Source organism: Streptomyces sp. NPDC021562 (assembly GCF_040640875.1).
Taxonomy (GTDB): Bacteria; Actinomycetota; Actinomycetes; order Streptomycetales; family Streptomycetaceae; genus Streptomyces.
The window spans coordinates 56182-113852 of the sequence record NZ_JBFACN010000024.1 but is presented as its reverse complement, the minus strand read 5'-3'; the positions used below and the strand labels follow the sequence as shown (position 1 = coordinate 113852).

At 72.3% G+C, this 57671-nt stretch carries 47 protein-coding genes (2 of these 47 only partly in view); 18 read left to right on the top strand and 29 right to left on the bottom strand.

Features of this window, described 5'->3' with window-relative positions; translation table 11 throughout:
• The 3 genes from AB0G52_RS31380 to AB0G52_RS31370 all read right to left on the bottom strand — a co-directional run.
• Positions 1 to 292: the start of a GAF domain-containing sensor histidine kinase gene (locus AB0G52_RS31380; RefSeq protein ID WP_132890927.1), read on the bottom strand. Its footprint begins 1427 nt before the window's first position; 292 of the gene's 1719 nt are visible here — the first part of the coding sequence; the start codon lies at positions 290 to 292; the stop codon falls past the left edge of the window.
• Between the two features lie 149 nt (positions 293 to 441).
• Positions 442 to 1152: a pyridoxamine 5'-phosphate oxidase family protein gene (locus AB0G52_RS31375; protein ID WP_132890896.1), complete on the bottom strand. Its 711-nt coding sequence runs from the start codon at positions 1150 to 1152 to the stop codon at positions 442 to 444.
• An 18-nt stretch (positions 1153 to 1170) separates the two neighbouring features.
• Entirely contained in the window at positions 1171 to 2241 is a 1071-nt protein-coding gene (locus tag AB0G52_RS31370) for a zinc-dependent alcohol dehydrogenase family protein (protein ID WP_361340929.1), read from the bottom strand.
• Between the two features lie 269 nt (positions 2242 to 2510).
• Between AB0G52_RS31370 and AB0G52_RS31365 the strand changes: the two genes are divergently transcribed.
• On the top strand, positions 2511 to 2900 hold the full coding sequence (locus AB0G52_RS31365; protein WP_132890894.1) for an STAS domain-containing protein: 390 nt from the start codon (positions 2511 to 2513) through the stop codon (positions 2898 to 2900).
• A gap of 50 nt (positions 2901 to 2950) precedes the next feature.
• Here AB0G52_RS31365 and AB0G52_RS31360 read toward each other — a convergent pair whose 3' ends face one another.
• The 5 genes from AB0G52_RS31360 to AB0G52_RS31340 form a co-directional block, all read right to left on the bottom strand.
• Positions 2951 to 5644 (bottom strand): GNAT family N-acetyltransferase, encoded by a 2694-nt coding sequence (locus tag AB0G52_RS31360; protein WP_361340926.1) that lies wholly within the window; start codon positions 5642 to 5644, stop codon positions 2951 to 2953.
• 152 nt (positions 5645 to 5796) lie between these two features.
• On the bottom strand, positions 5797 to 6681 hold the full coding sequence (locus tag AB0G52_RS31355; RefSeq protein WP_361340924.1) for a universal stress protein: 885 nt from the start codon (positions 6679 to 6681) through the stop codon (positions 5797 to 5799).
• Positions 6682 to 6836: 155 nt separating this feature from the next.
• A complete protein-coding gene (locus AB0G52_RS31350; RefSeq protein WP_132890891.1) occupies positions 6837 to 7478 on the bottom strand; it encodes a hypothetical protein in 642 nt (213 codons plus the stop codon).
• A gap of 256 nt (positions 7479 to 7734) precedes the next feature.
• Positions 7735 to 8673 (bottom strand): alpha/beta hydrolase, encoded by a 939-nt coding sequence (locus AB0G52_RS31345; protein ID WP_361340921.1) that lies wholly within the window; start codon positions 8671 to 8673, stop codon positions 7735 to 7737.
• A 189-nt stretch (positions 8674 to 8862) separates the two neighbouring features.
• Complete coding sequence (locus AB0G52_RS31340) at positions 8863 to 9657, bottom strand: maleylpyruvate isomerase N-terminal domain-containing protein (RefSeq protein ID WP_361340918.1); 795 nt, start codon at positions 9655 to 9657, stop codon at positions 8863 to 8865.
• Positions 9658 to 9901: 244 nt separating this feature from the next.
• On the opposite strand from AB0G52_RS31340, the gene AB0G52_RS31335 reads away from it, so the two are divergent.
• A complete protein-coding gene (locus tag AB0G52_RS31335) occupies positions 9902 to 10819 on the top strand; it encodes a hypothetical protein (RefSeq protein WP_361340915.1) in 918 nt (305 codons plus the stop codon).
• 385 nt (positions 10820 to 11204) lie between these two features.
• Here AB0G52_RS31335 and araD read toward each other — a convergent pair whose 3' ends face one another.
• From araD to AB0G52_RS31300, 7 genes are all read right to left on the bottom strand, one after another.
• On the bottom strand, positions 11205 to 11930 hold the full coding sequence (araD, locus tag AB0G52_RS31330; RefSeq protein ID WP_361340912.1) for an L-ribulose-5-phosphate 4-epimerase AraD: 726 nt from the start codon (positions 11928 to 11930) through the stop codon (positions 11205 to 11207).
• Between the two features lie 29 nt (positions 11931 to 11959).
• Positions 11960 to 13477 carry an L-arabinose isomerase gene (araA, locus tag AB0G52_RS31325; protein ID WP_132890886.1) on the bottom strand — a complete coding sequence of 506 codons (1518 nt, stop codon included), beginning with the start codon at positions 13475 to 13477 and terminating at the stop codon, positions 11960 to 11962.
• Between the two features lie 71 nt (positions 13478 to 13548).
• Complete coding sequence (gene araB, locus AB0G52_RS31320) at positions 13549 to 15231, bottom strand: ribulokinase (protein WP_132890885.1); 1683 nt, start codon at positions 15229 to 15231, stop codon at positions 13549 to 13551.
• Positions 15232 to 15342: 111 nt separating this feature from the next.
• Complete coding sequence (locus AB0G52_RS31315) at positions 15343 to 16362, bottom strand: ABC transporter permease (RefSeq protein ID WP_132890884.1); 1020 nt, start codon at positions 16360 to 16362, stop codon at positions 15343 to 15345.
• Positions 16359 to 17954 (bottom strand): sugar ABC transporter ATP-binding protein, encoded by a 1596-nt coding sequence (locus AB0G52_RS31310; protein WP_361340907.1) that lies wholly within the window; start codon positions 17952 to 17954, stop codon positions 16359 to 16361. The genes AB0G52_RS31315 and AB0G52_RS31310 overlap by 4 nt, the downstream gene beginning before the upstream one ends.
• Positions 17955 to 17956: 2 nt before the next feature.
• Positions 17957 to 19114 carry a substrate-binding domain-containing protein gene (locus AB0G52_RS31305; RefSeq protein ID WP_132890883.1) on the bottom strand — a complete coding sequence of 386 codons (1158 nt, stop codon included), beginning with the start codon at positions 19112 to 19114 and terminating at the stop codon, positions 17957 to 17959.
• Between the two features lie 581 nt (positions 19115 to 19695).
• Positions 19696 to 20745 carry a LacI family DNA-binding transcriptional regulator gene (locus AB0G52_RS31300; RefSeq protein ID WP_361340904.1) on the bottom strand — a complete coding sequence of 350 codons (1050 nt, stop codon included), beginning with the start codon at positions 20743 to 20745 and terminating at the stop codon, positions 19696 to 19698.
• Between the two features lie 556 nt (positions 20746 to 21301).
• Here AB0G52_RS31300 and AB0G52_RS31295 point away from each other — a divergent pair.
• Both AB0G52_RS31295 and AB0G52_RS31290 read left to right on the top strand, forming a co-directional pair.
• Positions 21302 to 22795, top strand: coding sequence for an arabinofuranosidase catalytic domain-containing protein (locus AB0G52_RS31295; RefSeq protein ID WP_361340901.1), 1494 nt, complete (start codon positions 21302 to 21304; stop codon positions 22793 to 22795).
• Between the two features lie 90 nt (positions 22796 to 22885).
• A complete protein-coding gene (locus AB0G52_RS31290; protein WP_361340898.1) occupies positions 22886 to 25504 on the top strand; it encodes an alpha-L-arabinofuranosidase C-terminal domain-containing protein in 2619 nt (872 codons plus the stop codon).
• Positions 25505 to 25544: 40 nt separating this feature from the next.
• Here the strand turns inward: AB0G52_RS31290 and AB0G52_RS31285 are convergent, their stop codons facing one another.
• Positions 25545 to 25982, bottom strand: coding sequence for a VOC family protein (locus AB0G52_RS31285; protein WP_132890881.1), 438 nt, complete (start codon positions 25980 to 25982; stop codon positions 25545 to 25547).
• 263 nt (positions 25983 to 26245) lie between these two features.
• Between AB0G52_RS31285 and AB0G52_RS31280 the strand changes: the two genes are divergently transcribed.
• Positions 26246 to 26425, top strand: a complete 180-nt coding sequence (locus AB0G52_RS31280) for a hypothetical protein (RefSeq protein ID WP_361340895.1) — start codon at positions 26246 to 26248, stop codon at positions 26423 to 26425.
• A 76-nt stretch (positions 26426 to 26501) separates the two neighbouring features.
• Here the strand turns inward: AB0G52_RS31280 and AB0G52_RS31275 are convergent, their stop codons facing one another.
• Positions 26502 to 27296 carry a GntR family transcriptional regulator gene (locus AB0G52_RS31275; protein ID WP_132890880.1) on the bottom strand — a complete coding sequence of 265 codons (795 nt, stop codon included), beginning with the start codon at positions 27294 to 27296 and terminating at the stop codon, positions 26502 to 26504.
• Positions 27297 to 27496: 200 nt separating this feature from the next.
• Between AB0G52_RS31275 and AB0G52_RS31270 the strand changes: the two genes are divergently transcribed.
• From AB0G52_RS31270 to AB0G52_RS31260, 3 genes are all read left to right on the top strand, one after another.
• A complete protein-coding gene (locus tag AB0G52_RS31270; protein WP_361340891.1) occupies positions 27497 to 28669 on the top strand; it encodes an SIS domain-containing protein in 1173 nt (390 codons plus the stop codon).
• Positions 28670 to 28702: 33 nt separating this feature from the next.
• Entirely contained in the window at positions 28703 to 29707 is a 1005-nt protein-coding gene (locus AB0G52_RS31265; RefSeq protein ID WP_361340888.1) for a BadF/BadG/BcrA/BcrD ATPase family protein, read from the top strand.
• A gap of 272 nt (positions 29708 to 29979) precedes the next feature.
• Positions 29980 to 30828, top strand: coding sequence for a class II fructose-bisphosphate aldolase (locus tag AB0G52_RS31260; protein WP_361340885.1), 849 nt, complete (start codon positions 29980 to 29982; stop codon positions 30826 to 30828).
• Positions 30829 to 30846: 18 nt separating this feature from the next.
• Here AB0G52_RS31260 and AB0G52_RS31255 read toward each other — a convergent pair whose 3' ends face one another.
• A complete protein-coding gene (locus tag AB0G52_RS31255) occupies positions 30847 to 32082 on the bottom strand; it encodes a Gfo/Idh/MocA family oxidoreductase (protein ID WP_361340882.1) in 1236 nt (411 codons plus the stop codon).
• Between the two features lie 472 nt (positions 32083 to 32554).
• Between AB0G52_RS31255 and AB0G52_RS31250 the strand changes: the two genes are divergently transcribed.
• The 5 genes from AB0G52_RS31250 (at position 32555) to AB0G52_RS31230 (ending at position 38505) form a co-directional block, all read left to right on the top strand.
• Positions 32555 to 33370 (top strand): endo alpha-1,4 polygalactosaminidase, encoded by an 816-nt coding sequence (locus AB0G52_RS31250; protein ID WP_132890875.1) that lies wholly within the window; start codon positions 32555 to 32557, stop codon positions 33368 to 33370.
• Between the two features lie 559 nt (positions 33371 to 33929).
• On the top strand, positions 33930 to 35258 hold the full coding sequence (locus AB0G52_RS31245) for an ABC transporter substrate-binding protein (protein ID WP_361340879.1): 1329 nt from the start codon (positions 33930 to 33932) through the stop codon (positions 35256 to 35258).
• Positions 35259 to 35269: 11 nt separating this feature from the next.
• Positions 35270 to 36208: a sugar ABC transporter permease gene (locus AB0G52_RS31240; RefSeq protein ID WP_361340876.1), complete on the top strand. Its 939-nt coding sequence runs from the start codon at positions 35270 to 35272 to the stop codon at positions 36206 to 36208.
• Entirely contained in the window at positions 36205 to 37095 is an 891-nt protein-coding gene (locus AB0G52_RS31235; protein ID WP_361340873.1) for a carbohydrate ABC transporter permease, read from the top strand. Before AB0G52_RS31240 ends, AB0G52_RS31235 begins: the two co-directional genes overlap by 4 nt.
• Positions 37096 to 37194: 99 nt before the next feature.
• Positions 37195 to 38505 (top strand): alpha-glucosidase/alpha-galactosidase, encoded by a 1311-nt coding sequence (locus AB0G52_RS31230; protein WP_361340870.1) that lies wholly within the window; start codon positions 37195 to 37197, stop codon positions 38503 to 38505.
• A 74-nt stretch (positions 38506 to 38579) separates the two neighbouring features.
• Here the strand turns inward: AB0G52_RS31230 and AB0G52_RS31225 are convergent, their stop codons facing one another.
• Positions 38580 to 39602, bottom strand: coding sequence for a LacI family DNA-binding transcriptional regulator (locus tag AB0G52_RS31225; protein WP_165939449.1), 1023 nt, complete (start codon positions 39600 to 39602; stop codon positions 38580 to 38582).
• 141 nt (positions 39603 to 39743) lie between these two features.
• Here AB0G52_RS31225 and AB0G52_RS31220 point away from each other — a divergent pair, with 141 nt between their 5' ends.
• From AB0G52_RS31220 to AB0G52_RS31205, 4 genes are read left to right on the top strand one after another with little or no spacing between them, the layout of a single operon-like run.
• Complete coding sequence (locus AB0G52_RS31220; RefSeq protein ID WP_361340867.1) at positions 39744 to 41045, top strand: extracellular solute-binding protein; 1302 nt, start codon at positions 39744 to 39746, stop codon at positions 41043 to 41045.
• 7 nt (positions 41046 to 41052) lie between these two features.
• Positions 41053 to 42009, top strand: coding sequence for a sugar ABC transporter permease (locus tag AB0G52_RS31215; RefSeq protein WP_132890869.1), 957 nt, complete (start codon positions 41053 to 41055; stop codon positions 42007 to 42009).
• Positions 42006 to 42824 carry a carbohydrate ABC transporter permease gene (locus tag AB0G52_RS31210; RefSeq protein ID WP_132890868.1) on the top strand — a complete coding sequence of 273 codons (819 nt, stop codon included), beginning with the start codon at positions 42006 to 42008 and terminating at the stop codon, positions 42822 to 42824. The genes AB0G52_RS31215 and AB0G52_RS31210 overlap by 4 nt, the downstream gene beginning before the upstream one ends.
• 7 nt (positions 42825 to 42831) lie before the next feature.
• Positions 42832 to 45204, top strand: coding sequence for a glycoside hydrolase family 3 N-terminal domain-containing protein (locus AB0G52_RS31205; protein ID WP_361340863.1), 2373 nt, complete (start codon positions 42832 to 42834; stop codon positions 45202 to 45204).
• Between the two features lie 85 nt (positions 45205 to 45289).
• Here the strand turns inward: AB0G52_RS31205 and AB0G52_RS31200 are convergent, their stop codons facing one another.
• From AB0G52_RS31200 to AB0G52_RS31175, 6 genes are all read right to left on the bottom strand, one after another.
• Positions 45290 to 46513, bottom strand: a complete 1224-nt coding sequence (locus AB0G52_RS31200; protein ID WP_361340860.1) for a ferritin-like domain-containing protein — start codon at positions 46511 to 46513, stop codon at positions 45290 to 45292.
• Complete coding sequence (locus AB0G52_RS31195; RefSeq protein WP_361340857.1) at positions 46510 to 47364, bottom strand: PhnD/SsuA/transferrin family substrate-binding protein; 855 nt, start codon at positions 47362 to 47364, stop codon at positions 46510 to 46512. The genes AB0G52_RS31200 and AB0G52_RS31195 overlap by 4 nt, the downstream gene beginning before the upstream one ends.
• Positions 47361 to 48536 carry an acyl-CoA dehydrogenase family protein gene (locus AB0G52_RS31190; protein WP_361340854.1) on the bottom strand — a complete coding sequence of 392 codons (1176 nt, stop codon included), beginning with the start codon at positions 48534 to 48536 and terminating at the stop codon, positions 47361 to 47363. Before AB0G52_RS31190 ends, AB0G52_RS31195 begins: the two co-directional genes overlap by 4 nt.
• Positions 48537 to 48699: 163 nt before the next feature.
• Complete coding sequence (locus AB0G52_RS31185; RefSeq protein WP_132890863.1) at positions 48700 to 49161, bottom strand: GNAT family N-acetyltransferase; 462 nt, start codon at positions 49159 to 49161, stop codon at positions 48700 to 48702.
• Positions 49158 to 50372, bottom strand: a complete 1215-nt coding sequence (locus AB0G52_RS31180; protein WP_361340851.1) for a hypothetical protein — start codon at positions 50370 to 50372, stop codon at positions 49158 to 49160. Before AB0G52_RS31180 ends, AB0G52_RS31185 begins: the two co-directional genes overlap by 4 nt.
• 118 nt (positions 50373 to 50490) lie before the next feature.
• Complete coding sequence (locus AB0G52_RS31175; protein WP_132890861.1) at positions 50491 to 51114, bottom strand: TetR family transcriptional regulator C-terminal domain-containing protein; 624 nt, start codon at positions 51112 to 51114, stop codon at positions 50491 to 50493.
• A gap of 91 nt (positions 51115 to 51205) precedes the next feature.
• On the opposite strand from AB0G52_RS31175, the gene AB0G52_RS31170 reads away from it, so the two are divergent.
• Positions 51206 to 52540 (top strand): NAD-dependent succinate-semialdehyde dehydrogenase, encoded by a 1335-nt coding sequence (locus AB0G52_RS31170; protein ID WP_361340847.1) that lies wholly within the window; start codon positions 51206 to 51208, stop codon positions 52538 to 52540.
• Between the two features lie 159 nt (positions 52541 to 52699).
• On the opposite strand, the gene AB0G52_RS31165 is transcribed toward AB0G52_RS31170, so the two are convergent.
• The 4 genes in view from AB0G52_RS31165 to AB0G52_RS31150 are tightly spaced (at most 11 nt apart) and all read right to left on the bottom strand, a layout consistent with a single transcriptional unit that may run on beyond the window.
• Entirely contained in the window at positions 52700 to 53887 is a 1188-nt protein-coding gene (locus AB0G52_RS31165) for a VWA-like domain-containing protein (protein WP_361340844.1), read from the bottom strand.
• A gap of 11 nt (positions 53888 to 53898) precedes the next feature.
• Positions 53899 to 55125, bottom strand: coding sequence for an AAA family ATPase (locus tag AB0G52_RS31160; RefSeq protein ID WP_361340841.1), 1227 nt, complete (start codon positions 55123 to 55125; stop codon positions 53899 to 53901).
• Complete coding sequence (locus AB0G52_RS31155) at positions 55122 to 56915, bottom strand: ankyrin repeat domain-containing protein (protein ID WP_361340838.1); 1794 nt, start codon at positions 56913 to 56915, stop codon at positions 55122 to 55124. The genes AB0G52_RS31160 and AB0G52_RS31155 overlap by 4 nt, the downstream gene beginning before the upstream one ends.
• Positions 56912 to 57671: the 3' portion of a gala protein gene (locus tag AB0G52_RS31150; RefSeq protein WP_361340836.1), read on the bottom strand. It continues 374 nt past the right edge of the window; 760 of the gene's 1134 nt are visible here — the last part of the coding sequence; its start codon lies off the right edge, out of view; the stop codon is at positions 56912 to 56914. The genes AB0G52_RS31155 and AB0G52_RS31150 overlap by 4 nt, the downstream gene beginning before the upstream one ends.

Below are 57671 nucleotides of genomic sequence, written 5' to 3'. Positions count from 1 at the left end.
TCCGCTCCTCGGCGACACCGACCGTGTGGAACGCGGACAGCCGCCTGCCGTCCGGGCCGATGACGCCCAGGGCCGCGTACTCGGCGTCGACCAGGGCCGCGGCCGCCTCGACGATGCTGCGCAGCGCCTGCTCCAGGTCCAGCTCCCGGCCGACCGACAGCACCGCCTCCAGCAGGCTGTGCACCCGGTCCCGCGTGCCACGCGCCGCGTCCAGCCGCGCCTGCAGCTCCTCCAGCAGCTCGTCCAGCCTCAGCTGCGGCAGCCGTACGCGCGCCTCCTCGGGGCTTCCCACCAGCGTCTCCTCGGTCTGCGGGCGGGCTGACACCGGCCGCTCGGTTCGGTGGGTCACGCTACCGGCCTCCGCGGACCGTGGTAACCCACCGGGGCGCCGAGGTGGGGGCCCACCGGGCGGCCGGACGGTCCCGGCGCCGGGTCAGGACGTCAGGCGGTGATCCGGCGCCCGGTGACCGTGCCCGGCTCGACGCGCATCCAGAGGTCGCGGTGCCCGCCGGACCACGGTGCGCTGTACGCCTGCTCGTCGAGGCGGCGGGTCTCGTCCGGCGCCGTGACGACGTGGGCCTCCCCGCGGACCAGCACGCTCCAGCCGGTGCTGAACGCGTCGTCGATGCGGTCGACCTCGAAGGCCACCTGATGACCGGCGGCCAGGGACGGGGTCGCGCCGGAGGCGGTCCGGAAGACGACCGCGCCGTCTACGACGCTGTAGTTGACGGGCACGACGACCGGCCCCGATGCGGTCGGCAGTGCGATTCTGCCGACGCCGTGGGTGCCCAGCAGCGCCGTGCACTCCGCTGCTCCCAGTTCCGTGAACTCGGCCTCGGGGGCGGCCTGTTCCGGACCGGGCGGCAGGTCTGCGCTGCCCCCGGTGAGCTGCGCCACCGTCGTCTCCAGGGCTGCGGCGAGGCCGAGCACCGTCCCCCTGTTCGGACTGGCGCAGGGGTGCTCCTCCAGGTGCTTCAGGTAGCTGGACGCCATGCCCGCCCGAGCCGCCGTCTCCTGGCGGGTCAGGCCGAGTTCTGCGCGCCGGGCGGCGAGCCGGCGGCCCAGGTCACCGCGGGGGCGTTCCACCGTGGTCCCGGTGTCGTGCCGTGTCGTGTCGTCGCGTCCCGTGCCGGGCCGGGTCCCTCCGGACATGGCCGTCACGTCCTTTCGTCAGGCCGTGCGCACGGCGACGGCCTCGTGCTGCTCCTCCCCGAGCACGACCTTGAGGGCGCCGGTGGTGCCGGCGTGCGCGAAGACCTCGTAGGCCTCCGCCATGCGGTCGAGCGGGAAGGTGTGGGTGACGAGCTGCGTGGTGGGCAGCCGTCCGGCGGCGGCCATCCGCAGCAGGGTGGGGGTGGAGTGGGTGTCGACCAGGCCGGTGGTGACGGTGACGTCCTGGCTCCACAGGTCTTCCAGGTGCAGGGTCGCCGGCCTGCCGTGCACGCCGATGTTGGCGACGTGCCCGCCGGGCCGGACCATGCGGGTGCACAGCTCGAAGCTCTCCGGCACGCCCACCGCCTCGATGACGACGTCGGCGCCCAGCCCGTCGGTCAGGTCGGCCACCAGCTGCCGGGGCGCTTCGTGCACGTCGGCCACCGCGTCGGCACCGAACCGGTGAGCGGCCTCCAGCCGGGCCGGGGCCAGGTCCACCGCGATGATCCGCTCCGGCGAGAACAGCCGGGCCGTGACGATCGCCGCGAGACCGATGGGCCCGGCGCCGACGACGGCGACGGTGTCGCCGGGGCGGACGTGTCCGTTGAGGACGCCCACCTCGTAGGAGGTCGGGAAGATGTCCGCGAACAGGACGGCGTCCTTGCTGTCGAGAGTGGCGGGCAGGGTGTGGACCGACAGGTCCGCGAAGGGAACCCGGACGTACTCGGCCTGGGTGCCGTCGACGAGGTGGCCGAGGATCCAGCCTCCGCCGCCGCGGCACTGGCCGTACATCCGCTCCCGGCAGTAGGAGCAGCGCCCGCAGGAGCTGATGCAGGAGATCAGCACCCGGTCGCCGGGGCGTACGGTGCCCACGTCGCTGCCCACCTCGACGATCTCGCCGACGGCCTCGTGGCCGAGGACCGTGCCGGGCTCCACCTCGGGCACGTCGCCCTTGAGGATGTGCAGGTCCGTGCCGCAGATGGTGACGGCCCGGACCCGCACGATCGCGTCGGTGGGCTCCTTGACGGCCGGGTCCGGGACCTCTTCCCAGGCGGACTGCCCGGGTCCGTGGAACACGAATCCCTTCATGACGCTCCTCATCCCGCTGGTCGGTCGCGGAGCCGGGGCCCGGTGGCGAGTGGCGGCTGCCGGCAGTCGGCCGGCCGCCTTCCGGGCACCGGGTTTGCCCCGCACGTCCAGCCTGCCCGGGGTGGCGGGAGCCCGGCTTGGGCCGGTCGGGCCAGTCACCCGGGACCTTCGCGCGGAAACCCGGGTGGACCGCCGAGGGCCCGTCGGGTCCGCACGACGGGGACCGTTCGGCCCTTCCGCGGCATCCTCTGCGGGGCTTCGATCTGACTATGTCCGAGAACCACCCGCGGCCCGCGGCCTCCCTCACCGTACGCACCGTCGACGGGACGACCGTGGTGACGCTGTGCGGAGAACTCGACCTCCTGGCGGCGGTCCCGCTGCGGGCCCGGCTGGACGCCCTGACGAGGGAGCCGCACCCGGATCTGGTCCTGGACCTGCGCCCCGCGACCTTCATCGACTGCTCCGGGCTCGGGGTGCTGTGCCGCGCCCGCAACCGGGTCGGCGCACGGTGCGGGCGGCTCCGGCTCGTCACCGACGGACGGGTCCTGCGGATCATCCGCGCTGCCGGGCTGGACGGTGTGTTCGAGCTGCACCCGCGGCTGCCCGACTCGCTCACCGCGCCCCCGGCCGTCGGCGTCCTCCCCCCGGCGACGGCCTGAACGGCTCTCCCGGATCGGTGCGGACGAGGGGTGGCGGACCGTGCCCACGGTCAGCGCAGTCGGCGCAGATAAGGGTCGTGGGGCCGGCGCGGCAGCAGGCGCACGCGGGCGTCGAGCACGGTGACGTGGCCGGGCGCGGCGAGGACCGGGTTGAAGTCGGCCTCGGCGAGCTGGGGAAGGTCCGCGGCCATCCGCGACAACCGCAGCAGGAGCTGTTCCAGGGCTTCGAGGTCGACGGGGGCGCCGCCGTCCGCGCCGAACAGGAGCGGGGCGCAGCGCGGCGCCGTGATCAGGTCGTGCACGTCGTGGTCGGTGAGCGGGGCGAGCCTCGCGGCGTGGTCGGCGAGGATCTCGGTGGCCGTCCCGCCGAGCCCGAAGAGCACGAGCGGGCCGAAGACCTCGTCCTGGGCGACGCCCGCGAACAGTTCGGTGCCGCGGGGGGCCAGCGGCTGGAGGACCACCCCGGTCATCAGGCCCTCGAACCGGGTGGCCAGGTCCCGGAAGGCGGCGCGCACCTGCGCGTCGCCGCGCAGGTCGAGGTGGACCGCGTGCTGCTGCGTCTTGTGGAGCAGCCCCGGCCAGTGGGCCTTCATGACCACGCGTCCGTCGAAGCCGCGCAGCCGGCCTGCGGCGAGCACGGCCTCGTCCTCGGTCTCGGCCCAGGCCCACGGGAGCTGCGGGATGCCGTAGCAGGCCAGCAGGTCGGCGCAGGTGCGCGGGTCGAGCGGGCCGCCGTCCGGCGAGGTCCGCAGGTGGTCCTCGACGAGGGTGCGGGCGCGGTGGGTGTCGACGTCGGGGAGTTCCGGGACGGTGCCCGCGGGACGGGCGAGCCAGGCCGTACGGCGGGCGGCGTGGGCCAGTGCGCGGGCCGCGGCCTGGGGGTCGGCGTAGGAGGGGATCGTGCCGCCCTCGGCGGGCAGCAGTTCGACCGGCCGCTCCTGCTCCAGTCGGACGACGGCGACCGGCCGGGGGCGGGGCCCGGGTGTCCGGGTGAGAGCGCGCACCAGGTCGTCACCGGTCGCCTCGGCGACCGCGGTGGGTACGAGGGCCACCAGGACGGCGTCGATGCCGGGGCACCGCACGAGCCGGTCCACGCACGCGCCGAGCTGTTCCTCGGTGACCGCGGCGGTGGCGTCCACGGGGTTGCCGGTCGCGGCGCCGCCCGGCAGTACGGCGAGCAGGTCGTCGACCGTCTCCGCGGTGAGCGCCGGCAGGGCGAGCCCGGCCTCCGCGCAGGCGTCGGCCGCCAGCACTCCCACGCCGCCCGCGTTCGTGACGATCGCGACCCGGCATCCGCCGGGCAGCGGCTGGGAGTGCAACAGAGCAGCGGCTTCGAGGAGTTCGCCGACGGAGCGGGTGGCGGTGATGCCGGCCTGGGTGAACAGGGCCTGCCGGGTCATGGTGCGGGTGGCGGCGGCCGCGCTGTGCGAGGCGGCGGCACGCCGGCCCGCGTCGGTACGGCCCGCGTCGACGGTCAGCACCGGCATCCGGCGGGTCACCCGGCGGGCGGTACGGGAGAAGGCGCGCGGGTTGCCGAAGGACTCCAGGTGCAGCAGGGCCAGGTCGGTGCGGCCGTCGCTCTCCCACCACTGGAGCATGTCGTTGCCGCTGACGTCGTACTTGTCGCCGAGCGAGGCGAACGAGGAGACGCCGACGCCGAGCCGGGACAGCCCGTCGAGCAGGGCGATCCCGATACCGCCGGACTGTACGGCGACCCCGGCGCTGCCCGGCAGCGGATGGCCGGCGGCGAACGTCGCGTCGAGGCGCAGCTCGGGTTCGGTGTTGGAGACGCCCAGGCAGTTGGGGCCGACGAGACGCATGCCGTGGGCGCGGCAGGCCGACAGCAGGTCTCGGGCCTGGTCCGCGTCGAGACCGGAGGCCACCACCAGCAGGGCCCGTACCCCGGCCTTGCCGCATTCCTCGGCGGTGGCCGCCACGGCGGCCGCGGGCACGGCCAGGACCGCCAGGTCCGGGGTCCGTGGCAGCGCGCCGACGGACGGGTGGCACGGGACGCCGAGGAGCGAACTGGCGCCGGGGTTCACCGCGAAGAGCCGCCCGGTGAACCCGCCGGAGCGCAGATGGTGCAGGATCGCCCGGCCGACCGAGCCGGGCCTGCGTCCCGCGCCGACGACCGCGACCGCCTGGGGCCGCAGGAGGGGCAGCAGACTGGCCACGTCGGCCGCGCGGCCCCGGGACTCCACGGCCGAGAGGTAGGCGTCGTCCTCGGTGAGCCGGATGACGCAGCGCGTCTCGGGCCCTTCGAGGCGGCGTTCCATGCGCAGCCCCAGGTCGGCGAAGAGGCGGAGCACCTCGCGGTTCTCGCTGAGCGCGTCGGCGGTGAAGCCGGTGACGCCCTCGGCGCGGGCCGCGGAGACCAGGTGCTCGACGAGCAGGGTGCCGACCCCGCGGTGGTGCATCCCGTCGGACACGGCGATGGAGACCTCCGCGGTGTCCCGGCCCTCGCCGCCGGTGTCGTACTCGGCGACGCCGATCACTCCGTCCGGTGACAGCGCGACCAGGGCCAGGTGGCCCGGACGGGCCGGGGCGCAGGCGCGGTCCGCGGCCAGGGCGCCCGAGCGCCGGCTGACCGAGAAGAACCTGAGCCTCAGGTTCTCCGCGGACATCCGGTCGTAGAACTCCTCCAGCCGGTCGTGGTCCCCGGGCGCCGCGGGGCGGATGCACACGGTGGTGCCGTCCGCGAGCAGCGCGTGGACCGGGGAGAGGCTGAGCAGGTCGTCCGTCATCGGGTTCTCCTCCGGGCGTCTGTGGGCACTTCGAGCATCCAGCGGTCCGGCCAGGGACCGCATGGGCCGGCCGGGGTGCACCGGGGCCGGTCGGCCCACGCCGGGTCCGGCGGGCACCGGCGGCGGGGCCGGTGCGACCGGTCATGGTGGGGTCACACCGGTTCGGGCACGACGACGACCGGGCAGGCGGAGTGGTGCAGCACGCCGTGGGCGACCCGGCCCAGCTGGAGCCCGAAGGTCCGGGGGCGGCGCCGGGCGCCGACGACCAGGAGGTCGGCGTCGTGGGAGGCGGCCACGAGCACGGAGCGGGCGGGTCCCTCGACCGTGTGCCGGTGCACCTCGATGTCGCCGGGGACGTTCTCCAGCGCCGTGTCCAGGACATCCACCGCCTCCTGCTCGTGCAGCCGGGCGGCTTCCGGGGACATCAGGGGGTGGTCGGTGGTCTCGCGGGCGGGGACGCGCCAGGCCCGTACGGCGTCCAGGTTCGCCCCGCGCCGCCTCGCCTCCTCGCAGGCGAAGCGCACGGCCGGGGACTGCTTGCCGTGTCCCCCGACGCCCACCACGATCCTGCGGTGCAGCGGCGTCGTGGTCTGGTTGTCGTGGCTGCCGCGTACGACGACCGTCGGGCAGTGCGCGTGCCCGGCGAGGGTCAGGCTCACCGAGCCGAGCAGTGCCTCGGCGAGGCCGCTGCGTCCCCGGCTGCCCGTCACCAGCAGGGCGGCATCGCGGCTCTCCCGGACGAGCGCGTACTCGGCTTCCTCGGCCAGCACGTCGGTGGACACCGGCACGTCGGGCCGCCTGCGCCGGGCCCGCCGCGCCGCGGTCTCGACGATGTCCTCCGCCACGAGCTCCTCGGACGGCCGGTCCGGGTCCGCGGCGAGGTGGGTGCCCTCGTACCGCTCCCACAGCGAGGCGTACACGAGGCGCAGCGGCAGTCCGCGCAGGACGGCCTCGTCGGCCGCCCAGTCGAGGGCGCGCAGGCTCGGCTCGGAGCCGTCGACCGCGACGAGGACCGGCAGGGGCACGGTTGCCTTCATGATGTCTGCTCCTCGGGAGTAAGGGGTGGGGCGGGGGCGGTACGGGGCATGGTCGCTGCCTCCTGAACGGGGTTCGGGTACGAGCGTCGTCCTGTGACGGGACGTCCGGCAGGGGTCGCACGTCCCCCCGGGGGCCCGATCGGCCCTGGCCGGGGTCAGCGCAGCCAGCGGCTGCGGCGGACCAGCGGGAGCTGCGCCCAGGGCCGCCCGAGGCCGAGGGTGTCGCCCGCGGAACCGGCGGCCAGGGCGATCAGGACGACGGCGTAGAGGACGTGGTAGTCGGCGAACGGATTCGTCGACATGCTCGGCGAGCCGTCCACGAGGTGCCGGGCGGGCGGCCATTCGGCCAGCCACATCAGCGCCATCATGAGGGTGCCCGCGACGGCCGCGAAGCGCAGCGCCACACCGGCGAGGAGGGCGACGCCGATCCCGAGCAGGCCGAGCATGAACAGCCGGTCCGCCCAGGGGTCCCCCGCCCAGGAGTGGAAGGTGGACCGCATCGGGCCGGCGGCGACGGAGCTGAGGAAGCCCTTGGTCGGTGAGCCGCCGTCGATCCAGCCCTTGCCGGAGGCGGTGGCGTAGCCGAGTCCGAAGGTCTTGTCGAGGAACGCCCACAGGAAGACGAACCCGGTGAGCAGCCGCAGCGAGGCCAGTGCGAGGGCCGCCGCGGTGTGGGTGCCGGTCCGCGCCGACGCCCGGGACTCGGACGCGGACGTGTCCACGTTCCCGCGCGAGGACGGGCGGAAGGACGGCAGGCGGAAGCCGGAGTTGCGGTGCGGGTGCTCGTGCACGGCCATGACGGTGGTCCCTTCGGGGAGAGGCGGGGCTGTGCGTGCGCTCTCTGACGCCTCTCACTGTGGCCGCGCGCAGCCCCGGCCGCCGGATGCCGAAGGTCGGTACGGACGGGCCCGAACGGCCCTGTGCACAGGGGCCGTTGAGGGTACGCCGCCGAGGCTCGAACGGTCCGCCCGTGACCTGATGTCCCGTCAGTTCCGCTGGTGTCGCGGGAATGTGGCCGCTGCCCGGCCCGGCCGGTGGCGTCTCGGCGGTTCCCTACGGCGCGGGGGCACGGGTGTGCGCGAGGGTCTCCACGGCCGCGGCGACCCGCCGGGGGTCGGAGATCATGGTGAGGTGGCGGGCCCGGGGGATCAGGGTGGGCGGCGGCGCGCCGATGCGGTGGGCGGTCCCCCGCGGGGTCTGCTTGCTGAACACGTCGTCCTCGGCGCCGAACACGACGGACTTGGGAATGCGGACGGCCGCGAGTCGGGCCACCCGACCGGCGGGGAGACCGGGTACGCCCTGGCCGAGCATGGTCCACAGCGCGGCCTCGGCGCCCGGCACCCGCAGCGGCCGACGCCACTCGTCGACGCCGGCCGCGTCCAGACGCGGGCAGGCCGGGCCGCACTGGGCGTCGTAGAAGGAGCGGATCAGCGGGTCGACGCCGAGGCCGAGCCGCAGCAGGCTGGTGCAATACGGGTCGACCAGCAGGTACTTGAGGGCGGACGGCGGACCGGCGCCGGTGTCCAGGGCGTCCCCGTCGAGCAGCATCACGCTCCCGATCCGCCTCGGGGCACGCAGGGCCGCCTCCGCGACGACCGCGGCACCACTGGAGTGGCCCACCAGCAGCGGGCGTTCGCCGGGGCCGCCGAGGTGCACGGCGCTGAGGAAGCCCAACAGCTGACGGGTGAGGTGGTCGACGGTGTAGGGGCCGCGGCGTTCGCTGTACCCGTCGCCGGTCAGGTCGAGCGCGTAGACCCGGTGATCGCGGGCGAGGAGGGGGGCCAGGCGCGCCCAGGTGTCCGCCTGCTCGAAGGCACCGTGGACGAGGACGACGGGCGACCCGCTCGTGCCCCAGGTCCGGTAGCGGGTGCGGATGTCCGCCGCCTGCACGTAACGCAGCCCTTCGGGCGGCGCGGCGCGCCCCGCGGTGAACGCGTTGAAGACCAGGGAAACCATGGTCACGACCGCCAGCGCGAAAGCGCTGACGGACACCACGCGCCGCACCCACCACGCAAGGCGCCCCCGGCGGCGCGGCGGTGCGCTCCGCGCCACGTCGGCGGCCGTCGGCCGGAGTGCGGCCGGCCCGGTCTGAGATCCGGATTCCACGTCCATTCCCTGTCCGTCCTCGTCGGCGGTCCGACGACCGACACCTTGGGGCGAAGCCCCGCCGGGGGTCCCGGCTCAGAAGCCGGGGAAGACCCGTCGTAGATCGTCCAGCGTCAGTGCGCCCCCGGTGAGGGTCACGCCCGGCGGGGTGTGTGCGGGGGCGTGGCGGCCGGTCGTGAGGCGCAGCCACCACTCGGCGGGCGCGCTCAGCACCGCGTCGGGCTCGGCGGGTGCGTCGCCGAGCGCGACCGTCTCGTCGAGGGTGAGACCGAAGGACCTCTCGGGATCCGTGGTCCGGACCGTGAGGCGGACGGGACGGCCGTCCACGGCGTCGGCCCTGCCGAGGTGGCCGATGAGCAGACCCGCCTGGTCGAGCAGTGGCTCGGTCGCCTCCGGCGCCAGGACGGCCGCCGGATCGAAAGCGACCTCGATGTCCCAGGTGTGGAAGGTGGATTCACTGAGCCGCAGGCCCGCCGCCGTGGCCACGTCCACGGGCGTCGGCAGGAAGCCGAGGTCGATGCGCAGGGTCTCCCGCGTGTGCGCGTCGAGCTGCTCGTAGCGGCTCACCAGCGCCTCGTCGGCGGGTACGAAGCCCTCGGCCCGTTCGGCCGGGGACATCGCGTCCCAGCGCGCCCACACGGACTTGTTGAAGTCCATGTCCTTCGGGCCGGTGCCGTCCAGCGCCCCCTCGAGGACGGCCAGGGTGATCTCCGCGCCGCTGCCGAGGTGGCTGAGCACCTGCGACAGGTCCCAGTCCGCGGCTCCGGACCCCTTGGTGAGATCGGCGGCGGCCAGGTCGCGTACCCGTGCGGCGAGACGGTCGTGTCCGCTGCGCAGAGCGGCGATGATCCGGTCGGCACGTTCAGTCATGGGTGTCTCCAGGGTGGTGGACGTCTTCCGCCATGAAACTACCGGCAGTGACGCGGCCGCCGTTGTGTAACGAACTCGCGAAAGTTTGACGGAAGTTGCGTGGACTGACGAGAATCTGGATCACTCACTGCATCCTGAGTGAGCCACGTGACGTGAGTGACTCCGTCAGGGACCCCGGACTCGGTGTGTCCCGACCGCTCGCGCACGACCACCTCCCACACCCCTGATTCCGCAGAGGCAGATCTTGACGCACTCCTCACGTGCCAGAACGGCCGCCGCGCTGGCCACCACCGCCTTCCTCGCCACCGCTCCCCTCCTCGGAGCGACGCCGGCCGGCGCCACCACCGGGGTCGGCTGCCAGTCGGCCACCGTGCAGTACCGCATCGTCGACGGCGACGGGAAGCCGGTCGGCGCCGACTGGACCTCCCAGGGCGGCTTCCACCAGTGGACCGACGTCCCGGGCACCGTCGAGGTGCGCCTGGCACCCGGCCAGCAGGTCGGCGACGGCTGCACGTACCCGGTCTCGCTGGCCGAGTACACCACCGAGGGCTCCAACTGGTACACCTCCGGCCACCAGACCCTCGTCGACCACGCCACGGTGTACCTCACCTCCGCCGACCAGGCCGGTGCCGACGACGCCAAGCGGACCTGGCAGAAGCTCTCGGTCAAGACCCCGGACTGCTTCGGGCAGATCGACCTCTACGGCGACGACGTCGTCTACGACGGCAAGACGGGGGACGGTCACGGTCCCGCCCCCTACGAGCCCGGCAACATCGTCACCCCCTACCACCTCATCGCCGCGTGGAACGGGGGCGACAAGGCCTGCACCCCGGACCAGCCGGACTCCCCCACCCCGACCCCCTCCCCGTCGACGCCCGCCACCCCGAGCACGCCCCCGGCGAGCCGGCCGCCCGCCCAGAGCACGACGCCGCCCAGCACCCCCACGCCCGGCAAGTCCACCACCCCGCCGACCACCTCGCACGTCCCGCCCCTGCAGTCCGCGCCTCCCACCAGCCCGGCGCCCTCGCCCAGCCGGAGCACCCCGCCGCTGGCCGAGACCGGCTCCAGCGCGCCGGTCGGCCTGATAGCCGGTACCGCCACCGCGGTGATCGCCCTCGGCGGCGCGGCGATGTACATGACCCGCCGCGCACGCCGCTCGTGACGACAGCCGCGGGAAGCCCCGTCGCCCCGTGAGGGGTGGGGCGTGACGTCGGCTCCGCCGAGCCCGGCCTTCCGGGCGCCCCCGGGAGTACCGGCCGGCGGAGCCGATGCGACGGCGCAGAAGCCGCGGCGCGCTGCCTGACCATGGCGGGCGCTCGGCGGAGCCCTGGAGACCGGCGCCACGCAGGGCGCGCCCACGCACGGAGCCCGTCCGCTGTGTGCGGACGGGCTCCGTGAACCGAGCGCCGGGCAGGCCTTGCACCTGCATTTCCCCGCAGGAAGCGGGGTGTCTTTCCTTGGACCACCGACGCGGCAGCAGCCGACCGGGTTCGGTGACCGCCTCAAGATCGATCATAGCCCATGGGAAGCCCTGCCGCGCGCAGCGGTCATCCGGGTGTCGACGTCACGTCGGGGTTGCCGTAGTAGGCGTCGGGGCCGTGTTTGCGGGTGTAGTGGCGGTCGAGGAGGTGCGGGGGCGGCGCGGACGCCGGGGACAGGGACAGGGTGTGCAGGGCGATGTCGGCGACGGCCTCGCAGATGACGGCGTGTTCGAGGGACTTGCGGGCGGTGGCGCCCCAGGTGAAGGGGCCGTGGCCGGCGACGAGGGCGGCGGGGACCTCCACCGCCTTCCGGTCGTCCTTGAGCGTGTCCACGATGACGCGGCCGGTGTGGTACTCGTAGTCCTTCGCGCATTCCTCGGCGGTCAGGTCGCGGGTGACGGGGACGGGCCCGTTGAAGGTGTCCGCGTGCGTGGTGCCGAGGACCGGTATGTCGCGGTGGGCCTGGGCGAAGGCGACGGCGTGGGTGGAGTGGGTGTGGGTGACCCCGCCGACGGAGGGGAACGCCAGGTAGAGGCAGCGGTGGGTCTCGGTGTCGGTGGAGGGGCGCAGGTCGCCCTCGACGACGGCGCCGTCGGAGAGGCGGACGGTCACGAGGTGTTCCAGGGCGAGGTCCTCGTAGGGGACGCCGGAGGGCTTGATGACGAACACCCCTGCCTCGCGGTCGACTCCGCTGACGTTGCCCCAGGTGAGCGTGGCGAGGCCGGCCCGGGGAAGGGCGAGGTTGGCCGCCAGGACCTCCTGCCGCAGGCCGTCCCGGACGGTGATGCTCATGGGTCCTTCTCCTTCGAGCCGGTGCCGCGTCACAGGGACTGGGCGAGTCGGTGGTAGGCGGCGTTCCAGCGGATCTCCTTGGCGAGTTGCTCCACCGTGGTGTCCTCGCCGATGGTCAGCAGTTCGACGCCGGTCATGGCGGCGTAGTCGGTCAGGGTCTCGATGTCGACGGCCGAGCTGAGCACGGTGTGGTGCGGGGCGCCGGCGAGCAGCCAGCTCTCGGCCGATTCCGCGAGCGAGGGGCGTGGCTTCCACACGGCCCGGGCGACGGGCAGTTGGGGTACGGGCTCGGTGAGGGGCACGACGTCCACCTCGTTGGCGGTCAGCCGGAAGCGGTCTCCCAGGTCGGAGAGGCCGACGACGACGGCGGGTCCCTCGGCCGCGTCGAAGACGAGACGGACGGGGTCCTCGCGGCCGCCGATGGACAGCGGGTGGATCTCGCAGCGGGGGCGGTCGGCCGCGACGGAGGGGCAGACCTCCAGCATGTGGGCGCCGAGGATGCGCGGGGTGCCGGGGCCGAGGTGGTAGGTGTAGTCCTCCATGAAGGTGCTGCCGCCGGGCTGCCCCTGGCCCATCACCTTCATCACGCGGAGCAGGGCGGAGGTCTTCCAGTCGCCTTCGCCGCCGAAGCCGTAGCCGTCGGCCATCAGGCGCTGCACGGCGAGTCCGGGCAGCTGGCGCAGGCCGCCGAGGTCCTCGAAGTTGGTGGTGAAGGCCGTGAAGCCGCCCTCGGTGAGGAAGGTGCGCAGGCCGATCTCCTGGCGGGCGGCGTAGAGCAGGGAGTCATGGCGGATGTTGCCGGGCCGCAGGGCCGGGACCACGTCGTACGACTCGATGTACTCGGCGGCGAGGTCGGCGGCCGCCTTGTCGTCGACGGCGTCCACGGCGGCCACCAGGTCGTTCACGCCGTAGGTGTTCACGGAGAAGCCGAACCGCAGCTGGGCCTCGACCTTGTCGCCCTCGGTGACGGCGACGTCGCGCATGTTGTCGCCGAAGCGGGCCAGGCGCAGGGTGCGGGCGGCGTGCCGGCCGGCGGCGGCGCGGGCCCACGCGGCGACGCGGGCGACGACCCTCGGGTCGGTGGCGTGTCCTGCGACGATCTTGCGTTCGATACCGAGCCGGGACTCGATGTGGGCGAACTCGCGGTCGCCGTGGGCGGCCTGGTTGAGGTTCATGAAGTTCATGTCGATGCTCGACCAGGGCAGCGACAGGTTGTACTGGGTGTGCAGGTGCAGCACGGGCCGGTCCAGCGCACTCAGGCCGGCGATCCACATCTTGGCCGGGGAGAAGGTGTGCATCCAGACGATCACGCCCACGCAGTGGTCGGAGGCGGTGGCCTCCTGGCACAGCCTGCGGATCGACTCGGCGTCGGTGAGGACCGGCTTCCACACGATCCGCAGCCGGATCGGGTCGGCCGCGTCGAGTCTCCCGGCGATCGTCCGGGACTGGTGGGCGACCTGGTCCAGCACTTCCTCGCCGTACAGGGCCTGGCTGCCGGTGAGAAACCAGATCTCCTGGCCGGCGGACGGCTTTTCGGGGGCGGTCATGACGGTTCCCTTCGGTGGAGCGGGGCGTGGGCGGGTCGGTGGAGCGGAGTGCGGGCGGGCGCAGGGGGCGCTCAGCCGGACGCCTCGGCGCGGATGCGGCGCAGGCGGTGCATGACGTCGTTGCCGCCGCGCCCGAAGTGGTCGTGCAGCAGCCGGTACTCCTCGTAGAGGCGGTCGTAGGCCGCGGCGCGCTCCGGGTCCGGCCGGTACACGCCCCGGTCGGCCTTGCCCATGGACCGGGCGGCGGCCTTGATGTCGGGGTACGCCCCGGCCGCCACCGCGGCGTGCATCGCCGCGCCGAGGGCGGGACCCTGGGTGGAGGCGATGACGCCGAGCGGGCGGCGGGTGACGTCCGCGTAGATCTGCATCAGCAGCGCGTTCTTCGTCAGTCCGCCGGCGACGACGAGTTCCCCGACCGGGACCCCGGAGGTCTCGAAGGCGTCGATGATGGTGCGGGTGCCGAACGCCGTCGCCTCCAGCAGCGCGCGGTAGACGTCCTCCGGCCGGGTCGAGAGGGTCAGTCCCACGACCGCGCCGCTCAGATCGTGATCGACGAGCACGGAGCGGTTGCCGCTGTGCCAGTCCAGCGCGATCAGGCCGTGCTCGCCCACCCGTTGTCCGGCCGCGAGCGCCGTCAGGTGCTCGTGCGGGTCCCGGCCCAGCGCGGCCGCCTCTTCGGCGTAGTCGGCGGGCAGGCCGGTGCGCGCGAACCAGCCGAAGATGTCTCCGACACCGCTCTGTCCGGCCTCGTAGCCCCACAGGCCGGGCAGGATGCCGCCGTCGACGACCCCGCACATGCCGGGGACCGTGCCGTGCTGGTCGGAGCTCATCACATGGCAGGTGGAGGTGCCCATGATGGCCACCATCTGGCCGGGCTCCACGGCTCCCGCCGCGGGTGCCGTGACATGTGCGTCGACGTTGCCCACGCAGACCGCGATGCCCTCCGGCAGCCCCGTCCAGGCCGCCGCCTCGGCGGTCAGGTGCCCGGCGACGGCGCCCAGCGCACCGATCGGCTGGTCGAGTTTTCCGGTGACGAAGTCCGCGAAGCCCGGGTTCAGGGCGGCGAGGTACTCCCGGGACGGGTAGGCGCCGTCCTGGTACTGGCCCTTGTACCCCGCCGTGCAGGCGTTGCGGACGTACGTCCCGCACAGCCGCCAGACGATCCAGTCCGCCGCCTCCAGCCAGCGCTCGGTGCGGTGGTAGATCTCCGGGTCCTCCTCCAGGACCTGCAGCGCCTTGGCGAACTCCCACTCGGAGGAGATCTTCCCGCCGTACCGCGCCAGCCACGGCTCCTTGCGCTCGGCGGCCAGCGCGTTGATCCGGTCGGCCTGGCCCTGGGCGGCGTGGTGCTTCCACAGCTTGACGTAGGCGTGCGGGCGGCCCGTGTACGCGGGCAGTTCGCACAGCGGGGTGCCGTCGGCGAGCGCCGGCAGCACCGTGCAGGCGGTAAAGTCCGTGCCGATGCCGATCACCTGCTCGGACCGCACACCGGCGGCCGCGAGCGCCCCGGGTACCGCGTGCCGCAGCACGTCGACGTAGTCCGACGGCACCTGCAGGGCCCAGTCCGGTGGCAGCCGGGTGCCGTCCGGCAGCTCCCGGTCCAGGACCGCGTGCCGGTACGCGTGTTCGGCCGTGCCCAGTTCCGCGCCGTCCCGGACGCGGACCACCACGGCCCGTCCCGACAGTGTCCCGAAGTCCACGCCCACGACGCAGGGTTCGGGGTTCCCCGCGGTCTCGTCCCCGGCGTTCACCATCAGCCTCCTCCACACAGCGGTATTCGATATGTCGACCGACGTTCGGTCATGTGCCGACGCCGACCGGGCTTCGTGCGCCCCGGTCCGCGGAGCCGAGCGGGTGCCAGGGCCCTAGGCGCGGCTTCTGCCGAAGTATCGGGCGCGGGCCCGGTCGAGCAGGATGGCGACGCCGAGGACCGCGCCCTGTACGACCTGCTGGTCGTAGGGGCTGACCTTGAGTGCGAGCAGGCCGTTGGTGATGAACTCCAGCAGGATCGCGCCGGCCGCGATGCCGGCGATGCGGCCCTCACCGCCGGACAGCGACATCCCGCCGACCACCGCGGCGGCGATCGCGGTCAGTTCCCAGCCGGCGCCGACCGACGGGTCGGCCACGTTCATGCGGCCGATCACCAGGACGCCGACCACACCGGCGAGCACCGCGCTGGCGATGTAGGTGGAGGTGATCCGGCGGGCGGTCGGGATGCCGGCGAGCCGGGCGGCCTCCTTGTTGCCGCCGACCGCGTAGATCTGCCGGCCCACGTAGGTGCGTTCCAGCACGAACCAGGCGACGGCGGCCGCGCCGACGAAGAACAGCGCGGGGACCGGGATCTCGCCGATGTAGTACTGGCTCAGGTTGCTGAACATCGGGTCGAGGTTGTTGATGGGCGAGCCACTGGTGATCGCGAGCGCGGTGCCCTGGGCGACCGTGTAGGTGACCAGGGTGATCACGAAGGGCGGCACGTTGAGACGGGTGACCATGATCCCGTGCCAGAGACCGACCGCGCCGCAGATCACCAGGGTGAACAGGATGGCGAGGGGCGCGGGCATGCCCTCGTTGACGTTGAACCAGGCGGCCAGGATGCCCGCCAGGCCGGCCAGCGCGCCCACCGACAGGTCGATGCCGCCGGTCAGGATGACCAGTGACTCGCCGATCGCCAGGATGCCGACCTGGGACAGGTCGCGGCCCATCACCTGGAGGTTGCCCACGGCGGTGTAGGTGTCGGCGTTGGCGGCGATCCCGGCGAACACCAGCACACAGGCGATGATGACGCCGGCCTCCGGGGAGGCGGCGAGCTTGCGGGCGAGCTGGGACACGGCCGGGCGCTGCTTCGGCGCGGCCTCCTCGGGGGCGAGCGTGCTCTGCGCGCTCATGCTGTGGCTCCGTTCGTGAGGTGTTCCTGGTCGGTCGTTTCCCGAGTGGCCTCGTGCGGCCCGTTCGGCGTTGTTCCGGCCGCGGCCGTCATGATCCGTTCCTTGGTGGCGTCGGCCCGGTCGATGACCGTGGCGACCCGTCCGTGGTTCATCACCGCGATGCGGTGGCAGATCCAGAGCAGTTCCTCCAGTTCGGAGGAGGCGACCACGACACCCATGCCTTCGTGGGCCGCACGGTCGATCAGCTGGTAGATCTCCGCCTTCGCGCCCACGTCCACGCCGCGGGTCGGCTCGTCGAGCAGCAGCAGGCGCGGCTCGGCGGCGAACGCCCGCCCGAAGATGGCGCGTTGCTGGTTGCCGCCGGACAGCGAGCCGATCGGCTGCTCCACCGACTGCATCCGCACGTTGACGTTCTCGGTGATCTTCCGGGCCTCGGCGCGTTCCCGGCCCGGTCCGAGCAGGCCCCGGCTGCTGATCCGCTTGAGCACCGAGACGACGACGTTGGAGCGGATCGACGCGAAGAGGACCAGGGACTGTTCCTTGCGGTCCTCGGGGATCAGCGCGATCCCGGCCGCCACCCCGTCGCCCGCGCCCTTCGGGTGGTACGACTGGCCGCCCAGCCGCATCCGGCCGCCCGTGGAGGGCTGCGCGCCGGCGATGGTGTGGACCAGGCGGCTGCGGCCCGAGCCCATCAGCCCGGCCACGCCCAGGATCTCGCCCTCGCGCACCTCCAGGTCGACCGGTCCGAGACCGTCCGCGGTCAGGCCCTCGACCTGCAGCAGGACCGGGCTGGTGGCCGGCGGTGCCTTCGGTTCGCCCTGCGCGACCTCGCCGCCGACCATGTCCCGGATCAGCCGTTCCTCGGTGGCCTCCGCGGGTTCGAGGTCGGCCACCAGCCGGCCGTTGCGCAGCACGAGGACACGGTCGCTGACCTCGCGGACCTCGTCGAGCCGGTGCCCGATGAACAGCACCGTACCGCCGCGTTCGGCCAGCTGCCGGGCCAGGCCCAGCACCATCTCGGCCTCGACCGGCCCGAGGGAGGAGGTCGGCTCGTCCAGGATCAGCAGCTTGGGCTCGCGGCCCCAGGCCTTGGCGATCTCGATCATCTGCCGGGTCGGCACCGGCAGGGTGCGGACCTCCCGGCCCACCGGGATCGTCTTCGCGGACAGGCCGATCTCCGCGAGCATCGCCTTCGCCTCGGCCCGCTGTGCGGCCCCGTCCACCAGGAACCGCCGCCTGGACGCGCGCGGGCGGCGTCCCAGCAGCAGGTTCTCCGCCACCGAGAGCTGTCCCACCAGCGGGAACTCCTGGGAGACCATGGCGATGCCGAGCTGACCGGCCGCCTCGGTCGACCCGGCGACGAGCGGCTCGCCGTCGATCAGGATCTCGCCGCCGTCCCGGTGGACCGATCCGGCCAGCGTGCCCATCAGCGTGGACTTCCCCGCGCCGTTCTCGCCGACCACGCCGACCACCTGACCGGCGTAGAGGTCGAGTTCGGGCAGATCCAGGACGCGCACGGGTCCGTAGGACTTGTGCACCCCCCGCAGCCGCGCGGTGACCGCGCGGCTCGGGGCGTTCTCCGGGGCCGTCATGCTCAGCCGATCCCGAGCTGCGACTCGAGGGACTGGTAGGCGCTCAGGTCGGACTTGGTGACCAGGCCGACGCCGGAGCTCAGGGTCGAACCGTCCTTCTCCAGGTAGGGCTTGACGAGTGCCATCGTCTTGTCCTTGCCGAGCACCTTCTCCGCGGCCAGGATGTACGCCCCGGTGTAGCCCTGCTGGTACGGCATCTGGACGACGGTGCCGGAGATCACGCCGGACTGGATGAACTTCAGCGTCTGGGCGTCGGAGTCGTCCGAGACGATGTGCACCGAGGCCGTCTTGCCCGCCGAGGTCACCGCCTGCGCCAGTGCGGGGCCGTCGTAGGAGTAGACGCCGTACAGGCCGTTGACGTCGGGGTTGTTGGCGAGGATGGTCTCGGCGTCCGAGGTCGCCGTGCTGGCCTGGAGGTTGTCGTTCACCTTCTGGGCGACGGTGATCTGGGTGCCCTTGAGCGCGTCCTCGAAGCCCTGGATGCGCTGGGTGGCGTTGGACGCGGTGAGCGAGCCGACCAGGATGGCGACCTTGCCCTTGCCGCCCAGCACCTGCTTCATCGCGGTGCCCGCCTGGAAGCCGGCGGTGTAGTTCGGGGTGCCCAGGTAGAGCGAGGCGGCGTCGGTGCCGGGCAGCGGCGAGTCGATGGCGAGGACGCTGATGCCCTTCTGGACGTCGGTGTGGATGGTCCCCGCGGCCGAGGTCGGGTCGATCGCCGAGATCGAGTAGCCGGTGACGCCCTGCGAACGCAGGGTCTCCAGCTCGGAGTTCTGCTCGGTCAGCTTGCCGTTGGGCGGGGCGAAGTACGTGCACTTGCTCTTCGCGATGCCGAGGTCGGAGCAGCCCTTGAGGAAGCCGACCTGGCCGGCCTTCCAGTAGTCGGCGGCCACGTTCACGACCATCGCGATGTCGACCTTGGACAGGTCCTTGCCGGCCAGCGCGGACTTCAGCGCCGCGTCGAGCTTGGCGAGGTTGGTCTGGTTGAAGGTGACCGAACCGGCCAGCTTGACCGGGGCCGCGCCGGCGCTCGCGGAGCTCGACGAGCCGCCCGAGCCGGTGGAGGTGGAGCTCCCCGAGTTCTTGGAGCAGCCCGCGGCGGCGAGCGAGATGATCACAGCGGTCGCGACGACCGCGGTGCGGGAGGTTCTGCTACGGATCATGGTTGATCAGTGCCCTTCTGGACGTGACGGGGTGACGGGACTGGGTGATGTGGCGGGGTGACGAGACGTGGGTGACGAGACGGGTGGAGGTCGGACGGGCCGGCGGTTCGCCGGTTGTGCGGGCTCGTGCGGTGTCCTGCCTGTCCGGGCCGGTCGGGTCGGCCCGGAGGAGTCCGTGGTCGGGAGCCGAGATGGTGCCTCGGGTGTGGGCGGTGGCCGCACCGGTCGGCGGGCATGCCGCTGCCCGTTCGGCAGCCGGACGGTGTGGCCGTCCCTCGGGAGCGGTGCGTGGTGGTGGGTGCCGTGGTGGTCGGCGGTGGCCGGTCGGGCCGGGCGCGGTGCGGGGGTTCGGGCGCGGAGCCCGGGGGCCTGACGGTCATTCAGGACGCGTGGCCGGCCGATCGGGGCGGTGGGCCGGGGCGCAGCTGTCGTGACCGGTGGCCGTCACGGCCGGTCGCGCACGGCCGGTGCACGGCTCCGCTCACCGCGCGTCGCTCACAACGGGCCCCGATCACCCGGGAGTCGGCGCCGTGGCGGTGGTCACGGCCTGATCCTTCGTGGTCACGCTGCCGGTGCGGCTGTCATCTCGGACTCCCTTTCCGGTGGTGGGCGCGGGTCGCCGAGGTCCGCACCACGAGACTGGGCGGTATGACGATGTGGGGTGTCTCGCCGGACGCCGGGATCCCCACGTCCGGGTCGCCGACGATCTCGATCAGCGCCCGCAGGGCACGCCGGCCGAGCTCGTCGAAGTCCTGGCGGACGGTGGTCAGTGCCGGGCCGAAGTACTCGGCCTCCGGCATGTCGTCGAACCCGACGACGCTGATGTCCTCGGGCACCCGGTGCCCGGTCTGCTGCAGGGCCCGCAGCAGGCCGAGTGCCAGGTGGTCGTTGGCACAGAACACGGCCGTGACCTCGGGGTCGGCGGCGATCCTGAGGCCGTGCTCATATCCGGTACGGGCCGTCCAGTCGGCACCGGCCAGCGGTGCGGGCACGGGAGCCCCCCGCTTCTCCAGGGTGCCGCGCCAGCCGGCCTCGCGTTCCTGCGCGTCGAGCCAGGAGCGCGGCCCGACCAGGTGGTGCACCGTGCGATGACCGAGGTCGAGCAGGTAGGAGGTGGCGAGCTCGGCACCCGCCTCGTTGTCCACGGCGACCGAGGCCAGTGCCGTGTGGGTGCCGCAGCCGACGGCGACCAGGGGGACGTCCGCCGGCACGCTCGACAGGGCCTGCACCGCCGCGGTCTGCGGTGCGATGACGACGATCCCCTCCACGCCCTGGTCCCGCAGCCGGTCGACGGCGTCCAGCACCGAACGCCGGTCGAGGGTGCCGACGGCCGCCACGATGACGAAGTACTCGTGCTGTCTGGCGGCCTGTTCGATGCCGTAGAGCATGCAGGCCGGGCCGTACAGCGTGGTGTTGAAGCTGATCACTCCCAGGGTGCGGGTGCGGCGGGTCGCCAGGGTGCGGGCGGCGGCGTTGGGTCGGTAGCCGAGCTCGCGGACGGCGGCGAGCACCCGCTCCCGGGTGGCGGGCCGCACGTTCGGGTGGTCGTTGAGGACCCGTGAGACGGTCTGTTGCGAGACGCCCGCGATGCGGGCGACGTCCGTCATCACAGGTGCGCGATCGCCGTCCATGCTCCCCCCTCCTCACGCGCCGTCAGGTGTCGGATCGGGCTGCTTCTCCGGTGGGAGCGGCGGGCCGTGCCGAATTGTTAGCGCACACAATCTGAGGGGGTCAAGGCTGTTGCGGCCCTGGGCTCCGGCGGTCCCCCGGCCGCCCACGATGCCTTGAATCCGGTTCTGAACTGGCATTACGCACTCCGTGCGTGGCCTCCGCGGGCAGGACGACACACCTGGGTAAACAGACTGCACAGCTTTTGTTTCCGCACTCTTGACTGTTCGGCGGTGTTGACCGCGTATTCATCCCCCCGTAAAAAGACGGAGTCGCGAGACCGGTCGTCCACTCGCCGAGCACGCGAGAACGACATCGGCACGAGTCTCAGTTCCCGGCCTGATCAACCCGTTTGACCTGCTGATACGTAGTCAGCAACGCAGCCCGGACCGGAGCGGCGGACAGTCCCGCCACCTCCACGGCCATCGCCCGTCCCCATGGCTCGGACGCATGACCGCATCCGAGGGGCCGAAATTGTTAGCGCACTCAAGACGGAAGAGGTGCACCGTGCAAGGTCGAGTGACAGGCCGGCGCCTGAGAGAGCTCCTGCCGGCGATGGGCGCGGTCCTCACCCTGGTCGGGGGCATCCTGGCCGGGGTCGTCGGCTTCGCGGGCACGGCCCAGGCCGCGTCGTCCCTGCCCTGCGACATCTACGCCGCCGCGGGGACACCGTGCGCCGCGGCGCACAGCACCACGCGGGCGCTCTACGGCTCGTACAGCGGCTCCCTCTACCAGGTCAAGCGAGCCTCGGACGGTGCGACCACCGACATCGGCGTCCTCAGCACCGGCGGTTACGCCAACGCGGCGGCACAGGACTCCTTCTGCTCCGGCACGACCTGCGTCATCACCAAGATCTACGACCAGAGTCCGCACCACAACGACCTGACCGTCGAGGGGCCGGGCGGCAACGGCGGGCAGGACGTCGGCGCGATCGCCGACGCCCTGCCGGTCACGGTCGGCGGTCACGCGGCGTACGGCGTCTTCGTGTCCGCGGGCGTCGGCTACCGCGACAACAGCACCACGGGCATCGCCACCGGCAGCTCCCCGGAGGGTGCGTACATGGTCACCAGCGGCCACCACGTCAACAACCGGTGCTGCTTCGACTACGGCAACGCCGAGACGTCCACGAACGACACCGGCAACGGCCACATGGACGCCATCAACTTCGGCACGGAATGCTGGTTCTCCCCCTGTTCCGGCTCGGGCCCGTGGGTCCAGGCCGACCTGGAGAACGGCCTGTTCGCCGGCGCCAACGGCTCCGACACCGGCAACAAGGGAAACTCCAGCGAGTACGTCACCGCGCTGGAGAAGAACAACGGCACGACGACCTACGCGATCAAGGGCGGCAACGCCCGATCGGGTTCACTGACCACCTGGTACAGCGGAGCCCTGCCCGACATCGGCGGGTACACCCCGATGTCCAAGGAGGGCGCCATCGTCCTGGGCACCGGCGGTGACGACAGCAACGGGTCCGACGGCTCCTTCTTCGAGGGCGTCATGACCTCCGGCTACCCCACCGACGCCGCCGACAACGCCGTCCAGGCGAACATCGTGTCCGTCGGCTACACCACCCCGACCGCCGCCTTCCCGGTCGCCGGCACCGCCTACCGGCTGACCAACACCAACTCCGGCAAGGTCCTGGACGCGGTGAACTGCGGTACGGCGAACGGGACCGCCATCGACCTCTGGGCCCCGCTCGGCAACACCTGCCAGCAGTGGCGGTTCACGAGCGCGGGCAACGGCCACTACACCGTCACCAACGTCAACAGCGGCACCGTCCTGGACGACAAGAACTGCGGGCAGAGCAACGGCACGGCCGTCCAGTTGTGGGCCTCGCTGGGCAACACCTGCCAGCAGTGGGACGTCACCAGGGTCGGCAGCCACTACACGCTCACCAACGTCAACACCGGTATGACGCTGGACGTGGCCAACTGCGGCACGGCCAACGGCACCGCGGTCCGCCAGTGGCAGCAGCTCGACAACACCTGCCAGCAGTGGAACATCGCCCCCTGAACCGACCCCCGACGCGCCGACGGCCCGCCGCCCGCCCCGGCGGCGGACCGTCGGCCTGCTCCCCACCTTTTTGAGCAAAGGAACCCCCGCATGTCCTCAGCAGCCGGACCGTCCCGCAGAGCCGTCCTGACCGCCCTCGGCGCGGCCTCCCTGGCCGGACCCTTCGTGGCCGCCGCACCCGCCGCCGCCTCCGGGCGCCCCGGTGGGACAGCCGCGGCCGCCGCCGCGCAACTCCCCGCCGCGGCCGCGCACTGGAGCTTCGACGAGGGCTCCGGCACTTCGGCCGCCGACTCCTCGGGCAACGGGCACCCCGTGACCCTCCAGGGTGCGGCCGGCTGGGACACCGGCAAGGTCGGCGCCCACAGCCTGAGCCTCACGGCGGGCGGCAACGCCACCGCTTCCGGACCGGCACTGGACACCTCCAAGGCGTTCTCGGTGGCCGCCTGGGTCAACCTCGCCCAGCTGGGCGGCTACCAGACCGCGGTCAGCATCGACGGCAGGTCCGTCAGCGCCTTCTACCTGGGGCTGCGCGACGACACCGGGACCTTCGCGTTCGCCCGGCTGCCCTCGGACGCCACCCAGGCCGCCGCCGTCGCCGCCGCCGCCTCGGCGCCCGCCACCGGCACCTGGACCCACCTGGCCGGGGTCAGCGACCCCACGGCGGGTGTCACCCGCCTGTATGTCGACGGCGTGCTCGAAGGGGAGACCGCCTACACCGCGGGCTGGGCCGGCACCGGCGACACCGCCGTCGGCCGCGCGCTCTACGGCGGCGGGCACGTCGACCAGTGGCACGGTCTCATCGACGACGTGTGGCTGTTCCCGGCCGCCCTCACCTCCGACCAGGTCGCTACGCTGGCCGGGGTACCGGTGGAGACCACGACACCGCTGCTGAGCGTGGACGTGGCCCACCCCGCGCACGCCGTGTCCCCCATCCTTCCCGGCCTGATGTTCGAGGACATCAACCACTCCGGCGAGGGCGGCATCTACGCCGAACTGGTCCAGAACCGCTCGATGATGGCCAGCGACAGCGCACCCGTGCACTGGTCCGCGGTCGGCGGCACGACCCTCGCGCTCGACACCGAAACGCCCCTCAACGACGCCCTCAGGCGGTCCCTCAAGGTCGTACTGCCCGCAGGCACCGGCGCCGGGAACCGGGCCGGGGTGGCCAACGACGGGTTCTGGGGCATACCCGTACGGCCCCGTACCACCTACACCGCCCGTCTGTTCGCCAAGGCGTCGCGCCGTGTCGGCCCGCTGACCGTGGCGATCGAGTCGGCGGACGGCGCGACGGTGTACGCCTCCGCCCACGTACCCCACATCGGTACCGCGTTCCGCGACCGCCCCTTCGAGCTGACCCTGCGCACCGGGTCACGCACCCCGGTGGTGGGAGACGCGAGGCTCACCGTCACCACGGCCGACCCCGCCGCCGCGGGCGAGACCCTGTGGCTCCAGCACGTCTCCCTCTTCCCGCCCACCTACCGCGACCGCCCGAACGGCCTGCGCGTGGACCTGATGGAGAAGCTGGTCGCGCTGAAGCCGAAGTTCCTGCGCTTCCCCGGCGGCAACTTCCTCGAGGGCAACACCATCGCGACACGGTTCGACTGGAAGAACACGATCGGCCCGGTCTGGGAGCGCCCCGGCCACATGGACGACGCCTGGGGGTACTGGTCCACCGACGGACTCGGACTCCTCGAATACCTGGAGTGGGTCGAGGACATGCGGGCGCAGCCCGTTCTCGCCGTCTTCGCCGGGTTCACCCTGAAGGGCGACCACGTCACCGGCGACGCGCTCGCCCCGTTCGTCCAGGACGCGCTCGACGAGATCGAGTACGTCACCGGCCCCGTCACCAGCACCTGGGGCGCGAGACGAGCCGCCGACGGGCATCCGAAGCCGTTCCCGCTGGAGTACGTGGAGATCGGCAACGAGGACTTCTTCGACTCCTCCGGGTCCTACGACGCGCGGTTCACGGCCTTCCACGACGCGATCAAGGCGAAGTACCCGCACCTGAAGCTGATCGCCACGACGACCGTGACCAGCCGCACCCCGGACCTGATCGACGAGCACTACTATCTCGCGCCGTCCGCCGCGCAGGCCGCCACCCACAAGTACGACAACCGGGACCGCGGTTCGACGAAGGTCTTCGTCGGCGAGTGGGCCGCGCAGGAGGGGCGCCCCACCCCCGACCTGAACGCCGCGCTGGGCGACGCCGCCTGGCTGGCCGGCCTGATCCGCAACTCGGACCAGGTGCTGATGGAGTGCTACGCGCCCCTCTTCTCCAACGTCAACAACAACGTGTGGGCGACCAACCTGATCGCCTACGACAACCTCACCAGCTACGTCTCCCCCAGCTACTGGGCGCAGCAGATGCTGACGAGCAACCTGGGCCGCACGGTCCTCCCGGCCACCGCCCGCGCGCTGCCCGGCCTCGCCACCGTGGCCACCCGCTCCGGGGACCGCCTCTACCTCGCGGTCGTCAACTGCGGGACGGAGCAGGCGAGCGTGCCGATCGAACTGAAGGGACTGCCGAAGGGGGTCAGGCGGAAGGCCACCGCCACCGTCCTGACGGGCCCGTCGCCCACCGCCACCAACACCCTGACCGAACCCACCGCGCTCGTCCCCAGGAAGACGACCGTCACCGGGGCGGCGGCGTCGTTCACCAGCACCTTGCCGCCGCTCTCCGTCACCGTCCTGGAACTCACCCTGAGCTGACACCCGCCCACGGCCTGGGCCAGGGCCTCGGCCGTGGGTCTCAGTTCTTCTTCAGCTCCTGCGCGAGCATCACGAGGATGCCGCTGGGGCCGCGGACGTACGTGAGCTTGTAGACGTCCTCGTAGGTCGCCACCCCGCGCAGGGGACGGCATCCGTGCCGTGCGGCGATCTCGAGGGCCGCGTCGATGTCGTCCACGGAGAAGGCGACGCGATGCATGCCGATGTCGTGGGGACGAGTGGGATCCGACTCGATCGCTTCGGGGTGGATGTACTCGAACAGCTCGATGCGACCGTGGCCGTCCGGCGTCCGGAGCATGGCGATCCTGGCGTGATTGCCGTCCAGGCCGACGGCGGTGTCGGCCCACTCACCGCTGACCGTGTCGCGGCCGACGACCGTGAGGCCGAGGTCGGTGAAGAAGGAGATCGCTGCTTCGAGATCGCGAACGGCGATGCCCACGTTCTCAAGTCGGATGGCCATGCGCCGCATGCTACCGAGACCAGTCGCCGCGGCGTGGGAACAGCCCAGTGCGCCGGCCAAGTTGACGGTCGGCGGGCCGGCCACCTCGCCCACCAGATCCTGCGTGTCAGCGCCGCGCTGCAGGTTCCCGGCTCCGCCCCGCAGGAGCCCCCGAGCCGCCCGGACCGACGCACCGCTGGACGGGCAGGTCAACGCCGGTATCCGGGCCAAGGGCGAGGGTGTCGCGGCCCAGGGCGCGTCGTGCCCGGCTGCTGGAGCTCGCGGTGCACACGGACGACCTGGCCCTCAGCGTGGGCCTGGCCGCCCCGGAGCTCCCCCAGGAGGTCTTCGACCCGGTGGTCGCGCCGTTGGTCCGGCTCGCCGCCCGGCGGCACGGCCAGGCCGCGCTGCTGAGGGCTTTCACCCGGGTGGAGCGGGCCCCCGCGACGGTCAACGCGATCTGACGGCGCGCGGAGGCCGGCCCCGGCCGGGCCCGTCGGGTTGCCTCGGCCGACCGAAGCGGTCAGCCCCGGGCCGCACTCACCCCGTGATGGACGCCCGGAAGTGGTACCGGTCGCCGCGGTAGGCGGCAGCGGTGAGTTCGAGGGGCTGTCCGTTCTGGTTGAAGGCGAGCTGGGTGGCGACGAGCACCGGAGTCGAGTCGGTGATTTCGAGCAGTCGCCGTTCCTCCGCCGTCGGGTGGCGGGCCTCCACGGAGTAGTCGGCGACCTTGGGCAGTTGGGGCGGGTCGGCGCGGCGGAGTGTGGCGAAGAGCGTGTGCGTGGTGAAGTCCGTCTCGGCGAGCTCCGGGCACAGTGCGAGCGGCAGCCGGTTGTGCTCCAGCACCACGACGATGTCGTCCAGGTAGCGCAGTCGGCGCATCTCGAAGAGCGCGGCTCCCGGCCCGACCCTCAGCTGTTCGGACTCCTGAACCGTGGCGGGACGGACCCCGCTCTCCAGGACCGAGTCGCGGAGCCGCAGTCCCTGTTGTTCGGCGTAGTCGGCGAAGCCCTGTACCGACTGGGCCGCCGCCCGGCCCGGTGAGGGCGGGGGCGGTGCGGGGGCGACGCGTCCGTAGCCCTCGGCGAGGAACCAGCCGCGGGCCGGCGCGGACTCGATGACGTGGCGCTCCGCGAGCTCGTTCAGGGCGGAGCGAAGGGTGACGCGCGAGACGCCGTAGCGGGTGGCCAGTGCCCGCTCCGAGGGCAGTCGGTCTCCCGGGCGGGCGCCTTTCTCCGCGATGTCGGCCAGCAGGCGTGCGGCGACCTGGGAGTACAGCGGCAGGGCGTCTCCGCTCAACAGCCCTTGGGGAAGACCACGGTCCGAAGAAGGCATACCAGAGGTATACCAGTTTCGTGCAGACCAGTTCAATACCAATAACAGACCATTGACGGCCATTTCCGAGACCAGTACCGTTCCAGTCACGCCGGCACCCCGTCATGTCATCGATACCGAGGTTGCAGCGTCGTCGATCACGTCCCTGACGTCCCGCGCGACCACGACCGTGCATGCCGAACCCCTGACAAGGAGTACGCGTGAAGACCACCGCCCAGGACCCGGTACCTCAGGACAGCGGGGCCGACCACACCAGCGCCGAGATCATCCAGCAGCCCGACGTGTGGCGTGAGGTCGGGGCGATCGTCGCCGCCGGACGCGCGTCCCTGGACGCCTTCCTGGCACCCCTGCTCGCCGACGAGGACCTGCGGATCGTCCTCACGGGAGCCGGTACCTCGGCCTTCGCCGGAGAAGTCGTCCGGGCCGCGGTCGCTCGCGCCACCGGCCGCCGGACCGATTCCGTCTCCACCACCGACATCGTCGCCGACCCCTGTGCGTCCTTCCCCGACGACGTCCCCACGCTGCTGGTCTCGTTCGCCCGGTCCGGCGACAGCCCCGAGAGTGTCGCGGCGACCCGGCTGGCGGACCAGGTCCTGGCACACGTGCACCACCTCGTCATCACCTGCAACAGCGCCGGCCGGCTGGCACGCCTGCACCGCGAGAGCCCCTCCTCACACGTCCTGCTCATGCCCGCCGCGTCGAACGACCAGGGCTTCGCCATGACGTCGAGCTTCACCAGCATGCTCCTGGCGTCCCTGCTCGCCCTGGGCGCGCTCACCACGGACGCCGTCGAGGCCCCGGCAGCGGCTGCCGAGCACATCACGACGGGCGGACTCGGCGGGCGGATCGAGGAGTTGCTGGCCCGCGAACCAGAACGGCTGGTGTACCTCGGCAGCAGCAGCGCGCTCAAGGGGCTGGCCCGGGAATCCGCCCTGAAGCTGCTGGAGCTGACCGGAGGCGCGCTCGTGGCGTCCTCCGAGTCCTCACTCGGCTTCCGTCACGGCCCCAAGTCCGTCCTGAACGACCGCACAGCCGTCGTCGTCTACGTGTCGAACGACCCCTACACACGCCGCTACGACCTCGACATCCTCGCCGAACTGCGCGCGGGACTGCCGCAGGGCAACGTCGTCGCCGTCTCCGCGTCGCGGGACGGGCTCCCCGGCGACGACACCTGGCTGCTCCCCGGGCTCACCGGCGCCGACGACACCGTGCTCGCCCTTCCCGCGGTGCTGTGTGCCCAGCTGGTCGCGCTGCGCGCGTCCCTGCGCCGGGGCATCCGGCCCGACAACCCGTTCCCCTCCGGAGAGGTGAACCGCGTGGTGCAGGGCGTGACCGTGCATCCGTTCCCCCAGCGGGGCGACGACGTCGCCTGACAGCGTGCCGACCGAGCCGAGCGGAGAACAAGGATGTTTCTGGGTGTGGACGGCGGAGGCACCAAGACCGCCTTCTGCCTCATCGACCGTGCGGGCGCGATCAGGGCCCGGGCCGTCGCGGGGGGTGCCTACTACTTCGGGGACAACGGGACGGGAGGCGTGGAGCACGTCACGCAGGTTCTGCGCGAGGGAATCCGGGCGGTGACGGAGGGCGCGGGCAGCTCGCCCGCGGACATCTCCCACGCGTTCCTGGGCCTGCCCGGGTACGGGGAGGTCCCCGGGGACGTCGCCGCGCTGGACGCCGTCCCCGGCGAGGTGCTGGGACACCGCCGCTACGCGTGCGGCAACGACATGATCTGCGGCTGGGCCGGTTCGCTCGGCGCGGTGGACGGCATCAACGTCATCAGCGGCACCGGATCGATGGCCTACGGCGAGCGGCAGGGCCGCGGTGTGCGCACCGGGGGCTGGAGCGAACTGTTCAGCGACGAGGGATCGGCGTACTGGATCGCCGCCCGCGCGCTGAACGTGTTCTCCCGGATGAGTGACGGCCGGCTGCCGGAGGGCCCGCTCGCGGAACTCCTGCGCCGCCATCTCCGTCTGACCACCGACCTCGAGGTCATCGACGTGGTACTCAACCGGTGGCAGGGACACCGCAGCGAGATCGCCGCGCTGAGTCCCCTCGTGGTCGAGGCGGCCGGGGCGGGCGACGCGCAGGCCGCTGCCGTCCTGGCCGAAGCCGGACGGGAACTGGCCCTGCTGGTGGACAGTGCGCGACGCCGGCTGGGCTTCGCCGCGGCCGAACCCGTCCCGGTGTCCTATTCGGGCGGCGTCTTCCGCTCGGCCGCCGTGCTCGACGCGTTCACCACCCGACTCCGCGGCAGCACCGCCCGCTACGAACTGCGCCGCCCCCTGTTCGAGCCCGTGGTCGGCGCGGCCCTCTACGCGGCGAAGCTCGCCGGAACCCCTCTGGACACCGCGGCGACCGCCGCCCTGCGCTCCTCCTCGGAGTTCACCACCACGGAGAACCACCATGCGTGACCCACGACACCGGATCCTGGACGCGGGGCTCCTGGTGCTGTTCCGGGACGTCCGGGGAGCGTTCTCCGATCAGCCCGCCGAAAGGCACGGCTGTCCCAACGTCCACCGGACGCTGCCGGCGACCCGGGGGCCGTCGGCAGCGCCGCCAGGCCCGTGGACCCCGCTCTCCGCTGGTTCGGATCTCGCCCGCCGCACAGGGCCGGCCTGATCCGAACCTCCGCACACGGACATCGCAGGTTCAGACACCCCCCCCCCGCGCGAGGAGCACACACATGCCTCTGGTCCCCACCGGCGAGTTGGTCGCGCACGCCGCGACCGAGCGCCGTAGCGTCACCGCTTTCAACGTCATCACCCTGGAGCATGCCGAGGGCATCATCACAGGCGCCGAGGCGGCCGAACGGCCCGTGATCCTGCAGATCAGCGAGAACGCCGTGCGGTATCACAGGGGCCAGCTCCTCCCGCTCGCTCTGGCGACGGCCTCGATGGCCCGGTCCAGTACGGTCGAGGTCGCGCTGCACCTCGACCACGTGACCGACGTGGAGCTGCTGCACCAGGCGGCCGACTGCGGTTTCTCCTCCGTGATGTTCGACGCCGGGGCCCTGCCCTACGCAGAGAACGTCTCCGCCACCGCCGCGGCGGCGCGGTGGGCTCACGACGCGGGGCTCTGGCTGGAAGCCGAACTGGGGCATGTGGGAGGCAAGCCGGACTCCCCCGCGAACGCGCACACCGCCGGCGTGCGCACCGATCCGGCGGAAGCCGTCGACTATGTGGTGCGTACCGGCGTGGACGCCCTGGCGGTCGCGGTGGGCAGCAGGCACGCCATGACCGAACGGTCGGCGACGCTGGACCACGCACTCATCGAACGGCTCCGGGAAGCGGTTCCGGTGCCCCTGGTGCTGCACGGCTCCTCCGGAGTTCCCGACAGCGAACTCCGTTGCGCCGTCCGAGCCGGCATCGTGAAGATCAACATCGGGACGGCGCTCAACATGTCCCTGACGCGGGTCGTACGCGACACCCTGGACTCGCTGCCTGCGCTGACCGACCCGCGCAAGTACCTGGGCCCCGCACGCGACGCCGTTGCGAGCACCGTACACAGCATGCTCACCGTGCTGGCTCACTGACCGTCACCTGTCAGCGGCTCACTCGATCCGGGACGCCGGGCCGCGCGAGCCGGGCTGGTGGCGCGCGAAGTAGTCGGCGAGGTGCGGGGCGAGGGCGGCGACATCGACCGGCGTGCCCCCCGAGCGCAGGGACGTGGTGGCCGCGATGCCGGTCGCGACGGCTTCGCGGGCGGCGACGGGCGACGTCTCGGTCGCACCGCCGTGCGCGACGAAACGCAGGAACTCGTCGACGAGGGCCTGGTCAGCGCCTCCGTGCAGGCCGCCGGCCGCCTCGGTGGGCGGCAGCGTCAGATCGGCCTCGGCGCGGTAGCCGGAACGGCGCCGGTTCCACACCTTGATCAACGGGGCGTCGCCCTCGACGCCGTCCCCGAGGTTCTCGATGCGGCCCTCGTCGCCGATGACGGTGTAGTTGCGCCAGTAGTCGGGCGTGAAGTGGCATTGCTGGTAGCTGGTGAGCACTCCGTTGTCGAGGCGGGTCAGGACCATGCTGAGGTCCTCCACGTCGATGACGGGGTTGAGATCGCGCAGCGCCGACGGCGGCCAGACGCCTGCGTCGAACCAGTCCTGCACCCGCTCCGAGCTCTGGGGCCGGGTACGGCGGTGCGGGACGGCCCCGTAGACGGACAGATCGCCCAGCGCGGTCACCGTGCGGGCGTAGCCGCCCGCGAGCCAGTGGATCACGTCCAGGTCGTGCGCGCCCTTCTGCAGCAGAAGGCCCGTGGTCCGGGCCCGTTCGGCATGCCAGTCCTTGAAGTAGTAGTCGCCGCCGTGACCGACGAAATGCCGGCACCACACCGCCCGCACGGTTCCGATCGCCCCTTCGTCGACGAGCCCGCGCATGGTGCGCAGGACCGGCAGATGGCGGAGGTTGTGCCCGACGTACAGCCGGGTGCCGGTGCGGGCCGCGGCGGCCAGGACCCGGTCGCAGTCGTCGAGGTCGACGGCCAGCGGCTTCTCGACGAACACGGCGACACCGGCTTCGAGGAAGTACAGGGCAGGGGCCGTGTGGAGGTCGTCCGGGGTGAGGACGAAGACGGCGTCCAGGTCGTCCGTGAGCATGTCCTCGTAACGGTCGTGGATCCGGACGTCCGCCCCGAAGAGCGTCCGGGCGTCGGTCCTGCCGCGCTCGGAGGGATCCGCGCAGGAGACCACGCGGGCCGAGCCGGGCCGCTCGGCCAGGACGGCCAGCCCGGCTCGCTGGCCCGTGCCTACGACACCGACACGCAGTTCCTGCGCGGCCGGCTGGTCGGTCATGGAGCATCCCTTCGTCGCGAACAGGCAGACGTGGCGGACGCCTGGACGCCCTGGGCCCGTCGGAGGGTCGGCCGCGGTGCGCGGTGGTGGAGGGGCAGAGATGCGGCACGCCACCCGGGCCGACAGCGGTGCCCCGGTGCGACCGTCACACCGACGACCCTAGATGCTTGAAGGTGCTCAATCAACGCTTGCATCAAGCAGTTTCGAGCATCCATCTCTGTGCCCGGTCGCCGCCGTCAGCGGTTGCACCCGGCCGGGCGAGCGCCCAACTCACTCAGCGGAAGCGGGACTTCGCCACCGTTGACATCCTTGAACGCGATCGCTTTACTCTCGGACTACACCGGAGCCACGCTCCGCGTTCAGAGGCACGCCCAGCCGGTATGCAGGCCCCGCGCCGCAAGCCCGGCCCGAGTCGCCAGGACACCTGACGCGTCCGAGGCGGGGACGTGCCCGCTGCCCCTGGAGCTCACACATGAGCCACCTGAACACCACCTCTGCCAAAGTGACCGGCACCATCATCGGCGCGGCCGCGCTGACCGGCGCCCTGTTCGTCGCGGCACCCTCGACGCAGGCGGCGGCCGTGTCCCTGCCGCCCACGCACGCGGGCTTCGACTACCAGATCGGAGGCGCCTACACGCCGCCCTCCGGCGTCAAGGTCGTCACCCGTGACCACACCGCCTCCCCGGCGGCGGGCCTGTACAACATCTGCTACGTCAACGCCTTCCAGGCGCAGCCGGGCGCGGAGGGCGAGTGGGCGGCGGACCTGCTGCTCCGCGACTCCGCGGGCAAAGTCGTCTACGACGAGGACTGGGGCGAGGCCCTCCTCGACGTCAGCACGGCCGCCAAGCGCCAGCGGATCGCCGACCAGATCGGATCCCAGATCGACGGCTGCCGGGACAAGGGCTTCCAAGCCGTCGAGCCCGACAACTACGACAGCTACAGCCGCTCCGGAAACCGTCTGACGGCGAACAACGCGCAGGCGTTCATCAAGCTGCTCTCCGCCCGCGCCCACGCGGACGGCCTGGCCATCGCCCAGAAGAACACCCCCGAGCTGGCCGGCAACCGCACCGCCAACGGCCTCGACTTCGCCGTGGCCGAGGAATGCGGCCAGTACGACGAGTGCGGCGACTACACCAGCGCCTTCGGCAACAACGTGATCGTGATCGAGTACACCAACTCCGGCAGGTCGAAGGCGTGCAAGGGATGGGGCGGCACGCTGAGCATCGTCCAGCGCGACGTGGAGGTCTCGCCGGCCGGCAGCAGCGGGTACGTCCGCAAGACCTGCTAGGGCACCTCCCGCACTGATCGCGACCCCAGGCTCGCCCGAAACGCGTGTCGGCCTGTGACGGCTCACCGAGCCGCCGCAGGCCGACATCACCTGATGCTCAGTCATGCGGGTTTCCCCGGTGTTTCACGCACGTCCAATCATTGCTTTCCTCTTGACAGCTGCCCGGCACCATCGTTTAACTCCTGGTCAACGCCGCAGTCGAAGCACTCGGCGGCAGAGGTACGCCCAGCCGGTAGCTGACCACGCGCCAGGAGTCCGGACTGAGTCGCCAGGACCACGTCGGTGTCCGAGGCGGGGACGTACCCACCATGTTCTGGGGCTTGGACATGATCTGTATCCATGCGACTCCCCGCGGACGACGAGACAGCGCCCGCACCCGGCCTCCCGCCCCGCTCCGCGCCCGTCCCTGAGCACCGCCGCACGGCGTTCCGGCCGGCCGGGACCGGCCCCGCACCGGGCCCCGCCGGGACCACCCGACGTCGCCGCGGCCGGAACTCCGTACCGAGAACGCGTCCCCGACGCACCGCGCATGTCCCACAGCTCCGCACGGGAGGTATCCATGTCCGCGCTCACCCGAAGCGCACAGCCCGAACGCCGCACCGTGCTGCGCGCCGGCGCGGCCCTGGCCACCACGGCGGCCGCGGGCCTGGCGGCCTCCGGCTGCGCGGCGGGCGGCGACGACGGCGTGAGCGCCGACGGCACCGTGACGATCGAGATGTGGCACGGGCAGACCGACACGGGCAAGAAGGCGATGGAGTCGCTGGTCGCCTCGTTCATGCGCAGCCACCCCCGTATCCGGGTGGATGTGGGCGGCGGGGTGCTCGCCGACGCGATGCTCCAGAAGGTGACGGCCGCCCTCGCGGCGGGCTCCTACCCGGACATCGCCTACATCTTCGGCTCCGACCTGGCGAGCGTCGCCCGCGGCCCGCAGGTCGTCGACCTCACCGACATGGTCCGACACGCGGGCACGCCCTGGACGAACTACTGGGCGCCGGCCCGCCAGGCCGTGACCGTCAACGGCCGGGTACGCGCCGCGCCCGCCCTGCTGGACTCGCTCGCGGTGGTCTGCAACCGGAAGCTCTTCCAGGAGGCCGGCCTGCCGCTGCCCGAAGCCCACTGGCGCTGGGACGACTTCGTCGCCACCGCCAAGGCGCTCACGGACGTCGGCCGCGGCCGTTTCGGCACCGGCTGGCCCGGCGTCGGCGACGAGGACACCGTCTGGCGTCTTTGGCCCATGATCTGGGACCTCGGCGGGGACGTCGTCGCCGACGACGGCAAGCACATCGGGTTCGCCGACGCCGGGACCCGCGCCCTGGAGGTGGTCGCCGCCCTGGCCCGGGACAAGAGCGTCTACGTCGACCCGAAGCCGGGCAGCGAGCAGATGTACCAGGTCTTCCTGTCCGGCCGGATGGGCATGGCCGTCACCGGTCCCTGGCAGCTCCCCGACATCCGGCAGGCGAAGATCGACTATCACGTCGTCCCGCTGCCCACCTTCTCCGGCCGGCCGGTGACCATCAGCGGACCCGACACCTGGACGGTGTTCGACAACGGCGCTGCCCGCAGGAAGGCCGCCAAGACCTTCGTGAGCTGGCTGATGCAGCCCGCGCAGGACGTGCGCTGGGACATCGACGCGGGCAGCCTCCCGCTCAGCCGCCGCACCCGCGACCTGCCCGCCTGGCAGCACCAGGAGAACACCACCGAGGGCCTGGAGGTGTTCACCAAGGCACTGGACTCGGCCCGGGTACGGCCCGTGCACGCCGCCTACCCGCAGATCTCGCAGGCCCTCGGACAGGCCGTCGTCGCGGTGCTGCTGGGCCGGAGCAGTCCCGCCCAGGCAGTGCGCTCCTGCGCCGCCGACGCCAACGCCGCACTGCTCATACCCCGCTGAGGAGATCCGCCGTGTCCCGAGTGCCCACCCCGATCACTCTGTCCCGGCCCCCCGACAACCGGCGTACCCTGCGCCGCAGGCGGGCCGCCGAGTCCGCGACGGCCTGGACGTTCGTATCGCCCGCGGTCCTGATCATCCTCGGTCTCAGCGTGGTGCCCATCATCTGGTCGCTGCTGCTGTCCTTCCGGGCCGACGACCTCGTCACACCGAGCCGCTGGGTGGGCCTGGACAACTACCGCGCCCTCGCCCAGGACCCGCACTTCAGCCAGGCGGTGCACAACACCCTGCTCTACACCGCGCTGTACGTGCCGGCGAGCATGGTGGCGGGGCTGCTGCTCGCCCTCGCCCTGAACCGGCGCATACGCTTCGTCGGGTTCTACCGCACGTTGTTCTTCATGCCGTTCGTGGTCTCCTCCGCCGCGCAGGGCGTGCTGTTCTCGTTCATCCTGGATCCGCAGTTCGGCGCGGCCAACGCGGTACTGCACCACCTCGGCATACCGGCGCAGGGTTTCCTCAACGATCCGTCCCAGGCGCTGCTCGTGCTGGTCGCGATCAGTCTGTGGAGCGGTACCGGCTTCTGCATGGTCATCTATCTCGCGGCCCTGCAGGACGTGCCGGCCTCGCTGACCGAGGCGGCCCGGCTGGACGGCGCCGGCCGCCTCCAGATCCTGCGGCACGTCACCCTGCCCACGCTCAGGCCCGTCTCGGTGTTCCTGCTGCTGTGGCAGACCATCGAGGCCCTCCAGACGTTCGACCTCGTGTACGTCACCACCAAGGGCGGACCCCTCGGCTCCACCGCGGTGATCGTCTACTTCATCTGGGAGCAGGCGTTCAAGAACGCCACCGCAGGGTACGGCGCCGCCTCGGCCTACGTACTGGCCGCCGCCCTGGGCCTGATCGGCCTGATCTTCCAGATCGCCCGCCGCCGACTCCAGGGAGCCGCCGCATGACCGCCGTCTCCGCCCCGCCCGAGGCCGCGCAGGCCGCCCCGACCGCCCGGCCCGTGGCCGGCCGGCGACGCCCGCGGCTGCCGTTCAGCCCCTGGCACCTGCTGCTCGCGCCGATGGCCCTGCTGTTCGCGGTACCGCTGATCTGGCTGGCGCTCAGCTCGGTGATGTGCAACGCGGAGATCAACCGCTTCCCGCCGGCACTGTGGCCCTCCCGTCTGGACCTGGGCGGCTACCGCTATGTGCTCGGCAACGCGATGTTCCCGCGCTGGTTCGCCAACTCCTTCCTCGTCAGCCTCGTCACGGTCACCGCGAACCTCGTGCTCGGCACCCTGGGCGGCTACGCGTTCGCCCGGATGCGATTCGCCGGCTCCCGGCTGCTGCTGGGACTGATGCTGGCCACGATGGCGATCCCGTTCCAGCTGACGATGATTCCCACGTTCCTGGTCATGAAGCAGCTCGGCCTCATCGACACGCTCGGCGCGCTGATCGTGCCGTCCCTCGTCACGCCGTTCTCGGTGTTCCTCCTGCGGCAGTTCTTCCTCTCGCTGCCGCGCGAGCTGGAGGAGGCCGCCTGGATCGACGGCTGCTCGCGGCTGCACGTGCTGTGGCGGATCGTGCTCCCGCTGTCCCGGCCGGCCCTCACCACGGTGGCCGTCCTGACGTTCCTCAGCACCTGGAACGACCTGACCTGGCCGCTGATCGCCATCAACCACGACACCCAGTACACGCTCCAGCTCGGCCTCACGACCTTTCAGAGCCAGCACCACACACAGTGGTCCGCCGTGATGGCCGGGAACGTCATCACCGTGCTGCCGGTCCTGCTCGCCTTCCTCGGTGCGCAGAAGGCGTTCATCCAGTCGATCACCTCCACCGGTCTCAAAAGCTGATCCCGCTCGTCACCCGACCCACCACCCAGGCAGGACCACCTCACAGCCCACGCGGGACGACGTCCTCTCCCGCCCTTCCGAGACCGAGGAAACCCCGGTATGACCACCCCCAAGATCGCCTTCGTCGGCGCAGGCAGCGTCGTCTTCACCCAGGGACTGCTCGCCGACCTCCTCGCGTTCCCCGAACTGAAGTCCGCGCACGTCGCGCTGCACGACATCGACACCGATCGCCTGGCCACCGCACACGCGGCCGCCCGGCGCATCGCCGACACGCTCGGCGCCCGCCCGAACGTCACCGCGCACACCGACCGCCGCGAAGCCCTGGCCGACGCCGACTTCGTCATCAACATCGTGCAGATCGGCATGGCCGAGGCCACCCGGACCGACTTCGAGGTACCGGCCCGCCACGGCGTACGGCAGACGATCGGCGACACCCTCGGCATCGGCGGCATCTTCCGCGCCCTGCGCACGTTCCCGTTCCTGAAGGAGCTGGGGCGGGACATCGCCGAGGTCTGCCCGCAGGCCTGGCTGCTGAACTACACCAACCCCATGGCCATGAACGTGCAGTACCTGACGCAGGCCACCGGCCTGACCCGCGTGGTGGGTCTGTGCCACTCGGTGTACTGGACGATGCGCGACCTAGCGGACCTGGTCAAGGTGCCCTACGAGGAGATCAGTTACCACGCCGCGGGCGTCAACCACCAGGCGTGGGTGTTGCGCTTCGAGCACCAGGGCCGGAGCCTCTACCCGAAGCTGGACGAACTGATCGCCTCCGACGACCAGTTGCGTCGCAGGGTCCGGGTCGACATGTACCGCCGGCTCGGCTACTACCCCACGGAGACCAGCGAGCACTCCTCCGAGTACGTGCCCTGGTATCTGCACCACGACAGCGAGGTGGAGCGGCTGCGGCTGCCGATCGGCGAGTACCTCAAGATCGTCGACGAGAACGTCGCCACGTACGAGATGACCCGCGACGCGCTGACCGCCGGGACGCCGGTCGCCGTCGAGGGGACGATGGAGTACGCGCCACAGATCATCCACAGCATGGTGACCGGCACCCCGCGCACGGTGTACGGCAACGTCCCCAACCGGTCCCTGATCGACAACCTGCCCGCGCACGGGATCGTCGAGGTGCCGTGCCTGGTGGACCCGCTGGGCGTCCAGCCCACCCGCGTCGGCTCCCTGCCGCCCCAGCTCGCGGCACTCAACCGCACGTATCTGAGCGCGAACGACCTGGTGGTGCGGGCGGCCGTCGAGGACGACCCGCGGCACATCAGGCACGCGGCGATGACCGACCCCGCCACGGCTGCGGCCCTGCCGGTCGAGGACATCTGGCGGCTGTGCGACGACATGGTCAGCGCCCACGGCGACCTCCTCCAACCCGGACTGCGGGCGCTCCTGGGCTCGTGAGCGACCGCGGGCGGTGGGCCGACACCCTGTCGGCCCACCGTCCGTCCCGAGTGCCGGATGAACCGTCGGGTTCCTCACGACTCACTGGGCGGGGCCGTGCTCTGCCGTTCCACCAAGTGCGTCGCCAGCTCGATGCGCTGGGCGGCCCTGCCGGATTCCTCGGGGCCGAACAGCATGCGTGACGCCTCCTCGGCCATGCGCCGCAGAGGCTGGTGCACCGTGGTGAGCGGGGGGCTCGACCACTGCGCGAGGGGCACGTCGTCGTACCCGACCACGGACAGGTCCTCCGGTACGCGCAATCCTCTGAGGCGGGCCGCCTCCAGCACGCCGAGCGCCTGGAGATCGCTGCCCGCGAAGATCGCCGTCGGCCGGTCCGGCCCGTCCAGCAGGCTCATCGCGTGGTCGAAGCCGCCCTGCACGTGGAAGTCTCCGAACCGCACGAGCCGCGGGTCCACGTCCAGGGACGCCATCGCCATGGCGGAGCGATAACCGTCGAGGCGCGCACGTGAACACAGCATGTCCTCCGGTCCGGTGATGACCGCGATACGCCGGTGGTTCCGTGCCGTGAGATGCCGGGTGGCCGCGAGACCGCCGGCCCAGTTCGCCGAGCCCACCGACGGCACGTCGGGGTCGGGGTCGCCCGCGGGATCGACCACGGCGAAGGGGACGGCCGCCGACCTGAGCCGCTGTCTGACGTCGCGCGGAAGCGTCGAGAAGACCAGGACGACGCCCAACGGTTTTCTTCTCAGCACTCCTTCGAGCCACTCCGGCCCAGGCGCGTGCCGCGTGCCGCTCACGGTGAGGACCACGGTCGCGTGGTTCTCCCGCGCGACCTGCTCCACCCCCTTGACCAGTTCCATCGCCCAGATGCTCTCCAGCTCGTGGAACACCAGCTCAAGAAGGGCGGGCCGGGCTGGATTCCGGGGCCGGCGACGGTAGCCGTGGGCCTCCAGTGCGCGCTCGACCTTGGCCCTGGTCACGCGGGACACGTCCGAACGACCGTTGACCACCTTCGAAACTGTCGGCAGCGAAACGCCCGCAATTCTGGCCACCTCGGCCAGGGTCACCTGGCTGCCGATCTTGCCGTCCTCGCCCATGTGCGCAGGATACAGGCGGCAATACCCGTAACGGTTTGGGCGTGTGCGTGCATGACTGTTGACCGAGCCTCAGGCCTGTCCTAGTGTCCCCAGCGCATTGACTTTCGGTAATGAGGCCGAAACTTTCGAAGGGCTCCAACGATGAAGACACGCGCGCGCTTGCCCAGACTGGTCGCCTGCGGTGCGACGCTCGCCCTGGCGCTCCCGCTGGCCGCCTGCGGCAACGGCAACGGCCAGTCGTCGAGTGACGGAAAGATTCACGTTCTGGTCTACGGGGACGCCAGCAACAAGGTCGAGAGGCAGATAGTCGCCACGTTCAACAAGACGTCCGACGTCAAGGCCGTCCTCGACACCATCCCCGGCGCCGACTACCAGCAGAAGCTCCAGACGATCATCAACACCCCGCAGGCCCCGGACATCTTCTTCAACTGGGGCGGCGGCAGTATCCAGCCGTTCGTCAAGGCCGACCTGCTGCTACCGCTGGACGGTTTCATCGCGAAGAACCCGGACCTGAAGTCGAAGTTCCTGCCCTCGGTCTTCAACAGCGCGGTGGTCAACGGCAAGCCGTACGGCGTCCCGATGCGCGGCACGCAGCCCGTCCTGCTGTTCCACAACAAGAAGGTCCTCAAGGACGCGGGGGTCACGCCGCCCCAGACCTGGGACGAACTGCTCGACGCGGTCAAGAAGCTCAAGGCCCGGGGTGTCACCCCGATCGCCCTGGGCGGCGGCGACAGGTGGCCGACCCTGATGTGGTTCGAGTACCTCTACGACCGTATCGCCGGGCCGGGCCTGTTCCAGAAGGCGATCGAGGGCGACAAGTCGGCGTGGGAGAGCCCCGACAGCAAGAAGGCGCTGAGCATGCTCAGGGATCTGGTGGACGCCGGCGCCTTCGGCAAGAACTACGACTCGGTGAAGTACACCAACGGCGCGTCACCGGCACTCGTCGCCTCCGGCAAGGCCGGCTTCGAGCTCATGGGTTCGTGGTACTACGCCCAGCAGCAGACGGACGCCAAGAGCTTCGCCGAGAAGGACCTCGGCTACACGGCGTTCCCCACCGTTCCCGGCGGCAAGGGCGACCCCGCCGACGTCGTCGGAAACACCAACAACTTCTACTCGGTGCTGCGCAAGACCAAGTATCCCGACGCCGCCGCCAAGTTCCTGAAGCTCATGTACTCGGACGAGTTCGTGAAGGCCCAGCTGGCCATCGGCAACCTGCCCACGACCACGAACACCGAGTCCTTCCTGGACACTTCAGCCAACCCGGACTACTCGCACTTCCAGTACAACCTGGTCGCCAAGGCTCCGGCGTTCCAGCTGTCCTGGGACCAGGCGTATCCGCCGGCCGCCGGGACCCCGATCCAGCAGGCCGTGCAGCAGTTCTTCGACGGCCAGATAGACGCCGACGGCTTCATCAAGGCCATGCAGGCACTTCCGAGTGAATGAACGGCTCATGACTACACAGATCACGAGCACCCCGTCCGCCGCCAGGTCCCTCAAGGTGGCCCGGCGGCGGGCGGGCGGCTCGTCAACGGCCAACGTGGCGCGGCCCGGCTTCGGCTGGGCACTTCCCGCCGCCCTGTTCTTCGCTGTCTTCGCGATCGTTCCGCTGATCATGGTCGCTGTGCTGTCCTTCACGACCTGGAACGGGCTCGGGTCGCCGCAGTTCGTCGGCACGGACAACTGGTCACGTCTTCTGGACGACCCCGTGATGCTCAAGAGCATCTGGGTGACCCTGCTCCTGACCGTTCTCGGCATCCTCATCCAGACACCGCTCAGCATTCTCCTCGGCGTCTGGGCCGCCGGCTACCAGCGCAACCGCGCCGTGCTGTCCGTCATCTACTTCATCCCCCTGCTGCTGTCCGGCACCGCCGTCTCCGTCCTCTGGCGGGCGCTGCTCGACCCCAACTTCGGGATCCCCGCCGACGCCGGCTGGCTGTTCGGTGACGGGAACCTGTTCGGCAAGCAGGCCACGGCCATCGGGGTCCTGGCCTTCGTCAGCACCTGGCAGTTCACCCCCTTCCACACCCTGATCTACCAGGGTGCGGCACGGGCCGTCCCGCAGGTGCTCTACCAGGCCGCGGAGATCGACGGGGCGGGCCGCTACCGGCAGTTCTTCCACATCACGCTGCCGCAGCTGCGCAACTCGATGATCACCTCGATGATCCTGATGACCGTCGGCGGTCTGACCACCTTCGAGACCGTCCTCATCCTCACGCAGGGCGGACCCGGCACCGACACCACCATCAGCGCCTATTACATGTACGAGAAGGCCTTCAAGGAGTTCGACTTCGGCGCCGGCGCCGCCATCGCCCTCACTCTGGTCGTGGCCTCCACCGTCATCTCGCTCGTCGTCGTCCGCGTGTCGGGCTACGACAAGATGCGCAGCACCATGGAGGGCGTGTCATGAGGCGCCGTCCCAACTACGTCGCCGGTGTCGGCTCCGCCGTCTGGCTGTTCCTCGTCGGACTGCCGCTGTACGTGATGATCGCCGCGACCCTGCGCACGCGCGGCGACTACGCGTCGAACGGTCCGGTGTCGGTACCCGACACCTTCACCTTCGACAACTACCTGGGCGCGTTCGACAGCGGCTTCGGCCGGTACTTCCTCAACACCATCGCCGTCACGGCGGCCGTCGTGGGCCTGGTGCTGGTCCTGGTTCCGCCGCTCGCGTACGCCATCGTCCGCAGCCGCTCCAAGGTGACCTCACTGGTCTTCCGTCTGTTCCTGCTCGGACTCGCCATTCCGGCCCAGGCCGTCATCGTGCCGATGTTCTACCTCATCAGCAAAGCAGGCCTGTACGACAACCTGCTGGGCGTCATCCTGCCGACAGCGGCGTTCTGCCTGCCGATGTCGGCCCTGATCCTCAGCGGCACCATGCGGGACATCTCTCCCGAACTCTTCGAGGCCATGGCGGTGGACGGAGCGACTCCACGGCGCATGTTCTTCCAGCTGGTCGTACCGCTCTCGCGCGGCGGCCTCTCCACGATCACCGTGTTCTCGGCGCTCCAGGCATGGAACGGGTTCCTCTTCCCGCTGGTGCTGACCCAGTCCGACTCGACGAAGGTGATCACGCTGGGTCTTTACAACTTCCAGACCGAACACGGCATCGACATCCCCGGCCTGCTCGGGGCCGTGATGCTGTCCATGGTGCCCGTCCTGCTCGTCTACCTGTTCGCCCGTCGCGCCCTGGTCCAGGGCCTGATGGGCGTCGGAGGAAAGTGACCGCCACGTGGCTGTAGAGACCTCCCACCCGGTCCCCGTGTGGAACGACCCGTCCCGCCCCCTCGCCACCAGAGTGGCGGCCCTGATCGAGGCAATGACCCTGGAGGAGAAGACGGCGCAGCTGTACGGCGTGTGGGTCGGCGCCTCCGCCCAGGGCGACGAGGTGGCTCCCCACCAGCACGACATGGAGGAAGCGGTCGATCTCGAGGCGTTGATGCCCACCGGACTGGGTCAGCTGACCCGGCCCTTCGGCACCGCACCCGTCGACCCCGCCCTCGGGGCTCTCTCCCTGCAACGCACCCAGGCCCGCATCGTCTCGGCGAACCGCTTCGGAATCCCCGCTCTCGCGCACGAGGAATGCCTCGCCGGCTTCGCGGCCTGGGGGGCCACCGCCTACCCCGTCCCGCTGTCCTGGGGCGCCACGTTCGACCCCGGGGTGGTACGCCGTATGGCCGCGGCCATCGGTCGTGACATGCGCTCCGTCGGTATCCACCAGGGGCTCGCGCCGGTCCTCGACGTGGTGCGCGACGCCCGCTGGGGGCGCGTGGAGGAGACGATCGGCGAGGACCCGTACCTCGTGGCCACCATCGGGACGGCCTACGTACAGGGACTGGAGTCGGCGGGAATCATCGCGACCCTCAAGCACTTCGTCGGCTACTCCGCGTCCCGCGCGGGACGCAACCTCGCTCCCGCCGCGATCGGGCCCCGGGAACGCGCCGACGTCCTGCTGCCTCCGTTCGAGATGGCCGTCCGGGAGGGCGGCGCCCGCGCCGTCATGCACGCCTACAACGACAACGACGGTGTACCCGCCGCCGCCGACCGGCAGTTGCTGACCGGCCTGCTCCGTGACACCTGGGGCTTCGACGGGACGGTCGTCGCCGACTACTTCGGCATCGCCTTCCTGAAGACCCTCCACGGTGTGGCGGCGGACTGGGCCGACGCCGCGCACACCGCCCTCACGGCGGGCGTCGACGTCGAACTGCCCAGTGTCAAGACCTTCGGTGAACCACTCGTCCAGGCCGTCAAGGACGGTCGGGTCCCGGAGTCCCTCATCGACGGCGCCCTCAGCCGGGTACTCCGTCAAAAGGCCCAGCTCGGCATGTTGGACCCCGACTGGGATCCCGTGCCGGCCGCCTTGCGCGGCACCGATCCCGACGACCCGGAGGCCCTGCGCGGCAAGGTCGACCTGGATCCTCCCGCGAACCGCGAACTGGCACGTGAGGTGGCCGAGAAGGCCGTGGTGCTGCTCAGCAACAACGACGGCGTACTGCCTCTCGCCACGCCGCGCAGGATCGCGCTCGTCGGCCCCAACGCGACGGAGGCCACAGCCGTACTGGGCTGTTACTCCTTCCCCATGCACGTCGGCGTCCAGCACCCGGCCGTCCCCGTCGGCATCGACCTGCCCACCCTCCACGACGCTCTGACAGCCGAGTTCCCGGACGCGGCCATCACCGTCGCCCGCGGCACGGGCGTCGACGACGGCGACCTCTCCGGGATCGACACGGCGGTGGACGCGGCCCGCAACGCGGACGTCGTCATCGCCGTCCTGGGCGACCGCGCGGGCCTGTTCGGCCGTGGGACCAGCGGCGAGGGCTGCGACACGGAATCACTCACCCTGCCCGGCGCCCAGCAGCAGCTCCTCGACGCACTGCTCGACTCCGGTCGTCCGGTCGTCACCGTCCTCCTCGCGGGTCGGCCCTACGCTCTGGGCCGTGCGGTGGACGAATCCGCGGCGATCGTCCAGTCGTTCTTCCCGGGAGTCGAGGGCACCCGGGCGATCGCCGGCGTACTCAGCGGCCGGATCAACCCCTCCGGGCGCCTGCCCGTCAGCGTGCCCCGCAGCCCCGGAGCCCAGCCGACCACCTATCTCGGCGCCCGCCTGGCCCAGGTCAGTGACGTCTCCAACATCGACCCGACCCCGGCGTTCGGCTTCGGTCACGGCCTCAGTTACACGACCTTCACCTGGAGCGATCTCACGGTTCGAACCCAGCAGGCCTCCACCGGGGGCGAGTTCACCATCGCCTTCACCCTCCGCAACTCGGGCGAGCGGACCGGGACCGAAGTCGTTCAGCTCTACCTCCACGACCCTACGGCCTCCGTCGTCCAGCCGGTGCAGCGCCTGGTCGGCTACGACAGGGTGTCCCTCGCGCCGGGCGAAGCCCGTCGTATCGACATCACCGTTCCGGCCGACGTCGCGTCCTTCACCGGTCGCGACGGGCACCGCATCGTCGAACCGGGCGACCTGGAACTCCGCCTGGCGTCGTCGAGCACGACCGCGCACCTGACGACAACGGTCACCCTCACCGGCCCCGTCCGTACCGTGGACGGGACCCGCCGATTCCACGCCGCCTTCGCCCAGCAGGACCGCCTCGAGGAGTAGTCGGAGGCCGAGGCCGGGGCCCCGGCGGATCGCTCGGCCGGAGTCTCCGGCCGAGCGATCCGACCACGCCTGGGGTGGTGGCCGTTCACATGAAATTGCGGGTGTGCAGTGCGGAGAGGGCCGCCGCCTCGTCGTCGGGGAAGCCCAGCCGGGCCAGCCGGTGGCGACGCCCCTGGTCCATGTCGGACTGCAACCGCCGCACCGCGCGCCAGCCGCGTTCGATCGCCTGCGGGGTCCAGGAACCGGCGGCGAGCAGCACCAGGGCGTCGAACACCTCCGCGTTCAGGCCGGCGGTGTGGGTCAGGGCCTCGTGGCGGCGTTCCACGGCGGCCCGCAGCCTGCCGCGCAGTCGGGGGTCCACGGTGCTGCGGTGTTCGAGGTGGCCGAGGCCGAACGCGACGTGCCGCGCCTCGTCCTGGCGGACGAGCCCGCTGATGCGGTGCGTGACGGGGTCGGGGGCGTGACGCTCCAGGAACGCCAGCAGGTTGAGGAAGCTGCCCTCGCCGAGTACGGAGAGCAGGAAGGACGCGATGGAGAAGTCCGGCTCTGTCATCAGGGTCGCCAGCGAGGCCCGGCCGCCCACCGAGGAGGTGCCCATCGGGCCGCCCTTGAGCAGCGCCCGCCGGGTGAAGACCTCCACGTGCCGGGCCTCGTCGGCGGCCTGTACGGCGAGCAGTTGCAGCACCTCCCGGAAGTGCGGGTGCACCTGGGCCAGCAGCCGTCCGGGGATGACCAGGGCGGCCTGCTCGTTCTCCACCAGGTAGGTCATCACCTGTACGACGGCCCGCTCCACGTCGTCGGGCAGGGTGAAGGGCGTCTCCCACGGGATCGCGGTGTGCGGGTCCCATTGCGCGGCGGCCGCCTGGCGGTACAGGCGCGGCGCCAGCTCCGTCCAGACGGTGTCGCGGTCGGCGAGGGCGAAGTGCGTCTCGGGTCCGCCGGCCTCGACGAGCGCGCCGCGCGCGGCCAGGCCCCAGTGTGCCGCGGCGTGCTCGGCCACCCCGTCCGCCCCGGCCCCTCCGGCCCGTTCGGCACCGTCCCAGCGGGCCGCCATCGCGGTGCCCCGGTGCACCTGGGCGCGGACCGGGGCTTGCTCGGGGGGCGCCGCTGTGACCGTGTGGCCTTGTCGGCGGCACCAGACCGCGAGATGGGACAGCAGTTCCGGGTGCGTGCCCGACACGGCGACCGGACGGCCGGGGGCCGCCCGGTCGAGCGCCCGGCTCAGCAGCAGGTGCGCTCCCTGGTCGAAGCCGAGTCCGGCGAGGTCGAGGGGCAGCGCACTACCGGGTTGCCGGTCGTCGTGGGTCACGGCTGGTAACCGGTGGCCGTGATCCGGCCGTCCGGGTCGTAGAAGCCCGTGACGTCGATGGCCGCCTCCAGTTGGGCGAAGCCGCTCTGGCGAGCCGGGACCCAGCGGGTGAGGCCTTCCAGGTCGAGCAGGTGGCGCACCTGGGGGTCGGCGTAGGACATCGACAGCAGCAGCGCGGTGAGGTGGTCGGCCCGCTCCGCGGCGAGTGCGGGCCCGGCGGCGAGCACGCAGTGGTCGTAGGGGGCCGTGCGGGTGAGTACCCGTGTGCTGTCCGGGGGCAGGGTTCCGTCCTGGCTGAAGGCGAGGTGGTTGGCGTCGATCATGCAGGCCGCCGCGGCCCGGCCGGCCAGCAGGGCGCGGGCGGCGTCCCGTTCGCCGCCGATGTGGTCTCCGTGCAGTCCGACGCCGCTGTCGTGGCGTTCGACGCGCAGGCCGGTGTCCGTGTCGATGCCCAGTTCCCGCAGGTGGTGCAGGGGGATCAGGGTGGCCTGCGGCGAGTCCGGCGCGCCCACCGCGACGGTGCGGCCCTTGAGGTCGGCGACCGCGGCGAGGGGTGCGTCGGTCCGGACCACGACCACCGAGGTGAGGTCCTGGTCGGTGTCGCGCATGACGAGCGGCCGGACGTCGGCGCCCGCCGCCCGGGCCAGCCGCCGGGTGCGCAGCCAGGCCAGCGGTGACTGCCAGGCCACGTCGATGCGGCCGCGCACCAGGTCCTCGGTCTGCCGTTCGTAGTGGGCGTAGAGCACGAAGTCGAAGGGGAGTCGCTGCTGCCGCAGCCAGGTCCGGAAGCCGGACCAGATCGTCACCACTTTGGGGTCGTAGGCGACGGCCCCCAGGACCAGCGGGTTCATCGTGCCTCCTCGAACAGGGGCAGGCCGAGTCCGGCCCGTCCGCAGAAGTCGTGGAGCGCCTCGGTGGTCGGTGCCATCACGCGGGCCGCCAGAGCGTCCCGGAAGCGGCGTTCCACCCCCCAGTCGCGGCGGAACGCGCTGCCTCCGCACAGCCGCATGACGGTGTCCGCCACCTCTGCGGTGGTCTCCGCAGCCAGCGCCTTCACCTGGAGCACCCGCAGCGTCGCGTCGCGACGGCCGGTGTCGAGCGCGGCGAGGGTGTCGTCCAGGAAGGCGCGGACGGCGTCGGCGCGCAGCCGCGTCAGGGCGTACTCCCTGCGGGCGTGCGGCTGCTCGGCCAGGCTCTGCCCCAGATGCTCCAGTCGGGTGGTACGCAGGTGGTCGGCGGCCAGCGCGAGAAGCGCCTCGCTCACGCCGAGGCAGAAGGCGGCGTTCAGGACGAGGAAGCGGGGCAGCACCAGTTCCAGGGCGGTGGACAGGCCCTCGCCGTCCGCGGCCAGCCGGGCGGTGACGGGGATCCGCACGTCCTTGGCACCGACGGGACTGGAGGCGTTGCCGCGCAGCCCGAACCCGTCGTAGTCGCCGTGCACGTCCAGGCCCGGGCTGTCGCTCGGCACCAGCCACAGGGTCATGGGGCCGGCGGCCCGAAGGGGCCGGCTCGACCACACGTAGCTGTCCGCCTCACCTGCCGAAGTGACCCAGGATTTACGGGCGTTCAGAAGTACCTCGTCGGTACCGTCCGCGACGGCGGTGCTGACGGGGGCCCAGAAGTCGCTGCGCGAGCCCTGCTCCGAGAAGGCCAGGGTGCTCAGATGGCGTCCTTCGGCGACCGCCCGCCGCACGGTGTCCGGGCCGTGCGCCTCGATGGCGGCCACGGCCGCGTAGTGCATCAGCAGCACCATGGCGGTCGACCCGCAGGCGCCGGCCAGCCGCTCGACGACCCCGGCGGCCTGCCGCAGGTCCGCGTCCGCCCCGCCGAACTCCGTCGCGCTGAGCAGCCCCAGCCCGCCCGCGGCAGCGAGGGCCCGCATCCCCTCCCGGGGGAAGGCCCCCTCCCGGTCGACCTGTTGGGCCAGCGGTGCGACGACGTCGTGGATCACCGCGTCCAGCGCCTGCACGGTGTCCGGTGCCTGGGCGGAGCGGGCCGGCTGCGGCATGGTGGCCTCTTTCATGATCGGTGCGTGGTGCCACCTTCGCACCCGAGGGTCCGTTTCCCACCGAAACGCACCGATCCGGACAGAAAAGCGGACGCCTGCACGGCGGAGCGCAGACCGTCCGTGGGTTCCCGCCCGGGGCACTGTCACACCCGTCCGCCGGAAAGACCCGAGGGCGGGGTCAGCCCGGGATGCCGCGGAGGTACTGGGTGAGCGTCCGGCCGGGAATCGACCCGGAGGGGACACGACGGACCGGGACGCCACCCATGGCCTCGTAGAAGGGTTCTGCGTTCGGGTCCGCGTCGATGGTGAATTGGGTGAAGCCCAGGGCCGCGGCGGTCTCGACGACATGCGTGAACAGTCGGCGGCCGACACCCTCGCCGATCGCCCGCGGATCGACGAACATCATGCCCAGCACGCCCTGGGGTGGCTCGCCCTCCAGGGTCGTGAACCCCACGACCCTGCCGTCCCTCTCCGCCACGGCCGTCCGCCGTCCGGCCAGTTCCGCGTCCGTGAGCGTGAGTTCCGCGCGGCACGCAGCGAGGAACTCGGTGTCGTAACCCCAGTGCGCCTTGGAGCGCAGCGCCAGGTCGGACAAGAACCCCGCTTCCCCCGGTCGGGCGGCCCGGATCGAGACGGTCACGCGGAACCTCCCGGGCGACGGCTGTCCCCTGCCGCCGGGTGCGGCGTCCAGACGGTCGCGTGGAGAGGGCCGTTGGACGCTGCCGGGTCCGTGGGTGGAAGTGCCGCGCTGCCTGCCACGACGCCGCGCCGGTCGACCTGTGCGGCAGCGGAGTCGAGGCCGCCGAGGGAGGGGAGGTAGGTGAAGGCGCCGTTGTCGGCGCGGGCGACGAAGGCGAAGGAGTTGGGAGCGAAGTTGTCACCGGCGATGAAGTTCCCGTTGATGTGCCTGGCCTCGGTGACGCCGCGCCCGGAGCCGATGGTGGCGGTCGTACGGGTGGTGAGGTCGTAGGTGCTGCAGAGCAGACTGTCACCGCCGACGACCGTGTTCCCGCTGACCAGCTGTCCGGTCAGGAAGTGGAACCCCAGGTCGGTGCGGACACCGGTGCGCAGGTCGTAGGCGTACCCGGAGAGGCTGTTGCCGGACGTGCGGGACTGGCCGACCACGGTGGGGCCGCTGACGTCGTCGGCCGTGCTGGAGCTTCCGCCGAGGGTGCCGAGATCGGTCATCGTCCGGGTGCGCAGGCTGTAGGCGTACCCGTGCGTGGTGGCCGGTGCGTTCGGCAGGGAGGAGCTGCCCACGACGGTCGTACCGCTGACGGCCGCCGCGGTACTGGTGCCCGAGGGTCCGGCGAGGCTGCCCAGATCGGTCATGGTCCCGGTGCGCAGGCTGTACGCGAAGGCGTGGGTGACCGCGTCCCCGGAGAGGGACGAGTCACCCACCACGGTGTCGCCGTCGAGACCGGTGATGTGGGTGCTGCTGCCGCCGAGCGTGCCGATGTCGACGAGGCGGCGGGTGCGGAGGTCGTAGACGAAGCCATGGGTCGGGCCGCCGGCGGGGAGGTCCGACTCCCCGACGACGTGGTCTCCCGCCACGCCGGTCGCCCTGCTGGAGTCCCCGAGCGTGCCCAGGTCGGTCATGGTGTGCCGGCGCAGGTCGTAGGCGAAGGCGTGCTCGGTGGCGTCGCCGCTCGTCAGTGAGCTGCCGACGACCGTGCCGCCGTCGATGGCGGTCGCCTCGCTGCGGGTGCCGCCCAGGGTACCCAGGTCCCGTACCGCGTACTGCAGGGACGGCGTCCCCGGCGCGGTCGGCGGCGCGTCGGCACCGTGGGCCGGGCCGGCGGCCGCGGCGAGCAGGCCCGCGCCCGCCAGCAGCCAGGCACGTGAACGCATGCGCATGATCCCCCCTGAAGTGGTCGGTCGCGACGAGCACGGTCCCCACTTGTACCTCAGTTCCGACCGGCCCCACAGTGGGCGGTCGGCCACGAACGGGACACCCGTGACGCCGGCCTCAGCCGGTGAGCAACGCACCCTGCCGCAAGCCGAGTTCGGCCTCGGCGACGGTGCGTGGCATGTCCGCGGTGGGTGTCCTGCGGTGCTCGGCGGTGGTGTTGACGTACGCGCTGGCGCCGTCGATGGCGACGAGCACGCGGGTGGCGGCGCCCCAGGGATCCGCGCAGGTGAAGACCCCGGCCGCCGCCCCCGCCACGATGAGCTCCTCCAGGCGCCGGCACCACAGCAGCTCCTGCTTCACGACGTGCTCGCGCAGCGCCGGACGGTAGCGCGAGAGGTGCCGCGCGTTCAGCCAGAGTTTGCTGACGTCGTGGAACTCGGCGCTCGACGTGAGCCCGAAGAACCTCCGGAAGGTGTCCAGGGGGGCGTCCGGCCCCGGCGGCAGCAGACCGTCGAGTTCCGCCATGGTGGCGTGGGTGAACGCCTCGGCCACCAGTTCGTCCGCGGCCGGGAAGTAGTGGCCGACGAGTCCGGGCCGGACCCCCAGGTCGTCGGCGACCCGGCGCAGCGTGATGCACTCCAGGCCCTCGACGAGGCCGATCCGCGCCGCCGTGGCGACGATTTCCCGACGGCGCTCGGCGGGTGCCTTGCGGACGCGCTTGCCCGGGGCTCTTGACGTCATGCGGTGGATGTTATTGAGTGGGCGACCAATAAGGCAATTGGTTGCGTGCCCAATAAGCGTCCCGCACATCCCCGCCGCATCTGGAGACACCATGTACGCCGTCACCGACCCGACCACCGGCGAGGTCGTCGAGACCTACCCGACCGCCACCGACGCCGAGGTCGCCGCGGCCGTCGACGCCGCCCACGCCGCCGGCGCGTGGGGCCGGTCCACCTCCGTGGCCGAGCGCGCCGCGCTGCTGCGCCGCCTCGGCGACCTGCACGCCGAGCACGCCGCGGAACTCGCGGCGAGCATCGTGCGGGAGATGGGCAAGCCGGTCGCCGAGGCGGAGGGCGAGATCGGCTTCTGCGTCGACATCTACCACTACTACGCCGACCACGCCGAGGAGTTCCTGGCCGACGAGCCGCTCCACGTCACCTCCGGCCCGGGCACCGCGGTCGTACGGCGCGGTCCGGTGGGGGTGCTGCTCGGCATCATGCCGTGGAACTTCCCGGCCTACCAGGTCGCCCGGTTCGCGGCCCCCAATCTGGCCGTCGGCAACACCATCGTCCTCAAGCACGCCCCGCAGTGTCCCGGTACGGCGGCGCTGCTGGAGCGGCTGTTCACCGAGGCGGGCTTCCCGGCGGGCGCGTACGTCAACGTGTACGCCACCAACGAGCAGGTCGCCGACGTGATCGCCGACCCCCGGGTGCACGGCGTGTCGCTCACCGGCTCCGAGCGGGCCGGGGCCGCGGTCGCCGAGATCGCCGGACGGCACCTGAAGAAGGTCGTCCTGGAGCTCGGCGGCTCGGACCCGTTCGTGGTGCTGTCCACGGACGACCTGGACGCCGTCGTCGAGGCCGCGGTGGCCGCCCGGCTCGACAACACCGGCCAGGCGTGCAACGCCGCCAAGCGGTTCGTGGTCGTGGCGGAGCTGTACGACGCGTTCGTCGAGAAGTTCACGGCCCGGCTGCTGGAGTCCGCCACCGGTGCGCCGCTGTCCTCGGCGGCCGCCGCCGAGACCCTCGCCCGGCAGGTCGGTGAGGCCGTGGCGCAGGGCGCCACCCTGCACGGCTCCGGCGAGCGGCGGGGCGCCTTCTTCCCGGCGGGTGTGCTCACCGGGCTGACCACCGAGCACGCGGCGGCCCGCCAGGAGCTGTTCGGACCGGTCGCGATGGTCTTCCCGGCCGCCGACGAGGACGACGCGGTACGCATCGCCAACGACACTCCGTACGGCCTCGGTTCCTACGTCTTCACCACCGACCCGGAGCAGGCCGCGCGGGTCGCCGACCGCATCGAGGCGGGCATGGTCTTCGTGAACGGTGTCGGAGCCGAGGGGGCCGAGCTGCCCTTCGGCGGGGTGAAGCGCTCCGGCTTCGGCCGGGAACTCGGCCGTCTCGGCATCGAGGAGTTCACCAACAAGAAGCTGATCCGCACGGTGGCCTGACCACCCCGGCGGGACTCCGGGACCCGGGCCGCACCGCTACGACCGTCCCGGGCGCCCGCCAACTCCGGAGGACGCGCGGCCGTGGCCCGGAACGTCGTCGCCGACACCCCGGGCCGGCGCCGGTCCGGGGACTTCTGAGCCCCGTGCCGCGCACGTGGGTCAGCCCGGGACGCGGATCGTCTCCACCCAGTTCGGTGGCTCGGGGGCGTCGGTGCCGATCAGGGCCGCGATGATGCGGCAGGGCGGGGTGTCGTCGGGCCAGGGGGTGTGTCCGTCGGTCAGCACGACGACGATGCCCGGGCGGTCCGGGGCCGCCAGCGCCGCCTCGATGCCGACCCGCATGTCGGTGCCGCCCCCGCCGCCCAGCGTGATCTGCTCCGTCGCCGTCACCCGGGAGACGGCGTGCACGTCGGCGTCGCAGGCGAGCACGCTGACGCGGTTGCCGCGGATGCCCACCTCGCGCAGGACGCCCGTCACCTCCGCGAGGGCGGCGCCCAGTTCGGCCTCCCCCATCGAACCGGAGGTGTCGACGACGACGGCCACCCGGGGCAGCGGCCGGCGCAGGCTGGGCAGGACCACGCCGCCCAGCGCCGGGGTCCGGCGGGAAGGACGGCGGTAGGTGTAGTCGACCGCCCCGGCGGCCCAGGCGGCGGCCTCCCGGACCGCGCCGGTCAGCGCCCGCCGCCAGTCCACGGTGGGTTCCAGGATCTCCTCCGCCCACCGCTGCCAGCCCGCGGGCAGGGTGCCGCGGCTGCGCCGGTGGGCGCGCATCGCCTCGGCGGTCGTCCGGCGCAGGGCCTGCGCCTCGACCTCGCCGAGCCGGGCGGGACCGGCGGAGTCGGGGAGCTCCCAGGGCACGGGCCGGCTGTGGGCGCCCGACCCGCAGTCCGGGGTGCGCACGTGCGCGGGCAGCGCGTCGACGTATGCCTCGAACAACTGGCCCTCGGGGAGGCCGAAGAGGCGCGGCTCCATGCGTCCGCCGGGCAGCCGCAGGCCGTCGGCGAGCAGGTCGTCGTTGATCTCGCAGTCCTGCGCGACGTTGACGCGGTGCGGGTCGCGCTGGGTCGCGGCCGGCAGCCGGTCGGCCCGGCCGTGGTGATCGCGCAGCAGGTGGGCCGCCTCGTGCACCCAGACGCCCGCGAGTTCAGGCACCGGGGTCGCGTCGACGAACACGGGCGACACGTAGCAGCGCCAGTGGCGGTCCACGCCCATCGTCGGCACGTCCCCGCTCGGGACGACGGTCAGCGCGTACAGCGCGGACGCCAGGTAGGGCCGGTCGCTGGCCGCCCGGTAGCGGGCGGCGAGCAGTTTGGTCATGTCGAGGGCGGCACGGGCGTCCGCCGGCATCCCCGTGCGCCTCACCGGCCGGCGCCGGGCAGCGCTCCGGACATCTGCAGCAGGTCCAGGAACGCGTCGATGCCCGGCGGGACGGGCCAGTCGAGGTGCCGCATCATCGCGAGGTCGGTGGCGGCGCGGGCCGCCACGTCCGGCACCCCGGCGTCCACGGCCTTCGCCAGTACCGCCCAGCCCGCTTCCCAGCGGGGCCGGGTGAGGTCGCCCTGGACGGCGGCGACCACGGCGATGAGGAACGCGAGCTGCCGGTCGCCGCGGTCGGGCAGGGCGAAGGCGTCCGGGTCGGCGAGGACCCGGTCGGGGTCGGGCAGGTCGAGGTGTTCGAGATAGGACAGCAGCTCGATGCCGGCGCCGTCCCCTACGGCGCCGGTGAGCGCGGCGGCCAGCGCCTCGCGGCCGACGCCGGCCGCGTAGCCGGTGGCGAGCAGTCTGAGGGCCATCTCCCAGGTCCGTGGGGACGGCCAGGACCTGCCCCGGCTCTCGGCGTCGCCGGGGATGTTGTGGACCAGGCCGGGCCGGGCGGTGAGGAAGCCGGAGACGGCGCCCCGGGCCCGTGCCACCGCACCGGGCACCCGGCCGGCGTCGACGACGGGCACGGTCACCTCCGGCCAGGTGCCTGCCATGCCGCGGGCGACCGTGCGGGGGTCGTGGGTCCATTCGAGGTGGACGAACCGGTTGGCGAGCGGCGGGCTGAGGTGCCAGCCGTCCGCCGCGCTGGAGGGCGGGTTGGCGGCGGCGACGATGCGCACCGCGTCCGGCAGGACCAGGCTGCCGACGCGCCGTTCGAGCACCACGCGCAGCAGGGCCGCCTGGACGGCCGGCGGTGCGGAGGAGAGTTCGTCGAAGAAGAGCAGGCCCTGTCCGGCCCGGGCGAGGCGGACGGCCCAGTCCGGCGGTGCCATCGGCACGCCGGTGACGGCGGGGTCGTCGCCGACGATCGGCAGCCCGGCGAAGTCGGACGGCTCGTGCACGCTGGCGATGACGGTCTCCAGCGCCAGGCCGAGTCCGGAGGCGAGCTGCTCCAGGGCCGCCGACTTGCCGATGCCCGGTTCGCCCCAGAGCAGGACCGGCTGGTTGGCCGTCACGGCGAGGGCGAGGGCCTCCAGTTGCGGGTTCGCGGCGGGCTCGGTCCGTCGCGTGCGCAGCCTGCGGTTGAGGTCGTCGGCGGCCGCCAGCGGACCGACGGGGCCGGCGGAGACAGTGGGAGCGGGGGCGCCGCGGTCGGTGCTCACAGGACCGGCTCTTCCTCGTCGTCGGGGTCTTCCGAGTCGTACTGCTCCTGCTCGTCCAGCCACTCGTCCCACCAGTCGGCGCCGACGCCCGGGTGCTCGGCCTGCACGCGGTCGCGGAGGAAGGCGAGGTCGGGCCGCTTGTAGCGGCGGACGAGCTGGGCGAGGGACACCTCGGACTCGTCGGTCACGTCGAGCCGCGCCCCGGCGGCGACGAGGGCCTCCACCAGCGCCTTCGAACCGAGGTCGTTGACCGCCGTGAACAGCGGTGTGCGCTCGCGCCGGTCACGGGCCTCCAGGTCCACTCCGGCGGCCAGCAGCCGGGGCAGCAGCTCCTCGTGGTCCAGGAGGTTCAGCACGTGCAGCAGGGTGCGGCCGCCGGCGTCCCGGACCCGGGCGTCGACACCCGCGTCCAGGAGTGCCAGGACCCCGGGGGTGTCGCCGTGCTGGGCGCGCAGGAACAGTTCGTTGCGCTGCGCCCTGAGGGCTTTGGGCAGCCGGCCCTTCCCCGACGTCCAGGTCTGTTCCACGGCGAAGCATCCGGCGACGGTTCCGCCGAAGGCGCGCAGGGCCTGTTCCCGCTGCCGTTCGTCGTCGCTGTGCGGCATGCTCAGCGGGCCGCCGGGCCGGAAGCCGACCTCGTGCCAGGCACCGCGGCACCTCACCCGCACGGGTGCGGGGGCCGTCGGCGCGGGTGGGCCGCCCTGGCCCGGCGGGACGTGCAGAGCGGGGAACAACGCCTCGCGGACGAGCGGATGGAGGTGTTCGGGGGTGATCTCCCCGTCCCGCAGGAGATCGAGGTCGGGGAGCCGGCGCCAGCGGGCCTCGGCGAGGAAGGGCAGGCCCTTGGCCTGCTCCCGGTCGACGGTGCGGACCAGCAGCCCGCCGCCGTCGACGGGCTCCAGCAGGAGGTACGTCCGCCAGTGCGCGGCGATGAGGAACCGGCCGCCGGCGCCCGCGGACCGCTGCCGTCGTACCTCGGGCTCCAGGCGGGCGTGGTTCAGCGCGAGCCCCCTCAGCAGCTGTTCCGGGTCGGCCTGGTACCAGCCCGGCTTCTCGGGAGGCGTCAGGTCCAGCCGGATGCCGGCCGCGGCGAAGGCGGCCGGCGACCCGTCCCTGAGGTGCGTCAGCGTGGTCCATTCGGTTCGCGCCGCCAGGTCGTCCTGGCCGGGCCCGGCCGTCGGCAGGTCGTCCGGGCCGAGTGCGGTGCCGTCGGCCCGGAAGAACGGCGACCGGTCCCGGCCGCCGCCGCACCGCTCGCGCAGTTCGGCGGTGTGCCGTGCGTCCCAGAGGTGCCGGGCCGGGCGCCAGTCCTCGGTGGCGGGTCCGAAGACGCCCGCGGCCTGTTCGTCCCCGACGGTCCGGAACCGCAGCGCGATCCGCTGCGGTCCGTCCGCCATGGGTCCGGTGGTGATGTGCAGGTACGGCGTGGCCCGCGGGCCCTCGTGCGGGGTGATCGGCCGGTAGCGCGCGAGGACGACCGTCCGGCCCGCGGCGAGCGTGGTCCGCCCGCCCAGGTGCCGCGGCAGGTGCCAGCGCAGCAGGTCGGGGGCGAGGTGTCGGAGGTCGTCCGTGAGGGCGGCGACGACGTCGTCACCGCAGTGCTCGGCGATCTCCGACAGGTCGAAGGCCACGTCCACGTTCGCCGCCGCGCAGGCGCCGCGCCAGTCACCGGCCAGCCGCCGCTCGGTGGCGCGCTCGATCATCCAGCCGGGCACGGCGTACCGGCGCACCCGGCGCCTGCCGGACGCCTCGTCCGGCGGCAGGCAGCGGAGTTCGCCCGGGGCGCTCACCGGTAGACACTTCCTATCGCGCGCAGGTCCGGATGGGCCGGGCCGAGGGGCCGCAGCCGCTGGGTGAAGGACCGCTTGACCCTGCGGGGCAGCCCGGGACCGAGGCCGACGTACTCCAGGGGCGAGCCGTCGGGCACCGCGGCCAGCAGCGTCTTGGCGCCCCTGCCGGTCAGGCCGGTGTGGCACAGCTCGAGTCGGCGCAGCGGGCTGCCCGGCAGGGCGGCGGCCAGCGCGTGGGCGCCCTCGTCGCCGGTGGTGTTGGCGGGGGCGCCGAGGCTGCGTTCGGACAGGGGCCGCCCGAGGTCGAGCGTCTCGATACCGGCCAGCGAGCCGGCGAGGGCGCGCGCACCGGCCGGGCCGATGCCGTTGCCGCCGAGGCCGAGGCGTACCGGGCGCCCGGGGTCGGCCGCGGCGGCGAGGATCGCGGCGCCCGCGTCGCCGAGGTGGTTGGCGGGGAGGTACAGCTCGCGGACGCCGGCCTCGCGGATCAGCGCCGCCAGCAGCGGGGCGGCTTCGGCGGTCAGCCCGTTGCCGCCGAGGAAGAGGCGCTCGACGGGGGTGCGCCGGCCGGTGAGGGCGGCGAGCAGGGCGCGCAGGCCGTCGGGGGTCACGCCGGTGTTGACCAGGTCGAGGGTGCGCAGCGCGGTGTTGCGGCGGAGCATCGCGGCGAGCGCGCGGGCGGCCTCGTCACCCACCGGGTTGCGCTTGAGCCAGAGGGCGCGGACGGTGCCGTCGGTCGTGAGGGCGTCGGCGAGC

Bases quoted from the DNA above. Each gene is read 5' to 3' on its own strand.
- AB0G52_RS31230 (WP_361340870.1), top strand. From the start codon at position 37,195: ATGACCACCCCCAAGATCGCCTTCGTCGGCGCAGGCAGCGTCGTCTTC.
- AB0G52_RS31305 (WP_132890883.1), bottom strand. From the start codon at position 19,114: ATGATCCGTAGCAGAACCTCCCGCACCGCGGTCGTCGCGACCGCTGTG.
- AB0G52_RS31175 (WP_132890861.1), bottom strand. From the start codon at position 51,114: ATGACGTCAAGAGCCCCGGGCAAGCGCGTCCGCAAGGCACCCGCCGAG.
- AB0G52_RS31235 (WP_361340873.1), top strand. From the start codon at position 36,205: ATGACCGCCGTCTCCGCCCCGCCCGAGGCCGCGCAGGCCGCCCCGACC.
- AB0G52_RS31360 (WP_361340926.1), bottom strand. From the start codon at position 5,644: ATGACGGACGACCTGCTCAGCCTCTCCCCGGTCCACGCGCTGCTCGCG.
- AB0G52_RS31355 (WP_361340924.1), bottom strand. From the start codon at position 6,681: ATGAAGGCAACCGTGCCCCTGCCGGTCCTCGTCGCGGTCGACGGCTCC.
- AB0G52_RS31180 (WP_361340851.1), bottom strand. From the start codon at position 50,372: ATGCGTTCACGTGCCTGGCTGCTGGCGGGCGCGGGCCTGCTCGCCGCG.
- AB0G52_RS31165 (WP_361340844.1), bottom strand. From the start codon at position 53,887: ATGCCGGCGGACGCCCGTGCCGCCCTCGACATGACCAAACTGCTCGCC.
- AB0G52_RS31210 (WP_132890868.1), top strand. From the start codon at position 42,006: ATGAGGCGCCGTCCCAACTACGTCGCCGGTGTCGGCTCCGCCGTCTGG.
- AB0G52_RS31375 (WP_132890896.1), bottom strand. From the start codon at position 1,152: ATGTCCGGAGGGACCCGGCCCGGCACGGGACGCGACGACACGACACGG.
- AB0G52_RS31310 (WP_361340907.1), bottom strand. From the start codon at position 17,954: ATGACGGCCCCGGAGAACGCCCCGAGCCGCGCGGTCACCGCGCGGCTG.
- AB0G52_RS31190 (WP_361340854.1), bottom strand. From the start codon at position 48,536: ATGAAAGAGGCCACCATGCCGCAGCCGGCCCGCTCCGCCCAGGCACCG.
- araA (WP_132890886.1), bottom strand. From the start codon at position 13,477: ATGACCGCCCCCGAAAAGCCGTCCGCCGGCCAGGAGATCTGGTTTCTC.
- AB0G52_RS31260 (WP_361340885.1), top strand. From the start codon at position 29,980: ATGCCTCTGGTCCCCACCGGCGAGTTGGTCGCGCACGCCGCGACCGAG.
- AB0G52_RS31195 (WP_361340857.1), bottom strand. From the start codon at position 47,364: ATGAACCCGCTGGTCCTGGGGGCCGTCGCCTACGACCCCAAAGTGGTG.
- AB0G52_RS31290 (WP_361340898.1), top strand. From the start codon at position 22,886: ATGTCCTCAGCAGCCGGACCGTCCCGCAGAGCCGTCCTGACCGCCCTC.
- AB0G52_RS31340 (WP_361340918.1), bottom strand. From the start codon at position 9,657: ATGACTGAACGTGCCGACCGGATCATCGCCGCTCTGCGCAGCGGACAC.
- AB0G52_RS31275 (WP_132890880.1), bottom strand. From the start codon at position 27,296: ATGCCTTCTTCGGACCGTGGTCTTCCCCAAGGGCTGTTGAGCGGAGAC.
- AB0G52_RS31350 (WP_132890891.1), bottom strand. From the start codon at position 7,478: ATGGCCGTGCACGAGCACCCGCACCGCAACTCCGGCTTCCGCCTGCCG.
- AB0G52_RS31220 (WP_361340867.1), top strand. From the start codon at position 39,744: ATGAAGACACGCGCGCGCTTGCCCAGACTGGTCGCCTGCGGTGCGACG.
- AB0G52_RS31300 (WP_361340904.1), bottom strand. From the start codon at position 20,745: ATGGACGGCGATCGCGCACCTGTGATGACGGACGTCGCCCGCATCGCG.
- araB (WP_132890885.1), bottom strand. From the start codon at position 15,231: ATGGTGAACGCCGGGGACGAGACCGCGGGGAACCCCGAACCCTGCGTC.
- AB0G52_RS31265 (WP_361340888.1), top strand. From the start codon at position 28,703: ATGTTTCTGGGTGTGGACGGCGGAGGCACCAAGACCGCCTTCTGCCTC.
- AB0G52_RS31370 (WP_361340929.1), bottom strand. From the start codon at position 2,241: ATGAAGGGATTCGTGTTCCACGGACCCGGGCAGTCCGCCTGGGAAGAG.
- AB0G52_RS31285 (WP_132890881.1), bottom strand. From the start codon at position 25,982: ATGGCCATCCGACTTGAGAACGTGGGCATCGCCGTTCGCGATCTCGAA.
- AB0G52_RS31250 (WP_132890875.1), top strand. From the start codon at position 32,555: ATGAGCCACCTGAACACCACCTCTGCCAAAGTGACCGGCACCATCATC.
- AB0G52_RS31245 (WP_361340879.1), top strand. From the start codon at position 33,930: ATGTCCGCGCTCACCCGAAGCGCACAGCCCGAACGCCGCACCGTGCTG.
- araD (WP_361340912.1), bottom strand. From the start codon at position 11,930: ATGAGCATCACCGTCCGGGACGGCCTGCGGCAGGAGGTCCTGGCGGCC.
- AB0G52_RS31315 (WP_132890884.1), bottom strand. From the start codon at position 16,362: ATGAGCGCGCAGAGCACGCTCGCCCCCGAGGAGGCCGCGCCGAAGCAG.
- AB0G52_RS31215 (WP_132890869.1), top strand. From the start codon at position 41,053: ATGACTACACAGATCACGAGCACCCCGTCCGCCGCCAGGTCCCTCAAG.
- AB0G52_RS31255 (WP_361340882.1), bottom strand. From the start codon at position 32,082: ATGACCGACCAGCCGGCCGCGCAGGAACTGCGTGTCGGTGTCGTAGGC.
- AB0G52_RS31225 (WP_165939449.1), bottom strand. From the start codon at position 39,602: ATGGGCGAGGACGGCAAGATCGGCAGCCAGGTGACCCTGGCCGAGGTG.
- AB0G52_RS31170 (WP_361340847.1), top strand. From the start codon at position 51,206: ATGTACGCCGTCACCGACCCGACCACCGGCGAGGTCGTCGAGACCTAC.
- AB0G52_RS31365 (WP_132890894.1), top strand. From the start codon at position 2,511: ATGTCCGAGAACCACCCGCGGCCCGCGGCCTCCCTCACCGTACGCACC.